38 protein-coding genes and 2 pseudogenes are annotated in these 46049 nt (G+C 66.0%); 22 read left to right on the top strand and 18 right to left on the bottom strand.

Features of this window, described 5'->3' with window-relative positions; genetic code table 11:
* The 5 genes and pseudogenes from DN412_RS30950 to DN412_RS30930 all read right to left on the bottom strand — a co-directional run.
* A pseudogene (locus tag DN412_RS30950) lies at window positions 1-222 on the bottom strand (NAD(P)(+) transhydrogenase (Re/Si-specific) subunit alpha); the annotation flags it as partial.
* A 115-nt stretch (window positions 223-337) separates the two neighbouring features.
* Window positions 338-1132, bottom strand: a complete 795-nt coding sequence (locus DN412_RS30945; RefSeq protein ID WP_115215056.1) for a TauD/TfdA dioxygenase family protein — start codon at window positions 1130-1132, stop codon at window positions 338-340.
* A 33-nt stretch (window positions 1133-1165) separates the two neighbouring features.
* Window positions 1166-2137, bottom strand: a complete 972-nt coding sequence (locus DN412_RS30940) for a zinc-binding dehydrogenase (protein ID WP_115215055.1) — start codon at window positions 2135-2137, stop codon at window positions 1166-1168.
* Between the two features lie 61 nt (window positions 2138-2198).
* The gene (locus DN412_RS30935) at window positions 2199-2564 is read right to left on the bottom strand and encodes a hypothetical protein (RefSeq protein WP_115215054.1); all 366 of its coding nucleotides are present in this window, start codon (window positions 2562-2564) and stop codon (window positions 2199-2201) included.
* Window positions 2554-3015, bottom strand: coding sequence for a hypothetical protein (locus DN412_RS30930; protein ID WP_115215053.1), 462 nt, complete (start codon window positions 3013-3015; stop codon window positions 2554-2556). The genes DN412_RS30935 and DN412_RS30930 overlap by 11 nt, the downstream gene beginning before the upstream one ends.
* Before the next feature lie 217 nt (window positions 3016-3232).
* On the opposite strand from DN412_RS30930, the gene DN412_RS30925 reads away from it, so the two are divergent.
* The 7 genes from DN412_RS30925 (at window position 3233) to DN412_RS30895 (ending at window position 12565) form a co-directional block, all read left to right on the top strand.
* The gene (locus tag DN412_RS30925) at window positions 3233-3523 is read left to right on the top strand and encodes a UxaA family hydrolase (RefSeq protein WP_115215052.1); all 291 of its coding nucleotides are present in this window, start codon (window positions 3233-3235) and stop codon (window positions 3521-3523) included.
* Window positions 3524-3528: 5 nt separating this feature from the next.
* A complete protein-coding gene (locus DN412_RS30920; RefSeq protein ID WP_115215060.1) occupies window positions 3529-4683 on the top strand; it encodes a UxaA family hydrolase in 1155 nt (384 codons plus the stop codon).
* Between the two features lie 6 nt (window positions 4684-4689).
* On the top strand, window positions 4690-5394 hold the full coding sequence (locus DN412_RS30915; protein WP_115215051.1) for a GntR family transcriptional regulator: 705 nt from the start codon (window positions 4690-4692) through the stop codon (window positions 5392-5394).
* Window positions 5391-6425, top strand: coding sequence for an Ldh family oxidoreductase (locus DN412_RS30910; protein WP_115215050.1), 1035 nt, complete (start codon window positions 5391-5393; stop codon window positions 6423-6425). Before DN412_RS30915 ends, DN412_RS30910 begins: the two co-directional genes overlap by 4 nt.
* Before the next feature lie 90 nt (window positions 6426-6515).
* The gene (locus DN412_RS30905; protein WP_115215049.1) at window positions 6516-10082 is read left to right on the top strand and encodes an indolepyruvate ferredoxin oxidoreductase family protein; all 3567 of its coding nucleotides are present in this window, start codon (window positions 6516-6518) and stop codon (window positions 10080-10082) included.
* Between the two features lie 70 nt (window positions 10083-10152).
* Window positions 10153-11133 carry a tripartite tricarboxylate transporter substrate binding protein gene (locus tag DN412_RS30900; protein WP_115215048.1) on the top strand — a complete coding sequence of 327 codons (981 nt, stop codon included), beginning with the start codon at window positions 10153-10155 and terminating at the stop codon, window positions 11131-11133.
* A gap of 109 nt (window positions 11134-11242) precedes the next feature.
* Entirely contained in the window at window positions 11243-12565 is a 1323-nt protein-coding gene (locus DN412_RS30895) for an MFS transporter (protein ID WP_115215059.1), read from the top strand.
* A 252-nt stretch (window positions 12566-12817) separates the two neighbouring features.
* Here the strand turns inward: DN412_RS30895 and ilvD are convergent, their stop codons facing one another.
* Complete coding sequence (gene ilvD / locus DN412_RS30890; protein WP_115215047.1) at window positions 12818-14677, bottom strand: dihydroxy-acid dehydratase; 1860 nt, start codon at window positions 14675-14677, stop codon at window positions 12818-12820.
* A 297-nt stretch (window positions 14678-14974) separates the two neighbouring features.
* On the opposite strand from ilvD, the gene DN412_RS30885 reads away from it, so the two are divergent.
* Window positions 14975-15997, top strand: coding sequence for a class I fructose-bisphosphate aldolase (locus DN412_RS30885; RefSeq protein WP_115215046.1), 1023 nt, complete (start codon window positions 14975-14977; stop codon window positions 15995-15997).
* A gap of 14 nt (window positions 15998-16011) precedes the next feature.
* Here the strand turns inward: DN412_RS30885 and DN412_RS30880 are convergent, their stop codons facing one another.
* Window positions 16012-16908, bottom strand: coding sequence for a LysR family transcriptional regulator (locus tag DN412_RS30880; RefSeq protein WP_115215045.1), 897 nt, complete (start codon window positions 16906-16908; stop codon window positions 16012-16014).
* Window positions 16909-17023: 115 nt separating this feature from the next.
* Between DN412_RS30880 and DN412_RS30875 the strand changes: the two genes are divergently transcribed.
* Window positions 17024-18013, top strand: a complete 990-nt coding sequence (locus tag DN412_RS30875; RefSeq protein ID WP_115215044.1) for an NAD-dependent epimerase/dehydratase family protein — start codon at window positions 17024-17026, stop codon at window positions 18011-18013.
* A 55-nt stretch (window positions 18014-18068) separates the two neighbouring features.
* Here DN412_RS30875 and DN412_RS30870 read toward each other — a convergent pair whose 3' ends face one another.
* From DN412_RS30870 to DN412_RS30850, 5 genes are all read right to left on the bottom strand, one after another.
* Window positions 18069-19121 (bottom strand): alpha/beta fold hydrolase, encoded by a 1053-nt coding sequence (locus DN412_RS30870; protein WP_115215043.1) that lies wholly within the window; start codon window positions 19119-19121, stop codon window positions 18069-18071.
* 37 nt (window positions 19122-19158) lie between these two features.
* Window positions 19159-19440, bottom strand: coding sequence for a hypothetical protein (locus DN412_RS30865; RefSeq protein WP_133303108.1), 282 nt, complete (start codon window positions 19438-19440; stop codon window positions 19159-19161).
* Window positions 19441-19454: 14 nt separating this feature from the next.
* Window positions 19455-21059, bottom strand: a complete 1605-nt coding sequence (locus DN412_RS30860) for a DHA2 family efflux MFS transporter permease subunit (protein WP_115215041.1) — start codon at window positions 21057-21059, stop codon at window positions 19455-19457.
* Window positions 21059-22165, bottom strand: a complete 1107-nt coding sequence (locus DN412_RS30855) for an HlyD family secretion protein (RefSeq protein WP_115215040.1) — start codon at window positions 22163-22165, stop codon at window positions 21059-21061. The genes DN412_RS30860 and DN412_RS30855 overlap by 1 nt, the downstream gene beginning before the upstream one ends.
* Window positions 22166-22257: 92 nt before the next feature.
* Window positions 22258-22746 carry a winged helix-turn-helix transcriptional regulator gene (locus DN412_RS30850; RefSeq protein WP_115215039.1) on the bottom strand — a complete coding sequence of 163 codons (489 nt, stop codon included), beginning with the start codon at window positions 22744-22746 and terminating at the stop codon, window positions 22258-22260.
* A 123-nt stretch (window positions 22747-22869) separates the two neighbouring features.
* Between DN412_RS30850 and DN412_RS30845 the strand changes: the two genes are divergently transcribed.
* Entirely contained in the window at window positions 22870-24348 is a 1479-nt protein-coding gene (locus DN412_RS30845; RefSeq protein ID WP_115215038.1) for an efflux transporter outer membrane subunit, read from the top strand.
* Window positions 24349-24364: 16 nt separating this feature from the next.
* Here the strand turns inward: DN412_RS30845 and DN412_RS30840 are convergent, their stop codons facing one another.
* The 3 genes and pseudogenes from DN412_RS30840 to DN412_RS44820 all read right to left on the bottom strand — a co-directional run.
* Window positions 24365-25669 (bottom strand): sensor histidine kinase, encoded by a 1305-nt coding sequence (locus tag DN412_RS30840; RefSeq protein ID WP_115215037.1) that lies wholly within the window; start codon window positions 25667-25669, stop codon window positions 24365-24367.
* On the bottom strand, window positions 25666-26409 hold the full coding sequence (locus DN412_RS30835; RefSeq protein WP_115215036.1) for a response regulator: 744 nt from the start codon (window positions 26407-26409) through the stop codon (window positions 25666-25668). The genes DN412_RS30840 and DN412_RS30835 overlap by 4 nt, the downstream gene beginning before the upstream one ends.
* Window positions 26410-26651: 242 nt before the next feature.
* Window positions 26652-26800, bottom strand: a pseudogene (locus DN412_RS44820) (GlxA family transcriptional regulator); the annotation flags it as partial.
* Between the two features lie 196 nt (window positions 26801-26996).
* Between DN412_RS44820 and DN412_RS30825 the strand changes: the two are divergent.
* Complete coding sequence (locus DN412_RS30825) at window positions 26997-27803, top strand: SDR family NAD(P)-dependent oxidoreductase (RefSeq protein ID WP_115215035.1); 807 nt, start codon at window positions 26997-26999, stop codon at window positions 27801-27803.
* 54 nt (window positions 27804-27857) lie between these two features.
* On the opposite strand, the gene DN412_RS30820 is transcribed toward DN412_RS30825, so the two are convergent.
* Window positions 27858-28598 carry an SDR family oxidoreductase gene (locus DN412_RS30820; protein ID WP_115215034.1) on the bottom strand — a complete coding sequence of 247 codons (741 nt, stop codon included), beginning with the start codon at window positions 28596-28598 and terminating at the stop codon, window positions 27858-27860.
* A 111-nt stretch (window positions 28599-28709) separates the two neighbouring features.
* On the opposite strand from DN412_RS30820, the gene DN412_RS30815 reads away from it, so the two are divergent.
* The 9 genes from DN412_RS30815 (at window position 28710) to DN412_RS30775 (ending at window position 41251) form a co-directional block, all read left to right on the top strand.
* Window positions 28710-29633: a LysR family transcriptional regulator gene (locus tag DN412_RS30815; RefSeq protein WP_115215033.1), complete on the top strand. Its 924-nt coding sequence runs from the start codon at window positions 28710-28712 to the stop codon at window positions 29631-29633.
* A gap of 400 nt (window positions 29634-30033) precedes the next feature.
* Window positions 30034-31713: a SulP family inorganic anion transporter gene (locus DN412_RS30810; protein WP_115215032.1), complete on the top strand. Its 1680-nt coding sequence runs from the start codon at window positions 30034-30036 to the stop codon at window positions 31711-31713.
* A 6-nt stretch (window positions 31714-31719) separates the two neighbouring features.
* Window positions 31720-34443: a winged helix-turn-helix domain-containing protein gene (locus DN412_RS30805; RefSeq protein WP_115215031.1), complete on the top strand. Its 2724-nt coding sequence runs from the start codon at window positions 31720-31722 to the stop codon at window positions 34441-34443.
* A gap of 215 nt (window positions 34444-34658) precedes the next feature.
* Window positions 34659-36308, top strand: coding sequence for a fatty acid--CoA ligase (locus DN412_RS30800; protein ID WP_115215030.1), 1650 nt, complete (start codon window positions 34659-34661; stop codon window positions 36306-36308).
* Window positions 36309-36348: 40 nt separating this feature from the next.
* Entirely contained in the window at window positions 36349-36813 is a 465-nt protein-coding gene (locus DN412_RS30795; RefSeq protein ID WP_115215029.1) for a MaoC family dehydratase, read from the top strand.
* A 146-nt stretch (window positions 36814-36959) separates the two neighbouring features.
* Window positions 36960-38564, top strand: a complete 1605-nt coding sequence (locus tag DN412_RS30790) for an alpha/beta fold hydrolase (RefSeq protein ID WP_244222841.1) — start codon at window positions 36960-36962, stop codon at window positions 38562-38564.
* Between the two features lie 75 nt (window positions 38565-38639).
* Window positions 38640-39062, top strand: a complete 423-nt coding sequence (locus tag DN412_RS30785; protein WP_115215027.1) for a phasin family protein — start codon at window positions 38640-38642, stop codon at window positions 39060-39062.
* A gap of 63 nt (window positions 39063-39125) precedes the next feature.
* Window positions 39126-39968, top strand: coding sequence for a poly(3-hydroxyalkanoate) depolymerase (phaZ, locus tag DN412_RS30780; RefSeq protein WP_115215026.1), 843 nt, complete (start codon window positions 39126-39128; stop codon window positions 39966-39968).
* Entirely contained in the window at window positions 39962-41251 is a 1290-nt protein-coding gene (locus DN412_RS30775) for a DUF445 domain-containing protein (RefSeq protein WP_244222840.1), read from the top strand. The genes phaZ and DN412_RS30775 overlap by 7 nt, the downstream gene beginning before the upstream one ends.
* Before the next feature lie 85 nt (window positions 41252-41336).
* Here DN412_RS30775 and pstS read toward each other — a convergent pair whose 3' ends face one another.
* Window positions 41337-42383, bottom strand: coding sequence for a phosphate ABC transporter substrate-binding protein PstS (pstS, locus tag DN412_RS30770; protein ID WP_425267457.1), 1047 nt, complete (start codon window positions 42381-42383; stop codon window positions 41337-41339).
* 217 nt (window positions 42384-42600) lie between these two features.
* Window positions 42601-44736, bottom strand: coding sequence for a polyphosphate kinase 1 (gene ppk1, locus DN412_RS30765; protein ID WP_115215025.1), 2136 nt, complete (start codon window positions 44734-44736; stop codon window positions 42601-42603).
* A gap of 199 nt (window positions 44737-44935) precedes the next feature.
* Here ppk1 and DN412_RS30760 point away from each other — a divergent pair, with 199 nt between their 5' ends.
* Both DN412_RS30760 and DN412_RS30755 read left to right on the top strand, forming a co-directional pair.
* Window positions 44936-45217 (top strand): hypothetical protein, encoded by a 282-nt coding sequence (locus DN412_RS30760; protein WP_244222839.1) that lies wholly within the window; start codon window positions 44936-44938, stop codon window positions 45215-45217.
* Between the two features lie 169 nt (window positions 45218-45386).
* On the top strand, window positions 45387-45617 hold the full coding sequence (locus DN412_RS30755; protein WP_115215023.1) for a hypothetical protein: 231 nt from the start codon (window positions 45387-45389) through the stop codon (window positions 45615-45617).
* Window positions 45618-46049: the final 432 nt, after the last annotated feature.

Here is a 46049-nt window from a genome sequence, read left to right as displayed (position 1 = left end):
TGCGCGCACCTTGAGCACCAGTTGCGCACCGAATGCCTCGGCGGCGCTGCCGATGGTGGCGCCGACCGCTTCATACGCGCTGTCGGGCTGGCTGGCGCTCAGGCCGGCACCGGCCTGCACGACCACCTTGTGGCCCTGGGCGACGTATTTCTTGACGGTCTCCGGGGTGGCGGCGACGCGAGTCTCCCCCGCCCGCGTCTCAGTCGGGATCCCTATCTGCATTTCAATCTCCATTGTTCCCGTGCATTCCGTGCGTCGGGGGGGACGGGCAACCTGTATGCCAGGCGCCGCATGCCGGATCAACGGCAAGGCGCGGCCCCGGTTCTGACGGTGCGGCTCAGCGGGGCACTTCCCCTTCCAGCGTGACGCGGTTCAGTACGCGCTCGGCATTGCCATAGTCGTGCACGGCGTAGTGCATGGTGCAGCGGTTGTCCCACATCACCACATCGCCTTCCTGCCACATATGGCGGTAGACGTTGTCCGGCGACACCGAGTGCTCATACAGGAAGTCGAGCAGCGGGCGGCTTTCCGCTTCGGTCATGCCTTCAATGCACTGCGCGGTGTCGGGGTGGCCGACATAGAGTGCCTTGCGCCCGGTCTCCGGGTGCGTGCGCACGATCGGGTGCACGGCCGTCGGCACCTTGTCCGAACCGGTCATCCTGGCCAGCCGCGCACCCGAGAAACGCGCCCGCAGCCCGTCGATCATGCGCTGCATCGCCGGCGACAGGCGGTCGTAAGATACGTATTGGTTGCACCACATGGTGTCGCCGCCGATGGGGATGGTCACTGCCGACAGGATGGAGATCTTCGGCGGCACCTCGGTATAGATCGAGTCCGAATGCCAGGCCTCGGTCGAGGCGGTTTCCTTCGGAATCCTGGTGACCTGGGCCAGTTCCGGGAACTCGGTCAGGCCCTTGAGCAGCGGGTTGCCCTGCACCGGCTTGCCCCAGCGCCGGGCGAACGCGACCTGCGCGGCCGGCTGCAGATGCTGGCCGCGGAACACCAGCACGCCATGCTCCAGGAACGCCCGGTGCAGGATCCCGAAGCTGGCGTCGTCGAGCGGCTGGTTCAGGTCGACGCCGGTCACGGCTGCAGCCACGGAACCGGTCAGCGGCTTGATCTGGATCGTCATCATGTCTCCTCCTTATTTGGTTTATCTATGAATTCAGTCGACCAGCAACACGATCTTGCCGACGTGCTGGTCTTGCTTCATGTACGCATGCGCGGCGTCGATGTCGGTCATGGCAAAGGTCCGGTCGATCGGCAGGCGCACGCGACCCGCGCGCAAGAAAGGCAGCATGTCGCGCGCGCAGGCCTGGATGCACTCCAGCCGCTCCTGTTCCGTGCGGGTGCGAAAGGTCACGCCGATGAGCTGCAGGCGCTTGAGCCAGAGCTGCGCCAGGTCAATCTGGGCGGTCGCCGAGCCCAGCCGTGCGATGTTCACCAGGCGGCCCTTGATTGCCAGGCTGTTCATATTGGCCTCGAACACCAGGCCGCCGACGGTATCGATAATGATGTCGACACCCTTATCGCCTGTGGCACGCATGACCGCCTCGACCTGGTCGTCGCGCGAGGCGTCGATGCCGACATCCACGCCGAACTGGCTGATCTTGTCCAGCTTGGCCGCCGAGCGCGACGACGCGATCACGGGCCGGGCGCCCATCAGCGAGGCAATCTGGATTGCGGCCATCGCCACGCCGCCCGAAGCGCCGTTGACCAGCACCGACTCGCCCGCCACCAGGCGGCCATTGGTGACCAGTGCGTCATGCGCGGTGATAAAGACGTTGGGGAACGCCGCGGCATCGATCCACGACAGGCCGTCCGGCACCGGGATCAGCGCCAGCGGATCGGCCACCACATACTCCGCCTGGCAGCCGCGGCCATGGCCCATCACGCGGTCGCCCTTGCGCCAGCCGCTTACGCCCTCACCGACTTCCGCGATCTCGCCGGCAAATTCGACGCCGGTGGTGATCGTGTTGCCCGAGCGCAGCTCCCTGGCCTGGTTGATCTCGCCGCGGTTCAGGCCGGCAGCGCGCACCCTCACCAGCACCTGCCCTGCTGCCGCCACCGGCACGGGGATATCCTGCACCTCTACCTTGCCGCCCTCGGGGCCCGGCACTACGCGGACTGCCTTCACTGCTGTCTCCTTTTCCTGTCTCTCGACGTGTCTCTTGCTGTATCTGCTGCGAATGCCTGGTCTACGCCTCGCCCAGTGCGGCCGCGCGAATCAGCGACAGCAACTCCAGCGCCCGTTCGGCAGCGGCTTCCCCACCCGGATGGTTGCCCCGTACAAATGGCGCCCGCGTGTCCTCGATGGCGGCCAGGGCGTGCAGCGGCTTTTCGGCCGCCACCGCCAGCCGCCTGAATTCATTGACCGACAGCAGGTAGGTGTGGAACACATCTGCCTGCGGCGAGGTCGCGCCGAGCGTGTGCATCAGCGCGTTCAGCCAGTGCGTGCCCGCCAGCATCGCGCCTTCGATGGTCATCTCGTAGTCGGCCTCGGTGCACTTCCGCACCGAGGCCTCGATGCTGCGCGCCATCGCCATGTGCTGCTCAATGTCCATGTGGGTCTACCTCCAGGCGGGCTTGCAGCAAGTCCAGGCAACGACGCAGCGCGGCGTCGCAACCCTGCGCAATCCCGGCCGTTGGCGCCAGCCCCTCGCGCAGGCAGGGATCGCGGTAATGCTCGATGTGCTCCATCGCTTCCATCATCTTGGCGATATCGGCAGGCACCGGCCCCTCCACTTTCGGGCGGCCCACATGCAATACGTCGCCCAGCGGCCGGAACGCCGGCTTCAGGCTGCCATCGGTCTGCGGCACCAGGTAGACGCCTGGCTGCGTCGGGAACCGGTCGTCGTCCAGCGTGACGCCCGCCATGTGTAGTGCTGCATTGACAGCATGGGTGCCGGCGGTCATGCCTGCCCAGAACCACAGGCCGAAATCGGCGAGCGGATCCAGGCGTGCACGCAGGGCCTGCAGCTTCGCGATTTTTTCCTTGTGTGACATGACGTTCATGTCTGCCTTCTCCGTAGATTCACTGCGTCGATGCTCCGGCGCAGACAACCTCGCCGTTGTCATGAAGATAGACAGTGGTCTGACCGATGTCAATAAACTTCTATATAGGACTTCTACTGGAGTAGTAGTGGTTTTCTCTGAGTTCCCCTGTTTATCCTTGACTATGAGCCTGTCGACTCTCTACATTGGATCCCAACACCTATACAGGAGTTGATAAATGCCCCGAGCCATCGTACTGAACCCGGCCGACAACGTGGCCACCCTGCTGGACCCCGGCCAGGCTGGCGAAGCCTGCGTGCTGCAAGGCGAGCGACAAGGCAGCCTGGCGCTGCTGCAAGACGTGCCGTTCGGCCACAAGATCTGCATCGCCGACGCGGTAGCGGGCGAAACCATCCTGAAGTACGGCCAGGTGATCGGCCGCGCCAGCCGCGCGGTGCGGGCCGGCGAACACATGCACGTTCACAACATCGAGTCGGCGCGTGCCCGCGGCGACCTGAAAAAGGGGTAATGCAGATGACAACAACCTTCCTCGGATACCCGCGCGAGAACGGCGCGGTCGGTGTGCGCAACTGGGTCGCGGTGGTTTCCGTGATGGACAACTGCAATCCGGTCACCCGCACCATTGCCCGCACCGTGGGCGGCTGCATCCCGGTCACGACGCTGTTCGTGCGCGGACAGTTCGGCACCGACCTGGATTTCGCGTTCGAATCGCTCGCCGGCCTGGGCCGCAATCCCAACATCGCCGCGGTCCTGCTGGTAGGCCTGGAAGAATCGTCGACGGAAGAGGTCGCTCGCCGCATCCGCGCAACCGGCAAGCCGGTCGAACGCGTGCACCTGCAGCCCGACGGCACGGTCGCTTGCATTGCCGAAGGCACGCGCAAGGCCAGCCGGCTGTCGCTGGCCGCGTCGAAGGCGCGCCGCGTGCCGTGCCCGGTGTCGTCGCTGGTGATCGGGGTCGAGTGCGGCGGTTCGGACACCACCTCCGGGCTGAGCTGCAACCCGGTGATCGGCCGCATGGCGGACATGGTGGTCGCCGGCGGCGGCACCGTGATCATTTCCGAGACCTCGGAGTTCATCGGCGCCGAGCACCTGTTCGCCGAGCGCGCGGTCGATGGGCGGGTGCGCGAGGCCTTCGTCACGGCGGTGCGCAATATGGAAAACCTGGCGATCTCGCGCGGCGTCGACATGCGCGACGACCAGCCTTCGCCCGACAACAAGCGCGGCGGCCTGACCACGGTCGAGGAAAAGGCGCTGGGCGCCATGGCCAAGGCCGGCACCAGCCCGCTGGTGGGCGTGCTGCGCTACGGCGAGGCACCGCAGAAGAAGGGGCTGCATTTCATGGACGCGCCGGCTGCGGCAGTGGAGAATCTCACTGCGCTGGCTGCCGGCGGATGCCAGCTCACCTTCTTCGGCACGGGAGTGGGCAATCCGATCGGCAGCATGGTGGCACCGACCGTCAAGGTGTGCGGCAACGTCAATACCCTGCGCACCATGGCCGACAACATTGACTTCGACGTAAGCGGCGTCCTGCAGAACGGGGACAAGATCTCCGGCCTCGGCGAGCAGCTGTTTGGCTATGCGATGGAAGTCGCATCCGGCACGCGGCTGACCAGCGAGGTGCTCGATATCAGGGAGACCGCGGTCAGTCGATTCGCACTGAGCCTCTGAACAACCATGACCAAACTTAGCAGCGTCTCCGACGCGATCATCCACTCCATCGAATCCGGCGCACTGCGCGAGGGCGATCGCCTGCCCTCCGAAGGCGAGCTCGCCAGCTTCCATGGGGTCAGCGTCGGCACGGTCCAGAAGGCATTGGCCCGGCTCACGCACTCCGGACTGATCACGCGTGAACAGGGACGAGGCACCTTTGTCTCCGGGACGCGCGTGGCGCCGGCCGATGTCCGCTACCTGCGCTTCCTCGACGAACAGGGCAAGGAGCTGCCGTCCTACGTCCACGCGCGCTCGGTGAAGCGGATCAAGCGCAAGGGACCGTGGTCGGAGTTCCTCGCCGGTGATGGCTATGTGCGCATCGAGCGCGTGATCAGCGTCGGCGGCCACTTCGACCTCTACAGCGAGTTCTGGCTGCGCGAGGAAGACTTTGCGCAACTTGGCGGACTGGACCGCGATGCCCTGGAGAAGAACCTGCGCGAGCTGATCGGCCAGCGCCTGTCGCTGCCGACGCTGCGCGTGGACCAGTGGATCCGCTTCGGCCAGGCCCCGGCCGCGGCCGCGCAGGAACTCGGGCTGGATCCCGAGGCGCCGGCATTCATCATGGAGTTGCGCGGCTATACGCTGCGTGACCAGCCGCTCTACTACCAGTCGGTCTATGCCGCCCCGTTCGCGGAGCGCCTGATGATCGTGCGGGAGAAATCGACATGACTATCCGCTGGAACACCGATCACCTCGCGCGCTGGGCCGCCGCCGTGTTCGGGACGTGCGGTGTGGCGCCAGACCGGGCGACCGAAGCCGCTGCCGCGCTGGTGCGCAGCGAACTGCGCGGCTACAAGACGCACGGACTGACGCGGGTGCCCTCCTACGTCGAACGCCTGCGTGCCGGCGATTTCAACCCGCGCCCGGAGATGTCGCACAAGGCCTTCCCGGGCGGCATCGTGCTGGATGCCGACGGCGCCATGGGCCAGATCGCGGGCCCGCGCGCCGTGCAACTCGGGCTGGAGGCGCTGCAATCGAGCGCGTCCGTGCTGGTTGCCGTGCAATCGTGCGGCCATCTCGGCGCGCTGGGCATCCCGGCGTTGCTGGCCGCCGAGGCCGGCGCCTTCTGCATGGTCGGCCAGCGCACGCCCCCCGTGCTCGGCATGGAAGGCTTTGCCCGCGCCGCGATCGGGCATAACCCCATCGCCTTCGGCTGCCCACTGCCGGGGTCGGCGCCGATCGTGTTCGACGTGGCCTGCAGCGTCGCCGCGCGCGGCCATATCCTGCTGGCCGCCCGTGAAGGCAAGCCGATTCCCGCGGGCTGGGCGCTCGACGCCGACGGCCACCCGACCACCGACGCGCAACGCGCGCTGGAAGGCTCGCTGCTGCCCACCGGCGGGCATAAGGGCATCGGCATCGCCATGATGGTGGAGTGCCTGGCCGGCGCCATGGCGGCCACCGCGGACTCGCTTTCTCCCGCGCGCAACACCGTCTCCGGCAGCGGCGCGGTCGGCCGCCAGGGCGGTTTTGTCTGGCTGGTCAAGCCGGACGCCTTTGCCGGCAAGGAGCTGTTCGCCGACTACATGGCCCAGTGGACCGGCAACTATCTTGCCGCCGGCGGCGCCGACGCCCGGCTCCCGGGACACCGTGGCGAGACGCTCGAGCGCGAAGGCCGCGCACAAGGCATCAACCTGCCCGACGCGGTCGTGCGGGCGCTGGATGCGCTCGGCCGGGAACTCGGCATCCCCCTCCCCGGCTAGCGCCGCTTTCGTCACAGTACTGCCAGAGATCCGGGTGCAATCGCACGCCGGCAGGCCCCGTTCAACCCTGTTTGTCAGAAGAGCGCCAATATGAATGCCCCCACACTCCCCGATGCGGCCCGGCAGGCCATGCAAGCTGTGTCGATCGACGACAAGTACGCGCTGGACTCCGGCCGCGCCTACATGAGCGGCGTGCAGGCGCTGGTGCGCCTGCCGCTGCTGCAGCGCAAGCGCGATGCCGCGGCCGGCCACAACACCGCCGCCTTTATTTCCGGCTACCGCGGATCGCCGCTCGGTACCTATGACCAGGCGCTGTGGCAGGCAAAGAAGCATCTTGCCGACAACCACGTGGTCTTCAAACCCGGCGTCAACGAGGAACTCGGCGTCACGGCGGTCTGGGGCTCGCAGCAACTGGATTTCGATGCCGCCAGCAAGCGCTACGACGGCGTGTTCGGCATCTGGTACGGCAAGGGCCCCGGCGTCGACCGCAGCGGCGATGCGCTCAAGCATGCCAACCTCGCGGGCACCTCGCCGCTGGGCGGCGTGATCGCGCTTGCCGGCGATGACCACGTCTCCAAGAGCAGCACGCTGGCGCACCAGAGCGACCACACCTTCATGGCGTGCGGGCTGCCGGTGTTCTTTCCGGCCAACGTGCAGGACATCCTCGACCTCGGCGTGCACGCCCTCGCCATGAGCCGCTTCAGCGGGCTGTGGGCCGGCATGAAGACCGTGCAGGAGGTGGTGGAATCGGGCGCTTCGGTGGTCACCGACTCGGATCGCGTGCGCATCGTGCTGCCGGAAGACTTCGTCATGCCCGACGGCGGCCTGCATATCCGCTGGCCCGACGATCCGCTCGCGGCCGAGGCGCGCATGATGGAGTTCAAGTGGCCGGCCGCGCTCGCCTATGTGCGCGCCAACCGCCTGAACCGCAACGTGATCGAGGGATCCGGCGACCGCTTCGGCATCATCGCCAGCGGCAAGGCCTACAGCGACACGCGCCAGGCCCTGCTCGACCTCGGGCTGGATGACGCCACCTGCCGTGCGCTCGGCATCCGGCTGCACAAGGTCAGCGTGGTATGGCCGCTGGAGCCCGACAGCGTGCGCGACTTTGCGCGCGGGTTGCGCGAGATCCTGGTGGTCGAGGAAAAGCGCCCCGTGATCGAGCAGCAGCTCAAGGACGAGCTGTACCACTACCCGCCCGCCGCGCGCCCGGCAGTCTTCGGCAAGTACCACCACGCCGACGGCGCCGGCGGCGAATGGAGCCACCGCAAGCCGGCCGAGGACTGGCTGCTGCGGGCCAAGGCCGACCTGTCGCCCGCGCTGGTGGCCAAGGCCATCGCGCAGCGGCTCAAGGCGCTGGGCGTGCCGGCCGAAGTGGCCACGCGCATGGACGTGCGCCTGCGGGAGATCGACGCCCGGGAACGCGCCACCTCCCAGGGCGATGCGCGCGCCACCGACCGCCTGCCCTGGTTCTGCCCGGGCTGCCCGCACAACACCAGCACGCGCGTGCCGGAAGGCTCGGTCGCAACCGCCGGCATCGGCTGCCACGGCATGGTGGTGTGGATGGACCGCTCGACCAGCTCGTGGTCGCAGATGGGCGGCGAAGGCGTGCACTGGATGGGCCAGGCACCGTTCAGCAAGCGCACCCATATGTTCGCCAACCTGGGCGACGGCACCTACAACCACTCCGGCCTGCTGGCGGTGCGCCAGTCGATCCATGCCGGCGTCAACCTGACCTACAAGATCCTGTTCAACAGCGCCGTGGCCATGACCGGCGGGCAGCCGGTGGACGGCCAGCTCGACGTGCCGGCGATGACGCGCGAACTGGCCGCCGAGGGCGCGCGGCAGATCGTCGTGGTGACCGACGAACCTGACAAGTACAAGGGCGTCAGCAATCTCGCCGCCGGCGTCACCGTGCGCCACCGCGACGAGCTCGATACCGTGCAGCGCCAACTGCGCGAGGTATCCGGCGTGACCGTGATCATCTACGACCAGGCCTGCGCCACCAAGAAGCGCCGCGAGCGCAAGCGCGGCACCATGGTCGATCCGGCCAGGCGCGTGGTCATCAACGAGCTGGTGTGCGAAGGCTGCGGCGACTGCTCCGTGCAAAGCAACTGCCTGGCGGTGCAGCCGGTGGAAACCGACTTCGGGCGCAAGCGCAAGGTCAACCAGGACACCTGCAACAAGGATTTCTCCTGCACCAAGGGCTTCTGCCCGAGCTTTGTCACGGTCGAAGGCGGCAAGCTGAAGACCCCCGCCCCCGCCAGCGGCGGCCGTGCCACGCCGCCGGCCATCCCGATGCCCACGCTGCCGGATGCCGGCACGCCGCAGCGCATCGTGGTGGCGGGGATCGGCGGCACCGGCATCGTCACCATCGGCGGCGTGCTGGGCATGGCCGCCCACCTGGAAGGCAAGGGCGTGATCACCCAGGATGCGACCGGCATGGCGCAGATGGGCGGAGCCACCTGGAGCCACATCCAGATCGCCGCCAGCCCGGACGCCCTGCATGCGAGCCGCGTCGACGTGGCCATGGCCGACCTGGTGATCGCCTGCGATACCGTGGTCGCCGCCAGCAAGGCCTCGCTGGCCGCGATGTCGCCGGCGCGGACCTATGTGGTGCTGAACAGCCATCTCACCCCGACCGCGGCCTTTGTCCGCAACCCGGACTGGGATCCGCAGACCGGCGAGGCCGTGGCGCGGATCGCACAGTCCGTCGGCGACGGCCAGCTCGCCAGCTTCGATGCCGAACAGGTGGCGAAGCAGGTGCTCGGCCAGTCGATCTACGCCAACCTGCTGCTGCTCGGCTATGCCTGGCAGAAGGGCAAGGTGCCGCTGTCGCACGCGGCCCTGATGCGCGCCATCGAGCTCAACGGCGTGCAGATCGACAGCAACAAGGCGGCCTTCGAATGGGGCCGGCTGTGCGCCCACGATATGTCGAAGATACCCGCGCAGCCGGCCGGCTCACAGGTGATCCAGTTCGTGCGCAAGGTGCCGGTCGAGGAACTGATGAAGAAACACGCCGACTTCCTGACCGGCTACCAGAACCGGGCCTATGCGGCGCAATATGAGTCGTTCGTGGACCGCGTGAAGGCGGCGGAATCGGTCCTCGGCGGCACCCGCCTGACCGAAGCCGTGGCCCGCTCGCTATTCAGGCTGATGGCCTATAAAGACGAATATGAGGTGGCGCGCCTGCATACCGGCGCCGCATTCCGCCAGCAGATCGCGTCGATGTTCGAGGGCAAGGTCCGGCTGGTCCATCACCTGGCCCCTCCCCTGTTTGCGCGGAAGAACCAGGCCGGCGAACTGGTAAAGGGCACCTATGGCCCGTGGATGCGCACTGCGTTCGGCGTACTGACCCGTTTCAAGGGCCTGCGCGGCACGGCATTCGATCCCTTCGGCTACACCCACGAGCGCAAGGAGGAGCGGGCCCTGATCGGTGCTTACCGGCGCAGCGTCGAAGCCTTGCTGCCGGCACTTTCCGCGCACAACCTCGACCTGGCGCTCGAGATTGCCCGGCTGCCGCAGGAGATCCGCGGCTACGGCCACGTCAAGGCGCGCAACCTGGCGGCCACGCGCACGCGCTGGGAGCGGCTGATGGCGCAATGGCAGCAGGGGAGCGCAATGCCGGGACAAGGCAAGGCTACCGAAGCGGCATAAACCAGAGACTGAGACAGCGAAGGCTCCGCCACCCGGACGGGGCCCGCCAGAGACAGCGAGGAGACAAGCAATGAAATCCGTACTGAACCGTCTTGGCCGTACGCTGGGCGCGATCGCCCTTGCCGCCTGCGCGACCGGCGCGCTGGCACAAAGCGGATACCCCAACCGGCCGATCCGCATCATCGTGCCCTGGCCCGCGGGCGGCGGCGTCGATGCCGTCACCCGCACGGTGGCCGAGAAGATGACGGCCAGCCTCGGGCAGCAAGTCGTGGTCGACAACCGGCCCGGGGCAACTGGCAATATCGGCGCCGGCATGGGCGCCAAGGCGGCGCCGGATGGCTACACGCTGCTGGTCGCCAGCGCGCCGATGGCAATCAACGCCAGCCTGCACAAGAGCCTGCCCTTCGACATGGGCAAGGACTTTGCGCCGCTGGGCCTGATGGCAAGCTCCCCGTACATGCTGGTGGTGAACCCGTCCGTGGGCGGCTCGGTGCAGGACCTGGTGGCGCGCGCCAGGGCGGAGCCGGGCAAGCTCAGCTATGCCTCGCCCGGCCCGGGCACCCAGCAGAACGTGATCACCGAGGTGTTCAGGGAAACCGCGCATATCAATATCGTGCACGCACCGTATAAAGGCGCGCCGCAGGCGCTGACCGACCTGGTGGGCGGCCATATCCACTTGATGTTCCACGGCGTGCCGGCGGTGATGCCGTTCGTCAAGGGCGGCCAGCTCAAGGGCATCGCCGTGGCCAGCAAGCAGCGGCTGCCGTTGTTCCCCGACGTGCCGACCATGGCCGAAGCCGGCTTCCCGGGGATCGAGGCCAGCGAGTGGTATGGCCTGGTGGCGCCCGCCGGCACGCCGAAGGCAATCGTCACGCTGCTCGGCAAGGAGATCGAGAAGGCCCTGAATGCGCCTGGCGTGCGCCAGCAGCTTGTGAGCAAGGGTTATGAGCCCGCGAGCCAGAGCTCGCCGGACCAGTTTGCCAGCTTCATGGCGGCCGAGCAGAAGAAATGGGCGCTCGCCATCAAGCAGACCGGATTCCGGCTGGATTAAGGCAGCACCGCCCTGGCCACGCCAGGCAGCCGGGCCGCCTCACGCCAACCGACGCATCCGCCCAACAACAGCGCGCGGCGGCATCATGCCGCAGCGCCAGGAGACCGCTTTGCCCCTCGATCCCACCACCATGGCTTCGCCAGTCGCCACGCCCACTCCGGCCGAGGACAACCCCAGGGCCATGTCCAAGGTCTCTGCCATCACCGCCATCACCATCGGCGGCGCCCTGGAGTTGTATGACTCGGGGGTGTACAACTTCTTCGCCACCCTGATCATTCCCCTCTACTTCCCCATCGGCAATCCGCTCGGCCAGTTGCTGCTGTCCTTCGGCACCTTCGGCGCGGGTTACCTGATGCGCCCCCTGGGTGGACTGGTGATCGGCGCGTACGCCGACCGCCACGGCCGCAAGCCCGCGGTGCTGCTGTCGATGTGGCTGATGGCGTTCAGCGCCCTGATCCTCGTGGTGACGCCGACCCATGCGCAGATCGGCTACGTTGCCCCGGTCCTGATGATCCTGGCGCGCCTGATCCAGGGCTTTGCCATCGGCGGTGAAATGGGCTCGGCCAGCGCCATGCTGCTGGAGTATGCGGACGAACGCTCGCGCGGCTTCTACACCAGCTGGCAGACGGCCAGTCAGGGCATTGCCGCCGTCTTCGCCGCGCTGGTGGCGCTCTCGCTCACCCATGCGCTCAGTGCCGATGCCCTCGAGCATTGGGGCTGGCGCGCGGCCTTCCTGCTCGGCATCCTGGTGATCCCCATCGGCCAGCTGATCCGCCGGCGCCTGGAGGAAACGCTGGTACCGCCACCGCGCAAAAAGACCGCTGCCGGCGGATGGCAGCTGATGCGCCAGCACTGGCGTGAGCTGGTAGCCAGCGTGCTCCTGATGACGGGCCTCGCCGCGGCCATCCACCTGATCGCCTACTACCTGCCGAACTACGCCACCTTCCAGCTGCATATCCCGCGCGGCGACGCTGTCTGGGCCGGCTTCGTAGCCGCGGCCATGATGGTGGTGTTCGGTCCGATCGCGGGCTGGATGTGCGACCGCGTCGGGCGCCGCACCATGGTGTGGTGGTCGCGTGTGGCGCTGCTGCTGATGGCCTATCCGGCCTTTTTCCTGCTCAATACCTTTCCGTCACTGACTTGCCTGCTGGTGGTGGTCGGTTGCCTGGCCATTCCCATGGCAATGACTTCACCCGCCACGCTGGTGCTGGTGAGCGAGGTACTGCCACAGCGCCTGCGGGCCACCGGCATGTCCGTGACCTACTATGTGGCCATTGCGATATTCGGCGGCTTTGCCCAGCTGTTCTCAACCGTGCTGATCCACCTGACGGGCAACCCCAATGCGCCGGCGTTCTACCTGATCGGCTGCGGTCTGGTCTCGCTGCTCGGGTTGACGATGGTGCCGGAGACGCTCGGCCGCAAGCTGTCGTAGGCGCAGCGCCATTGATGAGGCAGGTGGGGCGGGCTTTTCAAGGGGCGGCCAGGGTGAGCGACATCACGCCCGGTATCGGCGAACGAGATATGGAACGGCCACGGATTGCAGGTCTTCGCAATCGATCCCGCCTGCTGACAGTGCATCCGGCAAGACGCGTTCATATAAGACGCGTTCATATAAGAATCCAAAGAAAAAAGCCGCCCCATAGAGCGGCCTTCCCGGCAAACGGACTAGCGCTTCGCCGCAGGCTCAGTCGTCCAGCAACGACAAGTCCCGCACCGCACCCTTGTCCGCCGACATCACCAGCTTGGCATAAGCCTTCAGCGCAGCAGACACCTTGCGCGGGCGCTGCCTGGCCGGCTTCCACCCCTTGGCGTTCTGCTCCTCGCGGCGGCTCGCCAGCTCCTCATCGGACAGCAGCACATTGATCGTGCGGTTGGGAATGTCGATGCGGATCTTGTCGCCGTCGCGCACCAGGCCGATGGCGCCGCCGGCCGCCGCCTCGGGCGAGCAGTGGCCGATGGACAAACCCGAGGTGCCGCCGGAGAAGCGGCCGTCCGTCAGCAGCGCGCAGGCCTTGCCCAGGCCCTTGGACTTGATATAGCTGGTGGGGTAGAGCATCTCCTGCATGCCGGGGCCGCCCTTGGGGCCTTCGTAGCGCACGATCACCACGTCGCCGGCCTTGACCTTGTCGTTGAGGATGTTCTCCACGGCCTCGTCCTGCGACTCGGTGACATGGGCCGTGCCTTCGAACACGAGGATGCTCTCGTCCACGCCGGCAGTCTTCACCACGCAGCCGTCGAGCGCGATATTGCCCCTCAGCACTGCCAGGCCGCCTTCCTTGGAGAAGGCGTGCTCGTGGGAGCGGATGCAGCCCTCGGCGCGGTCCAGGTCCAGGCTGGGCCAGCGCGTGTTCTGGCTGAACGCCACCTGCGTGGGGATGCCCGCCGGGCCGGCAAGGTAAAAGTTCCTGACGGCCTCGTCCTGGGTGCGGCTGATGTCCCACTGCTCCAGCGCGTCCTTGAGCGTGGGGGCGTGCACCGTCGGCACGTCGGTGTGCAGCTTGCCGGCGCGCTCCAGCTCGCCCAGGATGGCCATGATGCCGCCCGCGCGGTGCACGTCTTCGATGTGGTACTTGTTGGTGTTGGGCGCCACCTTGCACAGCTGCGGCACGATGCGCGAGAGGCGGTCGATATCGGTCATGTCGAAATCGATTTCCGCCTCGCGCGCGATCGCCAGCAGGTGCAGGATGGTATTGGTCGAACCGCCCATGGCGATGTCCAGCGTCATGGCGTTTTCGAAGGCCTTGAAGCCCACCGCGCGCGGCAGGATGCGCGCGTCTTCCTTCTCGTAGTACTGGCGGGCCAGTTCCACGATACGGCTGCCGGCGCGCTTGAAGAGCTGTTCGCGGTCCGCGTGCGTGGCCACCACCGTGCCGTTGCCGGGCAGCGACAGGCCCAGCGCCTCGGTCAGGCAGTTCATGGAATTGGCCGTGAACATGCCCGAGCACGAGCCGCAGGTGGGGCAGGCGGAGCGCTCTACCTCGGCCACGTCGGCGTCGGAGTAGGCGCTGTCGGCGGCGATCACCATGGCGTCCACCAGGTCGAGCTTCTTGAACTCCATGGCCTTGGTGACGGGGTTGGCCAGGCGCGTCTTGCCGGCTTCCATGGGGCCGCCGGAGACGAAGATCACCGGGATGTTGAGCCGCATGGCGGCCATCAGCATGCCGGGGGTGATCTTGTCGCAGTTGGAGATGCACACCATGGCGTCGGCGCAGTGCGCGTTGACCATGTATTCCACCGAGTCCGCGATGATGTCGCGGCTGGGCAGCGAATACAGCATGCCGTCGTGGCCCATGGCGATGCCGTCATCGACCGCGATGGTGTTGAATTCCTTGGCCACGCCGCCCGCGGCCTCGATCTCGCGCGCGACCAGCTGGCCCAGGTCCTTCAGGTGCACGTGCCCGGGCACGAACTGGGTGAAGGAATTGACCACCGCAATGATGGGCTTGGAGAAATCTTCGTCTTTCATGCCGGTGGCGCGCCACAGGGAGCGCGCCCCCGCCATGTTGCGGCCGGCGGTGGAGGTTTTGGAACGGTATGTGGGCATTTTATTGCTGAAGAAATATCGCGATAGGAAGCGGGCCGCGGGAATAAGGGCCCTGGCATGCCCGTGCGAACAACCTCTTGAGCTGCGCCCTGGGCAAAGCGGCAATTATCCCACACCCCCGCCTGGGCAAGCCATCACCCCAAAGGCGCGCCGGGCAGCGCTCCGGCCGGCGCCCTGCAGGTTGCGCGAAATGTTCGGGCGGGCACCATCGGCACGGGCCACTCGCCCTCAGCTCCCTTGCGCGATTGCGCATTCGGGCAAATGCTTGTGCCTATGTCACCTGCGCGGAGCCTCATCATGGACACAAGAAGCGAACTGCAAGCCACAGTGGACGCCCTGACACAAGCGGGAAAAGGGCTGCTGGCGGCCGACGAGAGCGGGCCGACGATCGCCAAGCGGTTCGAGCGCATCGGGGTGGTATCGAGCGAGGAGAACCGCCGCGCGTGGCGCAACCTGCTCTTGTCGACGCCGGGTCTTGGTAAGTTCATCAGCGGCGTGATCCTGTATGAGGAAACGCTTGGCCAGCGCGCCGACGATGGCACGCCGCTGCCGGAACTGGCCGCGCGCCAGGGCATCGTGCCCGGCATCAAGGTGGACAAGGGCAAGATCGCCCTCGCCCTGGCCCCCGGAGACGAGGTCACCGAGGGTCTCGACGGTCTGGCCAGGCGGCTTGCCGGCTATCGCCAGCAGGGCGCGCGCTTTGCCAAGTGGCGCGCGGTCTACAACGTGTCCGACAAACTGCCGGGCCGGGCTGCCGTCCAGGCCAATGCGGAAGCGCTGGCACGCTATGCCGCCATCTGCCAGGAAGCGGGCGTGGTGCCCATCGTCGAGCCCGAGGTGCTGATGGATGGCGCGCACACCATGGCACGTTGCGCCGAGGTCACCGAGGCCGTGCTGCATGAGGTCTTTGACGCCTTGCACCGGCATGCGGTGGTGCTGGAACACATGGTGCTGAAGCCCAGCATGGTGCTGCCCGGCAAGGAGGCCGGGCACGCGGCGCCGGCCGAGGTCGCCCTGCAGACCGTGCAAGTGCTCAGGCGCACGGTGCCGGCGGCGGTGCCGGGCATCTTCTTCCTGTCCGGCGGCCAGACGCCCACCGAGGCCACCGTCAATCTCGACGCCATGAACCGGCTGGCCCCGCTGCCCTGGCGGCTGTCCTTCTCCTACGGGCGCGCCTTGCAGGAGCCGCCCCTGAAGGCCTGGCGCGGCGACGCCGCCAACGCGGCGCAAGCGCAACGGGCGCTGCTGCTGCGCTCACGGCTGAATGGCATGGCCTGTCTCGGGCAATACGATGCGGCGCAGGAGAACGCTGCGGACTGACGTTTCCAATGCGCCTACGCCCCTTCGGCGTAGGCGCGCAGCCCCGCAGCCAGCGCGGCAAACGTCACTGCGCATCGCGCGCTCTCGCGCAGGTCCTCGTGCATCGCGACCCAGGTATCCAAGGTCAGCGAGAACGGCTTGTGCAGGACCCTGACCAGCCGCGGGTCCCGCGCCGCCAGCGCCGACTGGCACACGCCGATGCCAAATCCCGCACGTATCGCGCCCAGCTGGGCCAGGTCGCTGTTGGCACGGAAGGCCAGGGCGTCGCGCGAGAAGGCTTTGAACTTTCCCTGCAAGCGGCGGATAAAGGCGCTCTCCTGGTCGAAGCCGATCAAAGAAAAGCGAGACAGGTCCGCCAGCGACTTCGGCACGCCATGGGCGGCCAGATAGCTTTCGTGGGCATGGAGGCCCAACTCGATCCCACCGACCCGCGTGGCCACCAGCGCCTCCTGTTCCGGCCGGAACATCCGGACCGCGATATCCGCTTCGCGGCGCAGCAGGTCGTCAGCCTGGTTCGACAGCACCAGCTCGATTTCCAGTGCGGGATGCTCATTGCGCAGCGCCGTCAGGATCGGCGGCAGCACTTCGACGCCGATCACTTCGCTCGCCGACAGCCGGACCGTGCCCCGCACGCCCGTGCCGTGGCCGCTGGCGACGCGTCGCATCGCCGCGGCCGTCGCGGCAATGCCGGCGGCGTAGGGCTTCAGCTCATGCGCCGCGTCGGTCGGCGTGAATCCGTCGAACGCGCGGGTGAAGAGCTTCAGCCCCAGCGCGGCCTCCAGGCTGTCGACGTGCCGGCCGACAGTCGGCTGCGTCAGGCCCATTGCCCGTCCCGCCGCGGACAGCGAGCCGGTCTCCAGCACATGAAGGAAGCTCCGGTACCACTCCCAGTTCGGTTCGCTTCTTGGCATAGCTATGCATTTTTCAATAGCGGCTAGCCGATTATAGGCAATTTCCTTTTAGCTACCGAGCTCGCAAACTGAAGCCGCTTTCAGCCACAGGCGCCAACTCAACAGGAGATTCGCCATGTCCAAAGTCGCTCTCTTCGGCGCAGCCGGCGCGATCGGTCAAAGCGTGGCCGCCGCGCTGCGCAGCAAGGGCCAGCCCTATCGCGTGGTCGGCCGCAACCAACGCAGCCTGCGCTCGGCCTTCGGGACGGACCCGCTGGCCGAGCTTGTCACCTGGAACCCTGCTTCGCCCGAGTCGGTGCAGGCCGCTGCCAGCGGGATCGAGACGCTGGTCTATATGGTCGGCGTTGACTACTGGCGGTTCCAGCTGCACCCCGAACTGATGCGCAAGACGCTGGAAGGGGCCGTGGCTGCCGGGGTCAGGAACGTCATCCTGATCGGCACCGTCTATCCCTACGGCCGGGTGCAGACCGGCAACCCGGTCCGCGAAGACCATCCGCGCGAGCCCCATACCTTCAAGGGCCGCATGCGCAAGGCCCAGGAAGACCTGCTGATGCAGGCCCACGCCAGCGGGCGCATCCGCGCCACGGTGCTGCGGCTGCCTGACTTCTATGGCCCGGGCGTGCAAGCCAGCCTGCTGCACCGCGCCGCGCAGGCAGCGGCGAATGGCGGCACTGCCGACATGGTCGGGCCCGTCGACCAGCCGCACGAGTTCGTCTATGTGCCCGACGTGGGCCCGGTGGTCGCCCGGCTGACCGACACGCCGGCGGCCTTCGGCAAGATCTGGCACCTGGCGGGCGCCGGTGTCACGACGCAGCGCGAGCTGGTCGCGGAAATGGAGCGGCAGACCGGGCGCAGGCTGAAGCTGCGCGTCGCCAGCAAAACCATGCTGCGCCTGCTGGGCCTGTTCAACCCGGTCATGCGCGAGTTGGTGGAGATGCACTACCTGATGTCAGACCCACTGATCATGGACGACTCGGCGCTGCAGCGGCTGATCGGGCCGATCCGCAAGACGAGCTATGTCGAGGGGATTCGGCAGACGCTGGCCGCGGTGCCCGTGGTACGCGCACTCCCGGCCGGTGCCAGTTCTCAGGCACGCTCGCATTGATGATCGATGCGTGCGAGGTGAGAGCGCGCTTTCATTCTCCGGGACAAACACCCTGTCAGCGCCTGTCGACATCGAGCACCGCCTGCGCAAACGCCGTCGGCGCTTCCTGCGGCGGGTTGTGGCCGATCCCGCCCGTCAGTTCCCGGTGCTCGTACCGGCCCGTGAACTTGCTGGCATAGGCGCTGGGTTCGGGGTGCGGCGCGCCATTGGCATCGCCTTCCAGGGTGATGGCGGGCACGCCGATGGTGGGCGCCGTGGCGAGCCGCTTCTCGATGTCGTCGAACCTGGCTTCGCCGATGGCCAGGCCCTGCCGCCAGCGGTAGTTGTGAATGGTGATGTCCACGTGGTCCGGATTGTCGAAGGCGGCGGCGCTGCGGTCGAACGTGGCATCGTCGAAGTTCCATTTCGGCGACGCCAGTTTCCAGATCAGCCGGGCGAACTGGTGCGTGTATTTCTGGTAGCCGGCGCGGCCCCGATCCGTGGCAAAGTAGAACTGGTACCACCACTGGAGCTCGGCTTCGGGCGGCAGCGGCAGCTTGCCTGCCGCCTGGCTGCCGATCAGGTAGCCGCTGACCGAGACCAGCCCCCTGCATCGGTCCGGCCAGATCGCCGCCATGATGTCGGCGGTGCGCGCGCCCCAGTCAAAGCCGGCCACCACGGCGTTCCGGATATTGAGCGCGTCCATCAGCGCGATCATGTCGGCGGCGATTGCCACGGGCTGGCCATTGCGCACGGTGTCGGTGGACAGGAATGTCGTCGAACCAAAGCCGCGCAGGTGAGGGATGATCACCCGATAGCCGCGCGCCGCCAGCAGGGGCGCGACGTCGACAAAGCTGTGGATGTCGTAGGGCCAGCCGTGCAGCAGCAGCGCGACGGGCCCTGTGGCTGGGCCGGCCTCGGCGTAGCCGATGTTGAGCACGCCGGCGTTGACGTGCCTGATCGGCGCAAAGCTGGCATGGGTGCCCGCCGTGGTCGAGGGCAGCGGCGGCGCCTTCGACACGCCGGTTTGTGCGTAGGCGGCCTGCGACAGCCCGAACGGGGTCGCGGCCAGTGTCACTGCCGCGGCGCCCAGAAAGCCTCGACGAGGCAAATCGACTTTGTTCGACATCTGCTTCTCCTGTGTGGGTGATCTCGTGAACGTGAGTCTAGGAGGCCATGGCAAGCGGCATGTGTCGGACTTCGGGGGATTTTGTATCGCTGTGTATCTGCGCACGAGCGCGAGATACGTTGATACAAAACAGACTCTCCCCAGGCAGCACGCCTTGCAGCATGGGCTTGCTGCCCTCGTCGGGAAGCCTGCAATAGGCATTGGCCGCATGGTGGCACCCAACACCGGTATCGCGCGGGCGTTCCCCCGCGAACGCCGCGGTGGCGCTGCCCGCGGCCAGCGCGATAGCGAGTAACCGCTTGTACAGAGTGGATTTCATGATCTGCCCCCCATTCAATGCGCATCCGCCGACGGTCCCTTGGGCGCCGCAACCTTGCGCATCAGGGGCACCATTGCCGTGGCGATCGCGAAGCAGACCAGGATCAGCAGGAAGATGTCGCCAAAGGTCTGCGTCTGCGCTTCGCGCCAGGCCAGCCCCCACAATTGCCTGAGCGCCGCGGTCTGCGCGTCGAGGGCATCGTGCCCGATCGCCACGAACTGGTCGCTGACTCCCTGCAGCAGGTTGCCCATGGCTTCATTGCGGATGTTCAGGTGCTCAGCCTCGCGCAGGAAGTGCATGTTGCCGCGGTCGTTGAGCGCGGTCGCGCACGCCGCGATGCCGATGGCCCCGCCCAAGTTGCGCATCAGGTTGAACAACCCGGAGGCAAGCTTGAGCCGCTCCGGCGGCAGGCTGCCCAGGGTCAGGGTCACCGTGGGCGCCACCGCGAACTGCTGGGCCATGCCGCGCAGCGCCTGCGGCAGCAGCAGTTGCGCCGCGCCCCAGTCGTGCGTGATGGGGGCGAAGTACCACATCGACACCGCGAACAGCCCCAGTCCGACCATCATCAGCCAGCGCAGGTCGACCCGGTTCGCCAGGAAGGCATAGAACGGGATCGACGCCATCTGGAACACGCCGGTGGAAAACACCGCCAGCCCGATATCGAGCGCGCTGAAGCCGCGCACGCGCCCCAGGAACAGCGGGGTCAGGTAGATGGTGGCAAAGATGCCTATGCCGGTGACAAAGGAGAAGAAGCAGCCGAGCGCAAAGTTGCGGTCCTTGAGCGCGCGCAGGTCCACCACGGGGTTGGCATAGGTCAGCGTGCGCCAGATAAAGGCCACGCCCGACAGGCCGGCGATCCAGGCGGTGGCCAGGATCACGTCGTCGCCGAACCAGTCCCAGCGCGGCCCTTCTTCCAGCGTGTATTCGAGGCAGCCCAGGAACAGCGCCAGCAGGCCCATGCCCAGGTAATCGGCGCCGCGCACCAGCGACCAGTTGGGCCGGTCGACCTTGACCAGCAGCGGCACCGCGATGGTGACGAAGATGCCCGGCACCAGGTTGATGAAGAACAGCCAGTGCCAGGAAAAATTATCGGTGATCCAGCCGCCGATGGTGGGCCCGAGCGTCGGCGCCAGCGAAGCCAGCCCGCCGACAGTGGCGGCGGCGATGACGCGCTGGGGGCCGACGAAGAAGGCAAAGGCCGTGGTGAACACCATCGGGATCATCGATCCGCCCAGGAAACCCTGCAGCGCCCGGAACACGATCATGCTGTTGATGTCCCACGCCACCCCGCACAGCAGGCTGGTCAGCGTGAAGCCCGCAGCGGAGGCGGCGAACAGCCAGCGCGTCGACATCACGCGCGACAGCCAGCCGGACAAGGGAATCACGATAATCTCGGCGATCAGGTAGCTGGTCTGGACCCAGACGGTTTCATCGGCGCCGGCCGAGAGCGCACCGCCGATATCGCGCAGCGACGCGGAAACGATCTGGATATCGAGCAAGGCGATAAACATGCCCACGCACATCGTGCTGAAGGCGAACACCTTGGCGGCGGTGGACATCTCGCCCGGTGCCGTGGGCACCACGACAGGCGCAGGGCTGGTCAGGGTTGTCGTGGTCATCACTGCACCTGCTTGCCGGGCTGCGTATTGACCAGGGCGACGACCGAGAGGCCCGGACGCAGGACGCCAAGCCGGGCATCCTGCTCATCCAGGCGGATCCGCACCGGCACGCGCTGGACAATCTTGGTGAAGTTGCCGGTGGCATTCTCCGGCGGCAATACGCTGAACTGCGCGCCGGTAGCGGGCGCCAGGCTGGTCACGTGGCCATGGAAGACCCGCCCCGGCAGGACATCGGCTTCAATCTCGACCGGCATGCCGGCGCGCATGTGCGCCAGTTGCCCTTCCTTGAAGTTGGCGTCCACCCACAGCCCGCTGGCCGGCACGATGGACAGCAGCTGGCTGCCGGCACCGGCAAAGGCGCCGACGCGGGCGCGCCGGTTGCCCACGGTGCCGTCCACGGGCGCGCGCAGTTCCGTATAGCCAAGGTTCAGTTTCGCGATGTCGCGCTCGGCAATGGCCTGCGCCAGCGACGCCTGCGCCTGCTGCTTTTGCGTGCCGATCACTTCCAGCTGGCGCTGCGCAGCCAGCAGCGAGGCCTGCGCCTTCTCGCCATTAGCCTGTGCCTGCTTGTAGTCCGAGTCCGCCTTCTGCGAGCTCTGGATGGAAACAGCCGCCTTCGCCACCAGGCTGGCGTAGCGCACCTGGTCGTCGCGCGCCCGTACGGTGTCGGCATTGGTCGCCGTGACGCCGGCCCTGGCCTGGGCAATGACCGCCTCCTGCAGGCGCGCGGTGGCGTCCAGGTTTGCCAGCAGTGCCTGTTGCGCGGCCACGGCGCCCTCGGCCTTGGCCAGTGCGGCGCGGTAGTCGCGGTCGTCGATGCGCACCAGCACGTCGCCCGCATGAACCGTCTGGTTGTCCGTCACCGCGACTTCGGCGATGTAGCCACCGACCTTGGCGCCGATCACTGTGACATCGGCGCCGACGTAGGCGTCGTCGGTGCTTTGCAGGTAGCGGGCCGAGGTCCACCAGTGGTAGCCATAGCCGATTCCGGCCAGTGCGGCGACGACCAGCGCGCCGGACGCCAGCAGCCGCTTGGGGCTGGCCTTGGATTTCGACGCGGGAACGGGTTCGGTACCCGCCCGTTCAGTCAGCGTGTTGCTGCTCATGTGGCACTTCCTTTCTACTTTCAGGACCTACGCACCGCCTGCGTAGTGGCATGGATGGAGATATCGATGGAGCGATGGGTGGAGCGCTCGGCTCAGGCCTCGGCCGAGCAGCGCAGCCGCTGGCGCATGCGCTCGGTAGCCGCCGGGCCGGGAACGATGTGGTAATCGGGGCCGGTGACGGGGCGGCCGCTGGCGGCATCGACCAGCACCGGCTCGACGCGCGCACCGGTACGCCGGTCGGCCAGCTGCACGCTTTCACCCTCGGGCGCGAGATGCTTGTTGCCCCAGGCCAGCATGGCCAGCAGCACCGGGCGGAAGTCGCGGCCGCGGTCGGTCAGGAGGTACTCAGAGCGCGGGGGCCGGTCGCAGTACTGGCGCCGCACCAGCATGCCTTGCTCCACCAGGGAGTTCAGGCGGCGGGTGAGCATATTGGGGGCGATGTCCAGGTTCTGCTGAAACTCATCGAAGCGGGTCACGCCATAGAACGCTTCGCGCAGGATCAGCACGCTCCAGCTGTCGGCCATGCGGGCCGCAGTGCGGGCGACGGGGCATGGGGGGTCACCAAGTGGCTTTCTGTGCATGATCGGCTTCCTCTTGAAAATGTAGTTGCTATCAATTTGAAAGTTAGTCTAGACTAGTAACTATCATCATGCAAGTTAGTTTTTCGCTGGTGACGTACCCGTTGCTCGTTGAAAGGTCTCCCAATGCCGCAAACCCCATCCCGCCACCACGTCCGGCGCATCAGCGCCGGTATCGCCGGCCTCCTGCCCACCCTGCTCGCGGCCAGCGTCGCAGTCAGCCTGGCCGCCTGCGCGGTCGGTCCCGACTACCGCACGCCCGCCGCGGACATGCCCGCTGCTTATCCGCATGCAGCGGCCCTTGAAGCCCGCGAAGCCACGCCGCCGGCGCCGTCACTGGACAGCTGGTGGCTGGGCTTTGACGATCCCGCGCTGACGCGGGTCATCCAGCGCGCGCTGGCGCAGAACCTCGACCTGGCGGCGGCCATTGCGCGGGTCGACCAGGCCCGCGCCGCGGCCAGACACGCCGGCGCCGAACTGCTGCCGCAGGCATCATTGTCCGGCAGCGTGAGCAAGCAGCACCAGTCGCTGGAAGCGCCCCTGGGCAGCCTCGGCAAGAACGCGCCGGGCTTTGAGCGCAACACGACGCTGTACAGCGCGGGGGTGGGAGCAAGCTGGGAGATCGACGTGGCCGGCGGCCTGCGGCGCGGCGCCGAGGCGGCCAGCGCGGAGGCCCAGGCCGCGGAAGCCGAGCACATGGGCGTGCGCGTGCTGGTGGTCGCCGAAGCGGCCGATGCCTACTTCCGCGTGCGCGGCGCGCAGCAGCGCATCGCCATCGCGCAACAGCAGGTGCGGACCAATGCAAAGCTGCTCGAGCTGGTGCAGCTGCGGCTGGCCGATGGCATCGGCGCCGAGCGCGAACGCGCCCAGGCCGAAGCGCAGCTCGCACAGACCCGCGTGACCATCCCGCCGCTGCAGATCGAACTGGAGACGCAGCTGAACCGCCTCGATGTGTTGATGGGCGCGCACCCTGGCACCTATGCCGCCGAACTCGTGACGCCTGCCGGGCGCACCGCCGTGCCGAAGATCGCCGTGGCGCAAGGTCCGGCCAACCTGCTGCAACGCCGCCCGGACGTGATTGCCGCGGAGCGCCGGCTGGCGGCGTCCAGTGCGCGCATCGGCGTGGCCACTGCAGAGTACTACCCCAAGCTCTCGCTGTCAGCGCTGCTCGGCTTCGAGAGCCTCTCTGCCGGCAAGCTGTTCACGGCGTCCGCATTCCAGCCCGCCGCGATCGCGGGGCTGCGCTGGCGGCTGTTCGACTTCGGCAGGGTGGACGCGGAAGTGGCGCAGGCCAAAGGCGCCAACGCCGAAGCCCTGGCCACCTACCGCAAGGCCATGCTGCGCGCCACCGAGGATGTGGAGAACGCGATCATTACGCTGACCCAGCTGGAGTTGCAGGACAAGGAGCTGACCGTGGAAGTGGATGCCCAGGCCCGTGCGCGCGGCGCCGCCGAGGACGCCTACAAGGGCGGCGCGGTCAGCCTGTTCGAAGTGTTGGAAGAAGACCGCCTGCTGCTGGCCGCGCGCGACCAGCAGGCTCGCGTGGGCGCCGACAATGCCCGCGCGGCGGTGGCCACGTTCCGCGCGCTGGGAGGCGGCTGGTAATGCAGCGGGCGGCGGCTCAACCGACCCTGAGCAGCGCCTCCAGACCGCCGCCCGCGCGATTGCGCAGCGTCAGCGAGCCGCCGATCGCCAGCGCAAGCTGGTGAGCGATCGCCAGGCCCAGGCCGGTGCCGCCGGTTTCCCGGTTGCGCGATGCCTCGAGCCGGACAAAGGGCTGCAGCACGGACTCGAGCTGTTCTGCCGGGATGCCGGGCCCGCGGTCGCGCACGCTGATGATCACCGCGCCACCGTCCTCGCGCTGCACGCTCAGCTCCGCCGCCCCGCCGAACTTGATGGCGTTGTCGGTCAGGTTGGTCAGGATGCGGCGCAAGGCGTGCGGGCGCGTCTCGATCGCGCCGCCGGTGCTCTGCACGATGGTGACGGCCTTGCCGGTGTCCTGGTAGTCGTAGACCAGGCTCTCAACGAACGATCCGATGTCGATCCGCGAGGGCTTCTCGCCATCGCCATGCGTGGCGCGCGCGTAGGCCAGTCCCTCCTTCACCAGCGTCTCGATCTCGGTGAGGTCGTGCACCAGCTTGCGCTTGTCTTCGGAGTCTTCCGCCAGTTCGGCGCGCAGCTTCATCCGCGTGATCGGCGTCTGCAGGTCGTGGGAGATGGCGGCCAGGATCTGCACGCGCTCTTCGACAAAGCGGGCAATGCGCTCGCGCATGGCGTTGAATGCGCGCGCGGCGCGTACCAGTTCGGTGGGCCCGGTTTCGCCCAGCGGCTGGGTCCTGGCATTCGGGTCGAGCGCGTCGGCGGCATTGGCCAGCGCCACCAGCGGGCGGATCGCCAGCCGCACGGCAAGCCAGCAGCACAGGACCAGCAGCAGCAACTGGATCACCAGCACGTAGGGCAGCCACTGCGCGACCGGGGTCGGCTTCGGATGCACGTCGATGGTCAGCGCGCTGCCATCGCTGAGGGTCAGGTGCGCCTGCATGCGCTTGCCCTGCTCGGGGATGGACTCCACCCTGACCGGGAAACGGCCACCGCTCGCTTCCATGATCCGGTCGGCAACTTCCTTGGCTTGCGGGGACATCTCCGGCACGCCTGCGAGCCCCGGCCCGAGTATGTACTGGTAGGTGCCGCGATTCACGTACCGCAGCCATTGCGGGCGCTCCGCGGCCGGCAGGCGGTCCAGGATGGCGATCGACGTGGAGACGTCGGTCTCCAGGGTGCCGAGCATGACCTGGCGCGCGGTGATGTAGCGCTCTGCAAACAGTACGCCGAACGACAGGCCATGGGCGACGATCAGGCCCGCCAGCAGGATCAGGAACAGCCGCGAGCCCATCGTGCGGGGCCAGGGCAAGGCACGGAGATTCACTGGCGTGCCTCCCGGATCTCCACCGGCGTCGAGAAGACATAGCCCTCGCTGCGCACGGTCTTGATGTAGCGGGGCTCGCGGGCATCGTCCCTGAGGTGCTGGCGCAAGCGGCTGACCAGCAGGTCGATCGAGCGTTCGAACATTTCCGCTTCGCGGCCCTGCGTGAGGCTGAGCAGCTGGTCGCGGTTGAGCACGCGCTGCGGATGGTCGACAAAGACGCGCAGCAGGCGGTATTCCGCGCCGCTCAGCGCGACGATGACGCCATCCTGGTCAATCAGGTGGCGCGCGGTGGTGTCCAGCTGCCAGTCGCCAAAGGCAAGCAACTGCCCGGCCTCGGTGATCTGCAGGTTGGGCGGAAGCATCCGGGTCCGGCGCAGCACCGCCTTGATGCGGGCCAGCAGCTCGCGCGCGGCGAACGGCTTGGCAAGATAGTCGTCGGCGCCCATTTCAAGGCCGATGATGCGGTCGGTCTCGTCACTGCGCGCGGTCAGCATCAGCACCGGGGTGGCCTTGTGCCTGCCCGCCCGCAATTCACGGCACAGCACCAGGCCATCGTCGCCCGGCATCATCACATCGAGCACGATCAGGTCGACGCTGTTGACGTCCAGGAACGCGCGCATGTGCCGCCCGTCCGGCACCACAGTGACGCGCAAGCCGTTCTTGGTGAGATAGGTGGAGACGAGTTCGCGGATTTCGCGGTCGTCATCCACGATCAGGATGTGGTCGGGGTGTGCGTCCATCGGCGTCACCTTGGTATTTGGATTGGAAACCACCAGGCGCGGCGCCGGGCACCGAAAGGGTAGCGCAATACGGTGCCCGGCGCTCCGGCCGCCGTTTGCTTGCAAGATATCTCCGCTGACGAACCGGCGCCTGGCTTCTTTGTATGGCTATGTATCAGCACGGCCGCTGGATACATGCGTTTTCAACTCTGCCCCCGGCGCGCCACAGCCCGCGGGCCCGCCACCGTCATCCCAGGCAGGGCCTAGGCAGTCTGCAATGCATCGCCGCGCGCCATGCGCCGGATCGCCTGCGGCGGGGCTGGCCGAACGCCCTCAGGAAGGCACGCCGCATGCGCTCGCGGTCGCCGAAGCCGGTATCCCGCGCCACCACATCGATGGCATGGCGGCCGGATAGAGGGCAAGGGCCACGTGATGCTTGTCGGTCTCCTCAGGGCAGTGAAAGGCATTCTGTGAGCGTATGGCAGAAAAGGTGGCATCTACGACATTGGTGTCATGGCATTGTGCTCCTAATCTTCGTTGCACGCAGCCGGCCGATCCAGGCCGACCGCCACGAACACTCCCTCCCTCACTGATTCTGGAGCTTTGACATGACAACCCACCACCATTCCGGCACCGCCCTGATCACCGGTGCTTCTTCCGGCATCGGCGCCATCTATGCGGACCGCCTGGCGCGCAGGGGCCACGACCTGATCCTGGTGGCGCGCAACCGCGCGCGGCTGGAAGCACTGGCCCGCCGGATTACCGACGATACCGGCCGGTCGGTCGAGATTGTGACCGCGGACCTTGGCCAGGCAGCCGACGTACGACGCATCGAAGAGATCCTGCGCACGGATGCCAGCATCACCACCCTGGTCAACAACGCCGGCTTCGGCGGCGCGGCACCGCTGCTGGAATCGGATGTCGACAGGATGCAGGCCATGATCGAGCTCAACGTCACGGCCCTGACCCGGCTCACCTACGCCGCCGCGCCGGCCTTCGTGGCGCGTGGCCAGGGCACCATCATCAATATCGCCTCGGTCGTGGCGGTCGCGCCCGAGGTCCTGAATGGCGTCTACGGCGGCTCGAAGGCGTTTGTGCTGGCCTTCACCCAGTCGCTGCAGCATGAGCTTGCCGGCAAGGGCGTACGCGTACAGGCAGTCCTGCCGGGCGCCACCCGCACCGAGTTCTGGGACATCGCCGGCCAGCCGGTCGAGAACCTGCCGCAATGGGTTGGGGTCATGAGCGGCGACGATCTGGTCGATGCGGCCCTGGCAGGGCTGGACCAGGGCGAGGTGATCACCGTGCCGTCGTTGCCTGACCTGGCCGACTGGAACACGTTCGAGGCTGCACGCGCCACGCTCGGTCCCAAGCTTTCGCGTGACCAGCCCGCCGCGCGGTATGGCGTTGGGCGGTAACGGACGACTCCAGTCATCACAACACGCATCATCAACCGTTGCGCCGCTGATAGATCAGGCGCTGAATCCGCCGTCGATCGTCAGGCCTGCGCCCGTGACGAATCCAGCCTCCGGACCGGCGACGTAGGCCACCATCGCCGCGATCTCGTCCGGCGTCGCGTGGCGTTGCAACGCCATGAGGCCATGCATCGTCGCGCCGAACTCGCCGGCTTCCGGATTCATGTCGGTGTCGGTCGGGCCAGGCTGGACGTTGTTGACGGTGATGCCGCGCGGACCCAGGTCGCGGGCCATGCCTTGCACCAGCCCCAGCAGCGCGGACTTGCTCATCGCATACGCGCTGCCGCCAGGGAACGGCATCCGGTAGGCATTGGTGCTGCCGATATTGATGATGCGGCCGCCCTGCCCCATGTGCGCGAGCGCGGCCTTGGCGGCGACGAAGACAGCGCGCACATTGACAGCAAGCGTCTGGTCGAAGTCCTCCAGCGAGAAGCTCTCGACCGGGCCCAGCCGCAGCACGCCGGCATTGTTCACGAGAATATCGATCCTGCCGAACTGCTGTGCGGCACCGTTGATCGCGCCGGTCAGCGCAGCGGCATCGGCGGCATCTGCCTGGATCGCCAGTGCGCGACCGCCAGCCGCTTCGACCTCGGCTGCCAGTGCATTAGCGGTCGTAGCCGACTGCTGATAGGTGAAGGCGACGGTTGCGCCTTCGCGCGCCAGGCGGCGGACGATGGCTGCGCCGATGCCGCGAGCGCCGCCGGTGACAAAGGCGACTTTTCCGGAGAGAGTGGTCATGAAGTGCTCCTGAGCAAGAAAGGTTGGTGAAGTCAGTATGGTCTGTACATTGCGTCGCCGGTAGCGATGAGTCAGCATCAACTTCTTCAACCATTGGTATAAACTGGTGCCATGGAAGCCCTGAACCTCCTTGAATCCTTTGTGCGGAGTGCTGAAGCCGGCAGTTTCTCGGCGGCGGCACGACGCCTTGGCATCACCCCTGCAGCGGTCAGCAAGAACGTTGCGCGGCTGGAATCACAACTAGGCGTGCGGCTGTTCCAGCGCAGCACGCGCCAGATCACCCTGACCGACAGCGGCGAGCAGTTCTTCCGGCAGGTGTCAGGTCCGTTCTCTACGTTGCGCGATGCCTTTGCCGGCGCCTCTCAAGACGCAGGCAAACCCGCAGGCATGCTCAAGGTCAGCCTGGCACTTGCATTCGGCAGGGAGTACCTGGTGCCGCTGCTGGGCGAGTTCCTGGCACGTTATCCCGCCATCGTGCCGGACTGGCACTTCGAGAACCGGCCGGTGGACCTGATCCAGGACGGTTTCGATGCCGCGATCGGTGGCGGCATCGAACTGACCGAGGGCGTGGTGGCGCGAGAACTCGTCCACACCCACATCATCGTGACGGCATCGCCCGCCTATATGAAAGGCAGGCCCGTTCCTGCGCACCCTGGCGACCTTGCCGTCCTTGACGGCATCGTGCGGCGATCGGGCCCGACCGGCCGGTTGCGCGCCTATACGCTGCGCAACCAGGCCGGCGACGAGGCGCAGGTCGCACAATGCACGCGGATGGTTTTCGACGACCCGGAGGCGATGGCGCATGCGGCCATGCTGGGCTACGGCGTCGCGCTGTTGCCCACCACGCATGCAGCAAAGTGGCTGGAAAGCGGCGCGCTGATGCGCCTGCTGCCAGGATGGCATGCCGACAACGGACCCGTGTCGGTGTACTACCCGAGCAAGAAACTGCTGCCCCCCAAGACGCGCGTCTTTATCGATTTCGTTGTCGATGCTTTCCGCGACCGGGAATTCGCGGCGCGCTTCGGGGCGCCCTGATCGTCCGCCATCCCTTTGTCCATCGCATGGCATGGCCGGATACGCGCATGTCCGGCGGCATCGTCCATGGGGGCTCCTCCCTTGATTCCTCTTTTGAATTCTCATTCTGAGAGCCTAGACTCAGTTTCCAAGACGTGCGCGGGCAAGCGCTTGCCTGTGGCCGGTCAGCAACGTCAGGTTGGCAGGCGGAGGCGCTTCCATACCAGTCAATGCCCCACAAGGAAGTCACCCTGCCCAGGGCAGAAGCCAGAGGGGCACGTGGATCCGGATTACCCGTACAAATACGTCCCCGAGAAGGTCTGAGTCCCCTTTCCAAGCGCAAGCCCGGGAGGACATAGTCATGCAACGCGGATCGCCCCACCAACCCGGCCGCCCTCGCTCCCGCGTCGGCGCGCGCCGGATGGCATCAGGTTCCGTCAGCCTGCCCATCCCCCGGTGGCTGCATGGCTACCGCAAGGAGTGGGCGGCACCGGACGCGGTGGCCGGGCTGACAGCTGCCGCGGTGGTCATTCCCAAGGCACTTGCCTATGCAACCATCGCCGGCCTGCCGGTCCAGGTTGGCCTGTATACCGTCTTTGCCCCAATGCTGCTTTACGCGCTGCTCGGCAGTTCGCGTACGCTCAGCGTGAGCACCACGACGACGCTTGCGATCCTGGTCGCGGCGGCACTTTCCAGGCTGGGCCCACACCCCGATCCATCGACGCTGGTCGTGGCGTCCGCCACGCTGGCCTTCCTGGTAGGCGTCATGCTGCTGGCCGCGCGGCTGCTGCGCCTTGGCTTCGTCGCCGACTTCATCTCCGAGCCTGTGCTGGTCGGCTTCAAGGCGGGGATCGGCGTGGTCATCGTGGTGGACCAGATCCCGAAGCTGCTGGGCATCCATATTCAGAAGGGTTCGTTCTTCCACAACCTGCTGGCCATCGCGCAGGGCATTCCGCATGCGTCATTGGCGACCGCCGCCGTAGGCATCGCGATGGTCGCGATCCTGTTGGCGATGGAGCACTGGCTGCCCCGGGCGCCTGCGCCCCTGGTTGCCGTGGCAGCCGGCATCGCCGGCGTTTCGTTCCTGAACCTCCCGGCCTTTGGCGTGGCGATCGTCGGCCAGGTGCCAACCGGCCTGCCGCCGCTGACGCTACCGGATGTTGCGCTGATGCAGCAGCTATGGCCCGGAGCACTTGGCGTTGCGCTGATGAGCTTTACCGAGAGCATTGCTGCCGGACGGGCATTCGCGAAGAGCGGCGAGCCGCCGCCGTCGGCGAACCGGGAACTGATGGCCACGGGATGCGCCAACCTGGGCGGCGCGTTCCTTGGCGCCATGGCTGCCGGCGGCGGGACCACGCAGACCGCCGTCAACCAGATGTCCGGCGCGCGCTCACAACTGGCCGGCCTGGTGACGGCGCTGGCATCCCTGGGCACGATGCTGGTCCTCGCGCCATTGGTGGGGCTGATGCCCGAGGCCACCCTCGCCGCCGTGGTCATCGTCTACTCGGTGACGCTGATCAGGCCCGCTGATTTTCGCGTGATCCTCAGCGTTCGACGGACCGAATTCAGCTGGGCCTTGATTGCCATGGCGGGCGTTGTCGTTCTGGGCACCCTGGAGGGCATCGTGATTGCCATCATCGTGTCACTGCTGGCGCTGGCCTACCAGACGTCTGACCCGCCCCTCTATGTGCTGGTGCGCAAGCCGAACACCAACGTGTTCCGTCCACGGTCCGATGAGCATCCCGACGACGAAACCATTCCCGGCTTGCTGATGCTGAGGCCGGAAGGCAGGGTCTATTTTGCCAATGCGCGGCGTATCGGCCATAAGGTCAGGCCGCTGGTTGCCCAGGCCATGCCCAAGGTGGTGGTCTTCGATCTGGCCGGCGTATCGGACCTTGAGTACACCGCTCTCCTTATGCTGATCGACGCCGAAAAGCGGCTACGCGAGGAAGATGGGGTCCTGCTCTGGCTGGTTGGCATGAATCCCGATGTGTTCGCGATGGTCCGGCGCTCACCGTTGGGCGAGACGCTCACGCGCGACCGGATGTTCTTCACCCTTGACCTGGCAGTCGCCAGGTTTCAGGCGGCCCAGGCCAGTTGAGAACCGATGGCCACCGACAAGCTACCCCTCCTGCTTGCCACCAAACTGATGCCGCCGCGCCTGCCGGCCGGACTGATCGACCGGCCGCGCCTGCTCGACCTGATGCAGTCGGCCACGGCCAGGCGCCTCAGCGTGCTCAAGGCGCCGGCCGGGTTCGGCAAGACCTCGCTGGCGACCGCGTGGCTCGCCCGATTGCAGGCGGGCGGCATCCGCACTGCCTGGCTCTCGCTCGACGGCGCCGACGATGAACCGGCCCGCTTCCTCCACCATCTGGCGAAGGCGCTGCGGCAGGCGTGCAGCGGCGTCGGCGCATCAGCCATCGGCCTGACCGCCGAGACCTCGCTCGTTCCGGCGCAAACCGTTGTCGCGACCCTGATCAACGAGCTCGCCGAGGTCGACGACGAGGTTTGCCTGTTCCTCGACGACTATCACCTGATCAATCTTCCGGCGATTCATGACGCGGTGGCGTTCATGCTCGCGCATGCGCCGTCGAACTTCCACCTGATCATCGTCACACGTTCCGACCCACCGCTGCCGCTTGCGCGCCTCAGGGCGCAGAACGAACTGCTCGAGATCGACACCTCGATGCTGCGGTTCAGCCTGGATGAAACACAGCGCTTCCTGGAGCACGAATGCGCCGGCAAACTGCCGGAGCCCGACATCAGCACCCTGCACGCAACAACCGAAGGCTGGGCGGCCGCGCTGCGTATCTCCGCATCGACGCTGCTGCGGGAAAAACCCGGCGGCAGCGGCTGGGAGATCGTGGTGCCGTCCGGCACGGCGCGCCCGATCGCCGCCTACATCGAGGATATGCTCTGGCAGTTGCCCGACGAGATGGTCCGGTTCATGCTCGACACATCCATCCTCGATGGCCTGACCGCATCGCTGTGCCAGGCGGTAACAGGGCTCGACGCCAGCCAGTCCATGCTCGAACGCATCACCACGCGGCAGCTGTTGCTGGAACCGATGGACGCACACGGCCACTGGTTCCGCTACCATCACCTGCTGCGGGAGTTCCTGCGCCAGCGGCTCGAAGCCGGCGCGCCGGAGGAGGTCGCGGCCCTGCATCTGCGCGCCTGCCGATGGTATACGGCACGCCGTCTCTGGACCGACGCGGTACGGCATGCGATCGCCGCGAACGACAGCGAAGCGGCCATCAGCCTGCTCGGCAACTGCGCCATGGCCCTGGTCAGAAAGGGTGACCTGCTCACCCTGCTGGGCTGGCAACGCCAGTTCCCCGCCGACCTGATGCGCGGCCAGGACGAGGTCAGGCTGGCGATTGCGTGGGGCATGGCGCTGGCCATGCGGTTTGATGAATCCGCGGCGATGCTGGCATCGATCGAGGACGACATGGCGACGGGCGTGCTCCCCGAGCGGGACAGCATCCGCTGGGAATGCCAGGCGGTACGCGCCGTCGCCGCCGCGCTGCAGGACGATCCCCGGCGTGCTCTGGCGATTGCCCAGGACTGCCTCGACCGGCCTGCCAGCCATGCGTGGTCCACCAACGTGGTGTCGAATGTGGTCCGCTTTGCCCACTGGAAGGCCGGCGATCTCGATCGCTTCTACGCAACCCCCTGGATTCCTTATTCGGACGAGGATGACCAGCGCAATGTGTTCTCGTCCGTCTATTACTTCTGCCTGCTCGGGCTGGCCGAGCTGCAGCAGATGCATTTCGTCCAGGCAGAGCGGCATTTCATGAAATCCATGCGACTGGCGGAGCATCATGTCGGCCCGCAGTCGACCTCGGCTGCGGTGTGCGCGCCCCTGATGGCGCAGATACGCTACGAACAGGACCGCCTCGACGAGGCAGAAGCGCTCATTGCCGAGCGCTTTCCGGTCATCAACGCCGCGGTCATGCTCGACAGCGTGCTGGTCGCCTACCTGGTACTCGTGCGCATTGCCCTTGCACGTGCCGACACCGACCAGGCCTACGCCTGGCTCGACCAGGCGCAGAGCCTTGGCTATGCGCGCGGATGGAACCGGCTGATTGCCACCACCCTGATCGAACGCATCCGGCTGCTGCTGACGGAAGGCAGCATCAGCGAAGCCGCTGCGTGTGTCGCCCGGCTCGACGCGCTGGCGCAGTCTTCGTCCGACCCCCAGTGCTCCAACTCAAGACAGATCGAAAACTATCGCGCGCTGGGCCATGCCTACCTGGCAATGGCGCAAGGCCGCATGGAAGATGCCACGGTATTGCTGAACACACTGCTGGAGAGCGCCGGGCGCAAGCACCGCGACTACCTGGCGCTGCGCCTGCGCTGCACGCTCGCCATTGCTTTCCTGCGGGCCAATGCACGTGAAAAGGCCGTGGGCGTGTTCCGCGACATCCTGGAAGCCGCTGCTGCCGCCGGCGTGTTCCGGACCATCCTCGATCAGGGCCCGGATACGGGTGCGCTGCTGCGCGCGGTTCGGGAGGACACGCCCGCCACTGCGCAGACCAAGGCGTTGCTCGCCTATGTCGAGCGCCTTCTGGAAGGATGGCGCGCGCGCTATCAACCCGGGGACAGCGCGCTTTCCGGGGCGGCACGTGAATCGCTGAGCGGCCGCGAGCGCAATATTCTCGGCCTGATCGCCGAAGGGCAATCGAACAAGGAAATCGCCCGCACCCTTGGCATTGCGCCGGAGACGGTGAAGTCACACGTCAAGAGCATCTTTATCAAGCTGTCCGTCGACAAGCGCGCCCACGCGGTCGCACGCGCGCAATCCCTGGGACTCGTTCGCCCGCATTGATGCGGCCCTGACGCCGCACCCGCCCCGTTCCACCGCTTCGCGTCGCTCGCCTGCACGTTTTCCCTCCCCCCATCGCCGCTCCCCTTTTCGGGGGATGGTTGCGTTGCTGCACCGCAGCGACGATAGACCCAAGCACAAAACGCCGCCGTACCGCAACAGTGTGATGGCTTGAGTGTCTTGGGCGCGCCACAGATTCCGTATTTCAGGAGACCAGAATGCAGGACCAGGTGATGGGAATGACTCCCGCGGCATATGCGTATCCGCTGTTGATCAAGCAGTTGCTGAATACGCCGCTTGCGCACGCAGCCGATCAGGAGATCGTCTATCGCGGCAAGCACCGCCAGACCTACGCCACCCTGCGCGAGCGCATCGGGCGGCTGGCCAACGGCCTGAGCCGGCTTGGCACCGCACACGGCACCACCGTGGCCGTGATGGACTGGGACAGCCACCGCTACCTCGAATGCTATTTCGCGGTGCCGATGATGGGCGCCGTGCTGCAGACCGTGAACGTCCGCCTTTCGCCGGAAGAGATCGCCTACACGATCAACCATGCGGGCGCGGAAGTGCTGTTCGTTCACACGGATTTCCTGCCCGTGGTCGAGTCGATCCGCGACAAGCTCGAGACCGTCCGGGTCTTCGTCAGCATCGACGATGAGGGCGGCGCCGCCCCCGCGCATTCGATCCCCTTCTGCGCCGACTACGAGACCCTGCTCGCAGCCAGCCCGGTCGAGTATGACTTTCCTGATTTCGACGAGAACACCCGGGCGACGACGTTCTACACCACTGGCACCACCGGACTGCCGAAGGGCGTCTATTTCTCCCATCGCCAACTGGTGCTGCACACCATCACGCTAATGGCGGCGCTGGCCAGCCCGGAAGCCGGACAGCGCTTCCATCGCGGCGACGTGTATATGCCGCTGACGCCGATGTTCCACGTGCACGCGTGGGGCATGCCCTACGTGGCAACCGTGCTGGGCGTGAAGCAGGTCTACCCGGGACGCTATGCGCCGGAGCAGATCATGCGGCTGGTGCGCGATGAAGGCGTGACCTTCTCCCACTGCGTCGGCACCATCCTGCACATGCTGCTGGGCTGCGCCGAGGCCAAGACCGTGGACCTGAGCCACTGGAAGATGGTCATCGGCGGCGGCGCCCTGCCCCACGGCCTGGCACGCGCCGCGCTCGACCGCGGCATTGATGTGTTTTCCGGCTACGGCATGTCAGAGACCGGCCCAGTGCTGACCCTGGCGCAACTCGCTCCCAATGCAACCCCGGGCGACACCGACGACGAGGTCCGCCTGCGCTGCAAGACCGGCGTGCCGGTGCCGCTCGTCGACCTGCGCATCGTCGACCCGAACATGGATGACGTGCCGCACGACGGCAAGGCCTGTGGCGAGATCGTGGTGCGGGCGCCGTGGCTGACCCAGGGCTACCTGAAGCATCCGCAGGCTTCCGAGCAGCTCTGGGAAGGCGGCTACCTGCATACCCAGGACATCGCCAACATCGACCCGGATGGCTACGTGCAGATTACGGACCGCATCAAGGACGTGATCAAGTCCGGCGGCGAATGGGTCTCGTCGCTCGAGATCGAGAGCCTGATTTCCACACACCCCGCCGTGGCCGAGGTAGCTGTCATCGGCATCAAGGACGAGAAATGGGGCGAACGGCCCGCTGCACTGGTCGTGCTCAAGCCGGACGCCGCGGCCCCTGCCAGCGAGGACGACATCAAGCGGCACGTGCTCGCCTACAGCGAGTCCGGCCGCATCTCGAAATATGCCGTGCCGCAGGTCGTCAGGATCGTCTCCGCGCTGGAGAAGACCAGCATCGGCAAGCTGAACAAGAAGCTGATGCGCGAGCAGTTTGCCTGAGCCTTCCCCGGCGATCGATTGATATCAAGGAAACACCATCATGAGCATCCCTGAATACCGCATGGCCACGCTGGCCGAGTTTGTCGGTCGCGAGCTGGGTACGTCGGACTGGGTCCTGGTCGACCAGGCACGCATCGACGCCTTCGCGCAATGCACCGGCGACAGGCAATGGATCCACGTTGACGTGGAGCGCGCAAAGCGCGAAAGCCCGTTCGGCGCAACCATCGCGCACGGCTACCTGACGCTGTCGTTGCTGGCATCGCTGGCCATCGAGATCGGGCTCATTCCCGGCGACGCGTCGTCAGGACTGAACTACGGACTGGACAAGGTGCGCTTCATGGCGCCGGTAAAGGCCGGTTCACGGGTGCGCAGCCGCGTGACCCTGCTGTCCGTCGAGGACAAGGGCGACGGCCGCTACATGGTGAAGATGGCAAACGAATTGCAGATCGACGGCGCAAGCAAGCCGGCGCTGCTCGCAGAAACATTAGCGCTGCTGGTGGCATGACACACCGGCCGGCACCAGGGCAAGACCCGAGGTATGAGGAGACAGCAATGACGGCAGTAACCGGAAAGCGCGAGAGCGGCAGTGCAGCGGACGCCAGTGCAACCCAACCCAAGCGACGCCCGCGCGGGCCCAACCCGTTCATCGGCATGCGCCCGCGCGACATCATGGCCACTGCGCAGCAGATCGGCGTGCAGGCCGTGCGCCACCCCGTGCAGCTGCTGGAGCAGGAAGCCGCGCTGGCGCGCGAGCTGGTGTCGGTGCTGGCCGGCAAGTCGACGACCGCGCCGCAAAAGGGCGACCGGCGGTTTGCGGATCCGGCGTGGCAGGACAATCCGCTGTACCGCATGTCGATGCAAGGCTACCTGGCCTGGTGCAATGCGCTGTCAGGTTTCGTCGAGCGCTCGGCCCTGGATGACCAGAGCAAGGAGCGCGCGCAATTCGTGCTGTCGCTGATGACCGACGCGCTGTCGCCGACCAACACGCTGCTTGGCAATCCGGCCGCGCTGAAGAAGATAGTCGAGTCGGGCGGCGCCAGCCTGATCTCCGGCCTGCGCAATATCGTCACCGACGCGCTGACGAACCAGGGCATGCCGTCCCAGGTGGACAAGAGCGCGTTCGAAGTCGGCAGGAACCTCGGCACCTCGCCCGGCGCGGTGGTGTTCCGCAACGAGGTGCTCGAACTGATCCAGTACACGCCGGCCACGCCCAATGTGTATGCGCGCCCGCAACTGATCGTGCCGCCGCAGATCAACAAGTTCTACATATTCGACCTGTCCGAAGGCAAGAGCATTGTCGATTACATGCTGCGCAACCAGTTCCAGGTGTTCGTTGTGAGCTGGCGCAATCCGACCATCGAGCATCGCGACTGGGACATGGACACCTACGTCAGCGCGCTGATTGAAGCCATCGCCGCGATTCGCGACATCACCGGCAGCGATGACGTGAACCTGCACGGCGCCTGTTCCGGTGCGATGACGATGGCGGCGCTGCTCGGCCACCTGGAGGCCCGCAAGGAGAAGCTCGTCAACGCGTCTACGCTGATGGTGGCCGTGCTCGACAGTACCGCCGATTCGCAGCTTGGCCTGTTTGCCACGCCGGAGAGCGTCTCTGCGGCCAAGCAGGCGAGCATCCTGAGAGGCGTGCTGGAGGGCGAGGACATGGGACGCGTATTTGCCTGGATGCGGCCCAATGACCTGGTGTGGAACTACTGGGTCAACAACTACCTGCTGGGCAACGCGCCGCCGGTGTTCGACATCCTGTACTGGAACAACGACACCACGCGCCTGCCGGCGAAGTTCCATGGCCAGTTGCTCGACATCTTTGCCGGCAACCTGTTCGCCAGGCCGCGCGCGCTGACCGTGCTCGGCACGCCGATCGACCTGTCCGAAGTGTCGTGCGACAAATACGTGGTGGCCGGCATCACGGATCACATCACACCGTGGAAGGGCGTCTACAACACCGCGCGCACCTTTGGCGGCAATACCCGCTTCGTGCTGAGTTCGAGCGGCCACATCCAGAGCCTGATCAACCCGCCGGGCAACCCGAAGGCCAGGTTCTTCCTCAACCCGGAACTGCCGGAGAACCCGGACGACTGGCTGCTGGGCGCCAGCCCCGAAGCGGACTCCTGGTGGGACAACTGGTGCCGGTGGCTGGCCGAGCGTTCCGGTGACCTGCGCCCGGCGCCGGCTTCGCCAGGCAATGAGCGCCACCCGCCGCTTGCCGCCGCGCCCGGGACCTATTTCGCCGAGTAGCGCATCGTATTGCGCAGCCACGCTGCCTGCATGACTCACTTTTTTCGCAACCCTCTCTATCCGGAGATCTTCATCATGGAATCCACCACCCCGAACAACCTGTTCAGCCAATACACGAGCATGATCAAGCAGTTCAAGCTGCCGGGCCTCGACATCACTGCGATCCTGGAATCGCGCCGCAAGGACATTGAAGCGCTGTTGGCCGCCAACAGCACCGCGCTGTCCGGCATGCAGGCACTTGGCCAGAAGCAGGCCGATATCCTGCGCGCAGCCATGGCGGACGCGCAGTCGCTGATCGCGCAACGCACCGCTGCCGATGCGAAAGCGTCCGGGAACGCCGGCGAGGTTGTTCAGCAGGGCCTGCGCAAGGCGGTGACGAACATGCAGGATCTGGCCGATACTCTCTACAAGACCCAGGCGGACTGCTTCGCGGTCATCAGCAAGCGCGTGACGGAGAACGTGGAGGAACTCAAGGCACGCCTGCAGCCCGGCAAGTGACCCGGCGCCGGCATGCCGGACGCCGGTCCCCAAACGCGGTGCCCCACACGGAAAGCCACCTCAATGCATGACGACAACATCATCCCCGAGGCGGCCAGCGCCTTGCAGGTCCAGACCATCGACCTGGATGGCCAGGCGCTGCGCGTGGGCATCCGCCCCGGCAGCGATGCGTCGCCGCCGCTGCTGGTCTTCAACGGCATCGGCGCCAACCTCGAACTGATCGAGCCATTCGCCCAGGCGCTGGGGGACGTCGGTGTCATCATCTTCGATGTGCCAGGCGTCGGCGGCTCGCCGGTGCCGCTGGTTCCCTATCGCTTCTCGAACCTGGCCGTGATGGCCGACAAGCTGCTCACACGCCTCGGCCACCACGGCCCGGTGGATGTGCTGGGTGTGTCGTGGGGCGGTGCGCTCGCGCAGCAGTTTGCACACCTGTATCCGGTTCGCTGCCGCCGGCTGATCCTGGCGGCAACGTCGCCCGGCGTGATCATGGTTCCCGGCAAGCTTTCGGTCCTGTCGAAGCTGGTCATGCCGCGCCGCTATACGGATCCGGCCTACCTGCAGAAGATCGGCGCGGAGATCTACGGGGGCGCGTACCGCACCAACGCCCATCTGCTGACCGAGCATGCCCGGCATCTCCAGCCGCCACGCGGGCGCGGCTACGTCTATCAGCTGCTGGCCGCATGGGGGTGGAGCAGCCTGCTCTGGCTCGGTACACTACGCCAGTGCACCCTGGTCATGCACGGCAATGACGACCCCATCGTGCCGCTTACCAACGCCAGGATACTGGCCGCGCGCATTCCAAAGGCGAAGCTTCACGTGATCGATGACGGCCATTTGTTCCTGGTTGCACGCGCAGGAGATGTTGCACCCGTGATCCGGAAATTCCTTCGACAAGCATCGTGTTGAGCTATCTGACCGGCAACAGGACAGGCAGGCGCACGGCAGCGGCCGTGACGCCTGAATTGCTGAAGCAGGAGCGGCTGACCCGCATGCGGGTCACCGCAACATGCTTGCTGGCCGCCATGATCGGCTTGCTGGTCGTGAGCATTGTTTTCCAGCGCGACTATCCCGCGCTGGCATGGCTGCGCGCCTTCGCCGAGGCGGGCACGGTCGGCGCCATCGCCGACTGGTACGCCGTGGTGGCGCTGTTCCGCCATCCGTTCGGCATTCCGGTCCCGCACACGGCCATCATCCCGCGCAACCAGGACCGGATTGCCAATGGCCTGGGCAGCTTCGTCGAACAGAATTTCCTGACACCTGAGATCGTTGTCGACAGGCTACGCGGCCAGAACACCGCCGCGGCCGTGGCGGCCTGGCTGGCCCGGCCGGACAACAGCCGGATCATTGCCGATTCGGTCGCGGACTCGGTCCCAGCCTTGCTGGGCAGCTTCGACGACAAGGAAGTCGCGCGCTTCTTCGAGCGCACGGTCGTGCCGCAACTGCGCACGCTCGACGTGTCCCACCTTGCCGGCAATATGCTGGCCATCCTGACCGAGGGCGACCGCCACCAACCGCTGCTGGATCACGGGCTGCGGGCGCTGGAGCGCTGGCTCGTCGCCAACTCGGACGTGGTCAAGGCAAAGTTCGGCGAGGCATCGCGGTACACGCCGGCGCTCCTCGATACCTACATCGTCAACCGGTTTGTGGAAGGCATCATTGCCCTGCTGCATGAGGTCGTCGCTAATCCCGACCACGAACTACGCCACCAGTTCGACGCCGCCGTGCAGGAACAGATCCGCAAGCTGCATACCTCCGACGACTACCGGCGCGTCGGCAAGGCCTGGATGCGGGACTGCATCCGGTATCTCAGGCGGGAGGACTATTACCGGATCCTCTGGGAGCGTGCGCGCACGCGCCTGAGCGCCGATATCGGCAGCCAGCGCTCCGTGATCCGCCACACGATGGCCGCCGGACTGGCCGCCATCGGCAAATCCGTTGCGGACGATCCGGGCATTCAGGAGAAGCTCAATGCATGGTGGCTGGAACTCGTGCACACCGTGATGCTTCGCTACGGGCGCCAGATTGCCGCGCTGATCACCGAGGTCGTGCAGAGCTGGGACGCCGACGAAGTCGGCCGGAAGATCGAAGCCGAGATCGGGCCCGATCTCCAGTTCATACGCATCAACGGCACCTTCGTCGGTGGCGCAGTGGGCGTGCTGCTCCATGCGGGGGCGCTGCTGCTGGCTTAGATACGTGTCAGCCCGGCAACCGGCGGCGTGACATTTGTGCGGAGAACGCCGGGTACAGGGGCGGCGCTACGCGCCCGGAACCCCGTCATGGCAAGGCCGCCTTCCAGTACGCTTCAACGTGCCTGACGAGACTATCCGGGAGCGCGACATAGTACTCAGCGGCCGCATCGGCCTTTCCCTCGGAGAGCGCCCAACTGAAGAATGCGATTGCGTCCCTGGTCTCAGCGGCGCTGCTGCGCGTTCTGGAGATCAGGACAAAGACGGCGCCGGTAATCGGCCACGCTTGCGGGCCGGCTGCATTGGTCAGTACCTGGTAGAAATCGGCCTGCGGATTCCACTCTGTCCCGGTGACCGCGGCGCTGAAGCTTTCGCGCGTTGGCTGCACGAATACCCCGTCGCGATTCCTGACGGCGGCATAGGACAATTTGCGCTGCAATGCGTAAGTCAGCTCGACGTAGCCAATGGCCCCCTTCACATTGCGAATATAGGTGGCAACCCCCTCGTTTCCGCTTGCGCCCACACCCACGGGCCATTTCACGGTCGTGCCGGCACCAACGGTTGCTCCCCATTGCGGGCTGACCTTCGCGAGGTAGTCGGTCCAGTTGAACGTGGTTCCCGAACTGTCGCTCCGATGGACGACCACGATCTTCTGGTCGGGGAACGCCATGCCTGGATTTGCCGCCGCAATGGCCGGGTCATTCCAGTTGACGATCTTGCCCTGGTAAATGTCCGTCAATAGCGAGCCAGTCATGCGTAGCTGCCCCGGCCCCACACCGTCCAGGTTCAGCACCGGCACCACGCCGCCGACCACGATAGGAAACTGCGCCAGGCCCGCCGCGCGCAACTCTTCGGGCTTGAGCGGCATGTCCGTGGCGCCGAAGGTCACGCTGGCGGAGCGGATCTGGCGAATGCCGTTACCCGATCCGGTGGGCTGATAGTTGACTTGCTGCCCGGTGCGGGCGTAGTAAGTCGCCGCCCATTTGGACATCAAGGGGTAGACAAAGGTCGACCCCGCTCCCGAGATATCCCCGGCGTGCGCCATTGCCACCGCGCTAAGCCACAGCAGCAGGATTGCCGCTTGCCGTCCCAGGGCTTGAAGAAAGCGCAACCGGCAATCGTGCATTGGCATCATGATTGTTCTTCCCTGGTCCGACGATTACGTTGCGACGCACCTACGCATCTCAGGCTAGCAGATCGCTGCCCTTTGAGGCAGGACAAAACGATCCGCGTCTGCTTGCCGGCGACGAGAAGGGGCACTACCCGCACCAGGCCTCTACGGCTGCTGTCGCACGATTATGACTGTCATATGTCTGTCATTTGTTGATTGCGCGACACCGGACGACGACGACTCACGTCAACGTTGACAGCAGCACATTTTGCGCAGCTTCGCCCTCACGCGAGGGCTGACGCACGTAGCTTCCGTCCGACGCCATCTGCCAGGCGTCGCAGCGGTCTGTCAGGTACGGTCTCAGCCCTTCCGCAATGACGCGTTCTTTCAGGCTGGCATCGAGAATGGGAAAGCAGATCTCGATGCGCCGCGACAGGCTTCTTTCCATCCATTCACCGCTGGACAGCATGACCCTTTCGGCCCCGTCATCGTGAAAATAAAAGATGCGCGAGTGCTCGAGAAACCGGCCCATGACCGATTTGACCTCAATGGTCTCCGACAGGCCGGCAACGCCGGGGCGCAGCGCACAGGCGCCTCTGATGATCAGATCGATATCGACACCGTCACGTGAGGCATCGTACAGCGCCTGGATCAGATCAGGCTCAAGCAGTGCGTTCATCTTGACAATAATCCATCCCTTGCGACCAGCCTTGGCATGCCCGGCTTCGCGCCGGATCGCTGCAAGCAACTCCTTCTTCATGGTGAAAGGCGATTGCCAGACATAGGTCATGCCATGGGTCTGGCCCCGGCCGGTCAGTTGGCTGAATACTTGCGCCACGTCCTGCGTCAGCGGCTGATTGGCTGTCAGCAAGCCAAAATCCGTATAGGTGCGCGTCGTCTGGCTGTGGTAATTCCCCGTTCCGAGATGCACATAGCGCCGCAGCTTCCCACCCTCGCGCCGCAATACCATGACCATCTTGGCGTGTGCCTTGAATCCTACGACGCCGTAGATGACATGCGCGCCGACTTCCTCCAGCTGCGCGGCCCAACCCAGGTTGGCTTCTTCGTCGAAGCGGGCCAGCAGTTCCACCACGACGGTGACCTCCTTGCCGTTGCGCGCTGCCTCGATCAGTGCCGAAAGCAGGACCGAGTCGTGGCCGGCGCGATACACCGTCTGGCTGATTGCCACCACGTCGGGATCCCGTGCCGCTTGCCTGACAAAATCCACCACCGGTGCAAACGACTGGAACGGGTGATGCAGCAGGATGTCGCCGTCGCGAATGGCGCGGAAGATGTCGGAACAATCGTGCAGTACCTTTGGCAGGCCAGGCCGGAAAGGCAGGTATTTCAGTTCCGGCCGGTCCACGTGATCCGGCACCTGCATCAGGCGAACCAGGTTGACCGGTCCGTTGACTGAGAACACCTCGCCTGGCGCCAGGCCGAACTGTTCCTGCAGGAACGCAGTCATGGCCGGCGTGCAGTTGTCCGCCACCTCCAGCCGGACCGCATCGCCAAGATGCCGGTGCGGCAGCTCGCCCTGCAATGCCTCGCGCAGGTTCTTGATCTCTTCCTCGTCCACAAACAGCTCGCTGTTGCGGGTCACGCGGAACTGGTAGCAGCCGCGTATTGTCATGCCACTGAACAGCTCGCCGACGTGGGCATGCAGTATGGAGGAGAGGAAAACAAAGCCATGCTCGCATCCGGCAATATCCGCCGGCAGTGCGATGACGCGTGGCAACGCGCGTGGCGCCTGCACGATCGCATAGCCGGAGTTGCGCCCGAACGCATCCTTGCCCTCGAGTTCAACGGCGAAGTTCAGGCTCTTGTTGAGAACCCGTGGAAACGGATGCGCCGGGTCCAGGCCGATCGGCGTCAGGACCGGCATCAGTTCGGCGAAGAAGAATTCCCGGATCCATGCCGCCTGCGCAGGGTTCCACGAGGGCCGGCGCAGGAAGCGGATCTGCTGCTCGGCCATGGCCGGGATCAGCACGTCATTGAACAACTGGTATTGCTGATCGACCAGCTCCCTGACCCGCTGATTGACCCGGGCATAGATCACCTGCGGCGTCAGCCCGTCCGGGCCGGCAACCGGAGACTGAAGCAAGCACTGTTCCTTCAGGCCCGCCACGCGGATCTCGTAGAACTCATCCAGATTGCTGCTGAAGGTGCACAGGGCACGCAAGCGCTCCAGCAGTGGCACCGCGGGATCGGCGGCCTGCTCCAGCACGCGTCCAAAGAACTCCAGCTGGCTGAGTTCGCGGTTGATATAGAGCTCATTGCCGTTCAACAAGCGATCCGGATCCGCCAGGGTATCGAGGCGCCGCTTCTCCGGGACCATCGGCGACGCGTTCTGCATGGGATCGGAATCGTGGTTCATGATTTGAGTGTCTGCGGGGGAATCCTTCCAGATTCTAGCTGGCGCATCACGCATATCGAGGCGAATCTGATCCCACTACACCCGCGAAATACGTACCACGGCACGCGCCTCCGGTGCCTAGAATAATTTGACCTGCCCACTGGAGTTGCCAATGCCCCATGAAATACCACCTGCGACCGAGACCACCCCGGAGGGTCTGATGGGCCTGATCGAGCATATTGGAGGTGCAGCGGCGCGCGGCCACCTTGACCCGGAGTTTGTGCGCAAGCTGGGCAAGCGCATTGCCAACGAGTTCCAGGACATGAAAGCGAACAGGCAACCCGGCGACAATGAACTCGCAAGACTGGAGCAGAGCATAGAGGCCCTGCTGCTGGCCGCGGACCGCACATACGGTGCCAGGCTGACCAGGTCGCTGCAGCGGTTGCGGGAGCACGAACTCCCCTTTGCAGGCAGAGAACCGAAAGCAAACCCGCCGCATTGACAGTGCGGCCCGGTGGCGAGGCCCGGCAGGCAAACCAGTTTATTAAGCAGGTAATTCAGATAATCTTGTGGCTGGCTTGCCCGGCTGGCATGAGCGCCGCGGCACGAAGCCATTTCGGCGCGACGGCGTGGGCGTCTTTTGATTAACACCGCAGATGGCCTTGGAACCTATGTCAAAAGCTGACAAGAAGCGATACCTCAAAGCCCTTAACCGGCGCCTGAAGAAGGAATCGGCAGGCAAGTTCGATGCGCTCTTTGTCTTCGACCCGCCCGGCTCGAAGCCGAAGGACGCCACCGGCGTGACCATCAGCGGTCCGGCCAGCGACGAAGTCCTTGCCGTCATGAACGCAGTCCAGGCCCGGGTATTCGCAAAATTCGAGGGCAGCGCAATGCATGGCTAGTGTCCTGTTCCGCAAATACCTTGCCATGAAATCGCCCAGTTGGCCGCCACGCGTCGTTGCTCGTCGTTGCCATAGCTACGGCTATGGCGCCTCCTCGCGCCTAGCCTGACGACCAACTGGACGATTTCATTTTGGCAAGTTTNTCTTCGACGGTTGATCATTCTGATATGCGCGGGTTGGGTACCGCATGACAAACGATTCGTCGAGGAGCTGCCTCGGTCTAGTTTCGAGGATTGTGCTGTTTCCAGTTGCCTCCTAGTGTCGGCGAGGGTTCTCCACCGCTGCCGGGCCTGGCCCAAACACACTTGTCCTATGTCGATTCGGTTAAGTTGCCGTGACCCTTACCTACCTGCTAAGCCGATTCGATCCCGGTTAAGTTGGCGCGAGCCTTGCCTGCTGACCGATTGCCCAGATAAAACCAGCCAGTTCGCG

Source organism: Cupriavidus lacunae (assembly GCF_003353055.1).
Taxonomy (GTDB): Bacteria; Pseudomonadota; Gammaproteobacteria; order Burkholderiales; family Burkholderiaceae; genus Cupriavidus; species Cupriavidus lacunae.
The sequence above is the reverse complement of the archived record's forward strand: the minus strand, read 5'-3'. Positions and strand labels throughout refer to the sequence as shown.

Bases quoted from the DNA above. Each gene is read 5' to 3' on its own strand.
- DN412_RS30760 (WP_244222839.1), top strand. From the start codon at position 44,936: ATGGGCCTGATCGAGCATATTGGAGGTGCAGCGGCGCGCGGCCACCTT.
- DN412_RS30885 (WP_115215046.1), top strand. From the start codon at position 14,975: ATGGACACAAGAAGCGAACTGCAAGCCACAGTGGACGCCCTGACACAA.
- DN412_RS30900 (WP_115215048.1), top strand. From the start codon at position 10,153: ATGAAATCCGTACTGAACCGTCTTGGCCGTACGCTGGGCGCGATCGCC.
- DN412_RS30930 (WP_115215053.1), bottom strand. From the start codon at position 3,015: ATGAACGTCATGTCACACAAGGAAAAAATCGCGAAGCTGCAGGCCCTG.
- DN412_RS30945 (WP_115215056.1), bottom strand. From the start codon at position 1,132: ATGACGATCCAGATCAAGCCGCTGACCGGTTCCGTGGCTGCAGCCGTG.
- DN412_RS30790 (WP_244222841.1), top strand. From the start codon at position 36,960: ATGCGCCCGCGCGACATCATGGCCACTGCGCAGCAGATCGGCGTGCAG.
- DN412_RS30880 (WP_115215045.1), bottom strand. From the start codon at position 16,908: ATGCCAAGAAGCGAACCGAACTGGGAGTGGTACCGGAGCTTCCTTCAT.
- DN412_RS30935 (WP_115215054.1), bottom strand. From the start codon at position 2,564: ATGGACATTGAGCAGCACATGGCGATGGCGCGCAGCATCGAGGCCTCG.
- DN412_RS30810 (WP_115215032.1), top strand. From the start codon at position 30,034: ATGGCATCAGGTTCCGTCAGCCTGCCCATCCCCCGGTGGCTGCATGGC.
- DN412_RS30870 (WP_115215043.1), bottom strand. From the start codon at position 19,121: ATGTCGAACAAAGTCGATTTGCCTCGTCGAGGCTTTCTGGGCGCCGCG.
- DN412_RS30820 (WP_115215034.1), bottom strand. From the start codon at position 28,598: ATGACCACTCTCTCCGGAAAAGTCGCCTTTGTCACCGGCGGCGCTCGC.
- DN412_RS30860 (WP_115215041.1), bottom strand. From the start codon at position 21,059: ATGACCACGACAACCCTGACCAGCCCTGCGCCTGTCGTGGTGCCCACG.
- DN412_RS30805 (WP_115215031.1), top strand. From the start codon at position 31,720: ATGGCCACCGACAAGCTACCCCTCCTGCTTGCCACCAAACTGATGCCG.
- DN412_RS30910 (WP_115215050.1), top strand. From the start codon at position 5,391: ATGACTATCCGCTGGAACACCGATCACCTCGCGCGCTGGGCCGCCGCC.
- DN412_RS30850 (WP_115215039.1), bottom strand. From the start codon at position 22,746: ATGCACAGAAAGCCACTTGGTGACCCCCCATGCCCCGTCGCCCGCACT.
- ppk1 (WP_115215025.1), bottom strand. From the start codon at position 44,736: ATGAACCACGATTCCGATCCCATGCAGAACGCGTCGCCGATGGTCCCG.
- DN412_RS30835 (WP_115215036.1), bottom strand. From the start codon at position 26,409: ATGGACGCACACCCCGACCACATCCTGATCGTGGATGACGACCGCGAA.
- phaZ (WP_115215026.1), top strand. From the start codon at position 39,126: ATGCATGACGACAACATCATCCCCGAGGCGGCCAGCGCCTTGCAGGTC.
- DN412_RS30855 (WP_115215040.1), bottom strand. From the start codon at position 22,165: ATGAGCAGCAACACGCTGACTGAACGGGCGGGTACCGAACCCGTTCCC.
- DN412_RS30915 (WP_115215051.1), top strand. From the start codon at position 4,690: ATGACCAAACTTAGCAGCGTCTCCGACGCGATCATCCACTCCATCGAA.
- DN412_RS30865 (WP_133303108.1), bottom strand. From the start codon at position 19,440: ATGAAATCCACTCTGTACAAGCGGTTACTCGCTATCGCGCTGGCCGCG.
- DN412_RS30905 (WP_115215049.1), top strand. From the start codon at position 6,516: ATGAATGCCCCCACACTCCCCGATGCGGCCCGGCAGGCCATGCAAGCT.
- pstS (WP_425267457.1), bottom strand. From the start codon at position 42,383: ATGATGCCAATGCACGATTGCCGGTTGCGCTTTCTTCAAGCCCTGGGA.
- DN412_RS30845 (WP_115215038.1), top strand. From the start codon at position 22,870: ATGCCGCAAACCCCATCCCGCCACCACGTCCGGCGCATCAGCGCCGGT.
- DN412_RS30875 (WP_115215044.1), top strand. From the start codon at position 17,024: ATGTCCAAAGTCGCTCTCTTCGGCGCAGCCGGCGCGATCGGTCAAAGC.
- ilvD (WP_115215047.1), bottom strand. From the start codon at position 14,677: ATGCCCACATACCGTTCCAAAACCTCCACCGCCGGCCGCAACATGGCG.
- DN412_RS30815 (WP_115215033.1), top strand. From the start codon at position 28,710: ATGGAAGCCCTGAACCTCCTTGAATCCTTTGTGCGGAGTGCTGAAGCC.
- DN412_RS30825 (WP_115215035.1), top strand. From the start codon at position 26,997: ATGACAACCCACCACCATTCCGGCACCGCCCTGATCACCGGTGCTTCT.
- DN412_RS30755 (WP_115215023.1), top strand. From the start codon at position 45,387: ATGTCAAAAGCTGACAAGAAGCGATACCTCAAAGCCCTTAACCGGCGC.
- DN412_RS30795 (WP_115215029.1), top strand. From the start codon at position 36,349: ATGAGCATCCCTGAATACCGCATGGCCACGCTGGCCGAGTTTGTCGGT.
- DN412_RS30800 (WP_115215030.1), top strand. From the start codon at position 34,659: ATGCAGGACCAGGTGATGGGAATGACTCCCGCGGCATATGCGTATCCG.
- DN412_RS30920 (WP_115215060.1), top strand. From the start codon at position 3,529: ATGACAACAACCTTCCTCGGATACCCGCGCGAGAACGGCGCGGTCGGT.
- DN412_RS30925 (WP_115215052.1), top strand. From the start codon at position 3,233: ATGCCCCGAGCCATCGTACTGAACCCGGCCGACAACGTGGCCACCCTG.
- DN412_RS30785 (WP_115215027.1), top strand. From the start codon at position 38,640: ATGGAATCCACCACCCCGAACAACCTGTTCAGCCAATACACGAGCATG.